General features: G+C 41.3%; 60 protein-coding genes and 1 tRNA gene. 60 read left to right on the forward strand and 1 reads right to left on the reverse strand.

Features of this window, described 5'->3' with window-relative positions:
- Window positions 1-56 precede the first annotated feature (56 nt).
- From V7124_RS19455 to V7124_RS19635, 37 genes are all read left to right on the forward strand, one after another.
- Window positions 57-404, forward strand: coding sequence for a hypothetical protein (locus V7124_RS19455; protein ID WP_335492400.1), 348 nt, complete (start codon window positions 57-59; stop codon window positions 402-404).
- Window positions 404-850: a hypothetical protein gene (locus tag V7124_RS19460; RefSeq protein WP_335492403.1), complete on the forward strand. Its 447-nt coding sequence runs from the start codon at window positions 404-406 to the stop codon at window positions 848-850. Before V7124_RS19455 ends, V7124_RS19460 begins: the two co-directional genes overlap by 1 nt.
- A gap of 2 nt (window positions 851-852) precedes the next feature.
- Window positions 853-1,335, forward strand: coding sequence for a hypothetical protein (locus V7124_RS19465; RefSeq protein WP_335492407.1), 483 nt, complete (start codon window positions 853-855; stop codon window positions 1,333-1,335).
- Between the two features lie 14 nt (window positions 1,336-1,349).
- The gene (locus V7124_RS19470) at window positions 1,350-1,751 is read left to right on the forward strand and encodes a phage tail fiber protein (RefSeq protein ID WP_335492410.1); all 402 of its coding nucleotides are present in this window, start codon (window positions 1,350-1,352) and stop codon (window positions 1,749-1,751) included.
- Window positions 1,752-1,765: 14 nt separating this feature from the next.
- Window positions 1,766-4,597, forward strand: coding sequence for a discoidin domain-containing protein (locus V7124_RS19475; RefSeq protein ID WP_335492413.1), 2,832 nt, complete (start codon window positions 1,766-1,768; stop codon window positions 4,595-4,597).
- 13 nt (window positions 4,598-4,610) lie between these two features.
- The gene (locus tag V7124_RS19480) at window positions 4,611-5,009 is read left to right on the forward strand and encodes a hypothetical protein (RefSeq protein ID WP_335492414.1); all 399 of its coding nucleotides are present in this window, start codon (window positions 4,611-4,613) and stop codon (window positions 5,007-5,009) included.
- Between the two features lie 11 nt (window positions 5,010-5,020).
- Window positions 5,021-5,383 (forward strand): hypothetical protein, encoded by a 363-nt coding sequence (locus V7124_RS19485; RefSeq protein WP_335492416.1) that lies wholly within the window; start codon window positions 5,021-5,023, stop codon window positions 5,381-5,383.
- A gap of 25 nt (window positions 5,384-5,408) precedes the next feature.
- Complete coding sequence (locus tag V7124_RS19490) at window positions 5,409-6,347, forward strand: hypothetical protein (protein ID WP_335492418.1); 939 nt, start codon at window positions 5,409-5,411, stop codon at window positions 6,345-6,347.
- Entirely contained in the window at window positions 6,347-7,153 is an 807-nt protein-coding gene (locus tag V7124_RS19495) for a hypothetical protein (protein WP_335492422.1), read from the forward strand. Before V7124_RS19490 ends, V7124_RS19495 begins: the two co-directional genes overlap by 1 nt.
- 11 nt (window positions 7,154-7,164) lie before the next feature.
- Window positions 7,165-7,689, forward strand: coding sequence for a hypothetical protein (locus V7124_RS19500; RefSeq protein WP_335492425.1), 525 nt, complete (start codon window positions 7,165-7,167; stop codon window positions 7,687-7,689).
- 26 nt (window positions 7,690-7,715) lie between these two features.
- Window positions 7,716-8,009 carry a hypothetical protein gene (locus V7124_RS19505; protein WP_335492427.1) on the forward strand — a complete coding sequence of 98 codons (294 nt, stop codon included), beginning with the start codon at window positions 7,716-7,718 and terminating at the stop codon, window positions 8,007-8,009.
- Between the two features lie 56 nt (window positions 8,010-8,065).
- The gene (locus tag V7124_RS19510) at window positions 8,066-10,756 is read left to right on the forward strand and encodes a phage tail protein (RefSeq protein WP_335492430.1); all 2,691 of its coding nucleotides are present in this window, start codon (window positions 8,066-8,068) and stop codon (window positions 10,754-10,756) included.
- A gap of 4 nt (window positions 10,757-10,760) precedes the next feature.
- A complete protein-coding gene (locus V7124_RS19515; RefSeq protein ID WP_335492434.1) occupies window positions 10,761-12,812 on the forward strand; it encodes a hypothetical protein in 2,052 nt (683 codons plus the stop codon).
- A gap of 2 nt (window positions 12,813-12,814) precedes the next feature.
- Entirely contained in the window at window positions 12,815-16,864 is a 4,050-nt protein-coding gene (locus V7124_RS19520; RefSeq protein ID WP_335492439.1) for a GH25 family lysozyme, read from the forward strand.
- The gene (locus V7124_RS19525; RefSeq protein WP_335492443.1) at window positions 16,864-17,166 is read left to right on the forward strand and encodes a hypothetical protein; all 303 of its coding nucleotides are present in this window, start codon (window positions 16,864-16,866) and stop codon (window positions 17,164-17,166) included. The genes V7124_RS19520 and V7124_RS19525 overlap by 1 nt, the downstream gene beginning before the upstream one ends.
- A gap of 12 nt (window positions 17,167-17,178) precedes the next feature.
- Window positions 17,179-17,748 carry a sigma-70 family RNA polymerase sigma factor gene (locus V7124_RS19530; protein ID WP_335492446.1) on the forward strand — a complete coding sequence of 190 codons (570 nt, stop codon included), beginning with the start codon at window positions 17,179-17,181 and terminating at the stop codon, window positions 17,746-17,748.
- A 49-nt stretch (window positions 17,749-17,797) separates the two neighbouring features.
- The gene (locus V7124_RS19535) at window positions 17,798-18,634 is read left to right on the forward strand and encodes an N-acetylmuramoyl-L-alanine amidase (protein ID WP_335492450.1); all 837 of its coding nucleotides are present in this window, start codon (window positions 17,798-17,800) and stop codon (window positions 18,632-18,634) included.
- Between the two features lie 14 nt (window positions 18,635-18,648).
- Window positions 18,649-18,936, forward strand: a complete 288-nt coding sequence (locus V7124_RS19540; protein WP_335492455.1) for a phage holin family protein — start codon at window positions 18,649-18,651, stop codon at window positions 18,934-18,936.
- Window positions 18,937-18,950: 14 nt separating this feature from the next.
- The gene (locus V7124_RS19545; protein ID WP_335492458.1) at window positions 18,951-19,958 is read left to right on the forward strand and encodes a S8 family peptidase; all 1,008 of its coding nucleotides are present in this window, start codon (window positions 18,951-18,953) and stop codon (window positions 19,956-19,958) included.
- 365 nt (window positions 19,959-20,323) lie between these two features.
- Window positions 20,324-20,902, forward strand: a complete 579-nt coding sequence (locus tag V7124_RS19550) for a recombinase family protein (protein ID WP_335492460.1) — start codon at window positions 20,324-20,326, stop codon at window positions 20,900-20,902.
- 353 nt (window positions 20,903-21,255) lie between these two features.
- Window positions 21,256-22,221 carry a hypothetical protein gene (locus V7124_RS19555; RefSeq protein ID WP_335492462.1) on the forward strand — a complete coding sequence of 322 codons (966 nt, stop codon included), beginning with the start codon at window positions 21,256-21,258 and terminating at the stop codon, window positions 22,219-22,221.
- A 12-nt stretch (window positions 22,222-22,233) separates the two neighbouring features.
- Window positions 22,234-22,599 (forward strand): hypothetical protein, encoded by a 366-nt coding sequence (locus V7124_RS19560; RefSeq protein ID WP_335492464.1) that lies wholly within the window; start codon window positions 22,234-22,236, stop codon window positions 22,597-22,599.
- A 67-nt stretch (window positions 22,600-22,666) separates the two neighbouring features.
- Entirely contained in the window at window positions 22,667-22,996 is a 330-nt protein-coding gene (locus V7124_RS19565) for a hypothetical protein (RefSeq protein ID WP_335492466.1), read from the forward strand.
- Entirely contained in the window at window positions 22,947-23,219 is a 273-nt protein-coding gene (locus V7124_RS19570; protein ID WP_335492470.1) for a helix-turn-helix domain-containing protein, read from the forward strand. Before V7124_RS19565 ends, V7124_RS19570 begins: the two co-directional genes overlap by 50 nt.
- Before the next feature lie 12 nt (window positions 23,220-23,231).
- Window positions 23,232-24,332 carry a hypothetical protein gene (locus V7124_RS19575; RefSeq protein WP_335492474.1) on the forward strand — a complete coding sequence of 367 codons (1,101 nt, stop codon included), beginning with the start codon at window positions 23,232-23,234 and terminating at the stop codon, window positions 24,330-24,332.
- A gap of 4 nt (window positions 24,333-24,336) precedes the next feature.
- The gene (gene sinI / locus V7124_RS19580; protein ID WP_335492478.1) at window positions 24,337-24,444 is read left to right on the forward strand and encodes a DNA-binding anti-repressor SinI; all 108 of its coding nucleotides are present in this window, start codon (window positions 24,337-24,339) and stop codon (window positions 24,442-24,444) included.
- Window positions 24,445-24,489: 45 nt separating this feature from the next.
- Window positions 24,490-24,804, forward strand: a complete 315-nt coding sequence (locus tag V7124_RS19585) for a hypothetical protein (protein ID WP_335492482.1) — start codon at window positions 24,490-24,492, stop codon at window positions 24,802-24,804.
- Window positions 24,805-24,813: 9 nt separating this feature from the next.
- The gene (locus V7124_RS19590; protein ID WP_335492486.1) at window positions 24,814-25,017 is read left to right on the forward strand and encodes a hypothetical protein; all 204 of its coding nucleotides are present in this window, start codon (window positions 24,814-24,816) and stop codon (window positions 25,015-25,017) included.
- Between the two features lie 12 nt (window positions 25,018-25,029).
- Window positions 25,030-25,800 (forward strand): ParA family protein, encoded by a 771-nt coding sequence (locus tag V7124_RS19595; RefSeq protein ID WP_335492490.1) that lies wholly within the window; start codon window positions 25,030-25,032, stop codon window positions 25,798-25,800.
- Window positions 25,794-26,078: a hypothetical protein gene (locus tag V7124_RS19600; RefSeq protein ID WP_335492494.1), complete on the forward strand. Its 285-nt coding sequence runs from the start codon at window positions 25,794-25,796 to the stop codon at window positions 26,076-26,078. Before V7124_RS19595 ends, V7124_RS19600 begins: the two co-directional genes overlap by 7 nt.
- A gap of 128 nt (window positions 26,079-26,206) precedes the next feature.
- Window positions 26,207-26,497, forward strand: coding sequence for a hypothetical protein (locus V7124_RS19605; protein WP_335492498.1), 291 nt, complete (start codon window positions 26,207-26,209; stop codon window positions 26,495-26,497).
- A gap of 320 nt (window positions 26,498-26,817) precedes the next feature.
- Window positions 26,818-26,967 carry a hypothetical protein gene (locus tag V7124_RS19610; protein WP_335492501.1) on the forward strand — a complete coding sequence of 50 codons (150 nt, stop codon included), beginning with the start codon at window positions 26,818-26,820 and terminating at the stop codon, window positions 26,965-26,967.
- A 23-nt stretch (window positions 26,968-26,990) separates the two neighbouring features.
- Window positions 26,991-27,161 carry a hypothetical protein gene (locus tag V7124_RS19615; protein ID WP_335492505.1) on the forward strand — a complete coding sequence of 57 codons (171 nt, stop codon included), beginning with the start codon at window positions 26,991-26,993 and terminating at the stop codon, window positions 27,159-27,161.
- Between the two features lie 97 nt (window positions 27,162-27,258).
- The gene (locus tag V7124_RS19620; protein ID WP_335492508.1) at window positions 27,259-28,092 is read left to right on the forward strand and encodes an ArdC family protein; all 834 of its coding nucleotides are present in this window, start codon (window positions 27,259-27,261) and stop codon (window positions 28,090-28,092) included.
- A gap of 1 nt (window position 28,093) precedes the next feature.
- On the forward strand, window positions 28,094-28,261 hold the full coding sequence (locus V7124_RS19625) for a hypothetical protein (RefSeq protein ID WP_335492512.1): 168 nt from the start codon (window positions 28,094-28,096) through the stop codon (window positions 28,259-28,261).
- Window positions 28,262-28,264: 3 nt separating this feature from the next.
- Window positions 28,265-28,423, forward strand: coding sequence for a hypothetical protein (locus V7124_RS19630; protein ID WP_335492516.1), 159 nt, complete (start codon window positions 28,265-28,267; stop codon window positions 28,421-28,423).
- Window positions 28,424-28,541: 118 nt separating this feature from the next.
- Window positions 28,542-29,555 (forward strand): PAS domain-containing protein, encoded by a 1,014-nt coding sequence (locus V7124_RS19635; protein WP_335492519.1) that lies wholly within the window; start codon window positions 28,542-28,544, stop codon window positions 29,553-29,555.
- A 30-nt stretch (window positions 29,556-29,585) separates the two neighbouring features.
- Here the strand turns inward: V7124_RS19635 and V7124_RS19640 are convergent, their stop codons facing one another.
- A complete protein-coding gene (locus tag V7124_RS19640; protein WP_335492522.1) occupies window positions 29,586-29,996 on the reverse strand; it encodes a helix-turn-helix domain-containing protein in 411 nt (136 codons plus the stop codon).
- Window positions 29,997-30,317: 321 nt separating this feature from the next.
- On the opposite strand from V7124_RS19640, the gene V7124_RS19645 reads away from it, so the two are divergent.
- The 23 genes from V7124_RS19645 to V7124_RS19755 all read left to right on the forward strand — a co-directional run bounded on the left by V7124_RS19645 (window position 30,318) and on the right by V7124_RS19755 (window position 48,045).
- Window positions 30,318-30,545 (forward strand): helix-turn-helix transcriptional regulator, encoded by a 228-nt coding sequence (locus V7124_RS19645; protein WP_335492524.1) that lies wholly within the window; start codon window positions 30,318-30,320, stop codon window positions 30,543-30,545.
- 105 nt (window positions 30,546-30,650) lie between these two features.
- Window positions 30,651-30,959, forward strand: a complete 309-nt coding sequence (locus V7124_RS19650) for a hypothetical protein (RefSeq protein WP_335492527.1) — start codon at window positions 30,651-30,653, stop codon at window positions 30,957-30,959.
- A 63-nt stretch (window positions 30,960-31,022) separates the two neighbouring features.
- Complete coding sequence (locus tag V7124_RS19655) at window positions 31,023-32,531, forward strand: AAA family ATPase (RefSeq protein WP_335492529.1); 1,509 nt, start codon at window positions 31,023-31,025, stop codon at window positions 32,529-32,531.
- On the forward strand, window positions 32,528-33,490 hold the full coding sequence (locus V7124_RS19660; protein WP_335492532.1) for a RecT family recombinase: 963 nt from the start codon (window positions 32,528-32,530) through the stop codon (window positions 33,488-33,490). The genes V7124_RS19655 and V7124_RS19660 overlap by 4 nt, the downstream gene beginning before the upstream one ends.
- A gap of 245 nt (window positions 33,491-33,735) precedes the next feature.
- Window positions 33,736-34,266, forward strand: a complete 531-nt coding sequence (locus V7124_RS19665; RefSeq protein ID WP_335492534.1) for a Holliday junction resolvase RecU — start codon at window positions 33,736-33,738, stop codon at window positions 34,264-34,266.
- A complete protein-coding gene (locus V7124_RS19670) occupies window positions 34,263-34,724 on the forward strand; it encodes a sigma-70 family RNA polymerase sigma factor (RefSeq protein WP_335492536.1) in 462 nt (153 codons plus the stop codon). Before V7124_RS19665 ends, V7124_RS19670 begins: the two co-directional genes overlap by 4 nt.
- A gap of 137 nt (window positions 34,725-34,861) precedes the next feature.
- Window positions 34,862-34,935: transfer RNA gene (locus V7124_RS19675), tRNA-Gly, on the forward strand.
- Between the two features lie 423 nt (window positions 34,936-35,358).
- Window positions 35,359-35,871 carry a hypothetical protein gene (locus V7124_RS19680; protein ID WP_335492538.1) on the forward strand — a complete coding sequence of 171 codons (513 nt, stop codon included), beginning with the start codon at window positions 35,359-35,361 and terminating at the stop codon, window positions 35,869-35,871.
- 198 nt (window positions 35,872-36,069) lie between these two features.
- A complete protein-coding gene (locus V7124_RS19685) occupies window positions 36,070-36,546 on the forward strand; it encodes a JAB domain-containing protein (protein ID WP_335492540.1) in 477 nt (158 codons plus the stop codon).
- A gap of 117 nt (window positions 36,547-36,663) precedes the next feature.
- On the forward strand, window positions 36,664-37,170 hold the full coding sequence (locus tag V7124_RS19690) for a DUF488 family protein, N3 subclade (RefSeq protein WP_335492543.1): 507 nt from the start codon (window positions 36,664-36,666) through the stop codon (window positions 37,168-37,170).
- Window positions 37,167-37,418 carry a hypothetical protein gene (locus V7124_RS19695; protein ID WP_335492545.1) on the forward strand — a complete coding sequence of 84 codons (252 nt, stop codon included), beginning with the start codon at window positions 37,167-37,169 and terminating at the stop codon, window positions 37,416-37,418. The genes V7124_RS19690 and V7124_RS19695 overlap by 4 nt, the downstream gene beginning before the upstream one ends.
- A 127-nt stretch (window positions 37,419-37,545) precedes the next feature.
- On the forward strand, window positions 37,546-37,800 hold the full coding sequence (locus V7124_RS19700) for a hypothetical protein (RefSeq protein ID WP_335492547.1): 255 nt from the start codon (window positions 37,546-37,548) through the stop codon (window positions 37,798-37,800).
- Between the two features lie 37 nt (window positions 37,801-37,837).
- Window positions 37,838-38,122 carry an HrgC protein gene (locus V7124_RS19705; protein ID WP_335492549.1) on the forward strand — a complete coding sequence of 95 codons (285 nt, stop codon included), beginning with the start codon at window positions 37,838-37,840 and terminating at the stop codon, window positions 38,120-38,122.
- A 50-nt stretch (window positions 38,123-38,172) separates the two neighbouring features.
- Window positions 38,173-39,543, forward strand: coding sequence for a putative antirestriction adenine methyltransferase (locus tag V7124_RS19710; RefSeq protein WP_335492551.1), 1,371 nt, complete (start codon window positions 38,173-38,175; stop codon window positions 39,541-39,543).
- The gene (locus tag V7124_RS19715) at window positions 39,524-40,435 is read left to right on the forward strand and encodes a ParB N-terminal domain-containing protein (RefSeq protein ID WP_335492553.1); all 912 of its coding nucleotides are present in this window, start codon (window positions 39,524-39,526) and stop codon (window positions 40,433-40,435) included. Before V7124_RS19710 ends, V7124_RS19715 begins: the two co-directional genes overlap by 20 nt.
- Window positions 40,436-40,437: 2 nt before the next feature.
- Entirely contained in the window at window positions 40,438-40,977 is a 540-nt protein-coding gene (locus tag V7124_RS19720) for a hypothetical protein (RefSeq protein ID WP_335492555.1), read from the forward strand.
- Complete coding sequence (gene terL / locus V7124_RS19725) at window positions 40,874-42,235, forward strand: phage terminase large subunit (RefSeq protein WP_335492557.1); 1,362 nt, start codon at window positions 40,874-40,876, stop codon at window positions 42,233-42,235. Before V7124_RS19720 ends, terL begins: the two co-directional genes overlap by 104 nt.
- Before the next feature lie 195 nt (window positions 42,236-42,430).
- Complete coding sequence (locus V7124_RS19730) at window positions 42,431-42,721, forward strand: hypothetical protein (RefSeq protein ID WP_335492559.1); 291 nt, start codon at window positions 42,431-42,433, stop codon at window positions 42,719-42,721.
- Between the two features lie 83 nt (window positions 42,722-42,804).
- Window positions 42,805-45,105 carry a phage minor head protein gene (locus tag V7124_RS19735; protein WP_335492561.1) on the forward strand — a complete coding sequence of 767 codons (2,301 nt, stop codon included), beginning with the start codon at window positions 42,805-42,807 and terminating at the stop codon, window positions 45,103-45,105.
- Entirely contained in the window at window positions 45,099-45,296 is a 198-nt protein-coding gene (locus V7124_RS19740) for a hypothetical protein (protein ID WP_335492563.1), read from the forward strand. The genes V7124_RS19735 and V7124_RS19740 overlap by 7 nt, the downstream gene beginning before the upstream one ends.
- Before the next feature lie 43 nt (window positions 45,297-45,339).
- On the forward strand, window positions 45,340-46,551 hold the full coding sequence (locus tag V7124_RS19745; protein WP_335492565.1) for a hypothetical protein: 1,212 nt from the start codon (window positions 45,340-45,342) through the stop codon (window positions 46,549-46,551).
- Between the two features lie 17 nt (window positions 46,552-46,568).
- Window positions 46,569-46,961 carry a hypothetical protein gene (locus tag V7124_RS19750; protein ID WP_335492568.1) on the forward strand — a complete coding sequence of 131 codons (393 nt, stop codon included), beginning with the start codon at window positions 46,569-46,571 and terminating at the stop codon, window positions 46,959-46,961.
- Between the two features lie 25 nt (window positions 46,962-46,986).
- Complete coding sequence (locus V7124_RS19755; RefSeq protein ID WP_335492570.1) at window positions 46,987-48,045, forward strand: phage major capsid protein; 1,059 nt, start codon at window positions 46,987-46,989, stop codon at window positions 48,043-48,045.
- Window positions 48,046-48,133: the final 88 nt, after the last annotated feature.

The following is a 48,133-nucleotide window of genomic DNA, read 5'->3' on the forward strand; positions in this document are numbered from 1 at the left end:
AATATTAATTTTAATGTTAATTGTAATATCAATCCTAATGCTAAGGAGTGATTAATATGGCGAAGAAAGCGAGTCAGCAACAGTTATCTGCCCAAACCATTCCCCAGGAGGAATTGGATAAACTGCCGGAGCAAGAGCAGAAAGCCATTGAGGAATTGGTGGCGAAACAATCCGGAGGCACCGGAAAATCCTACCGTCTGCGTGACCCGAATACTCAATATACCGATATTCAATCCGGTTGGACCTTAGCCGGAGAACAGGCGAAACCATTGCCGGAGCATTATAGCAATGAAACCTGGGCACGAATTAAAGCCGGATTTCTTATAGAGTCTGCCGAGGGACCTACTGCCCAAACCCAGGTAACAGAAGTTCCACAAATCGAAACCTTGAAAGGTGAAAGGTGATGGCGTTCGCAACGCTTGAAGTAGTTCGTGAAGAAACTTCATTCCAGGAGATAACTGAATTATCGGATACGAAAATCAACCGATATATCGACCTGGCGAATGCGTTTTTGCGAAGATACACAGGAGTCAATTACCGGGATGAAACAGACCCGGACAAATTGATTGACCTGGAACGTGTCACCATTTTACTTGTAGAGTATTTGTGGCTCGGAGATCAGCCGGAAGTAAAGGAGTCAAATTACAATGGATTGGAGTCCGAACGAATTGGAACCTATTCCTATAATTTGGCGAATGGAGAGGGCACAGGGAATGTTGAATTAGACCAATTATTGGTGAGCTTGACTCCAAGATATGGTGTTAATTTCTTTTCTGTAAATGGACCATCCAGGGTAAAAAAATATTATGACAATCCTCATGCTTATGTGACAGATATAGAAGGTGAGTAATTATGAGAATTAAAAATCTCTTAATTCATCGGGCAACCCTTCTCATACCTGGACAACAAATTGGAACCGACCCATACGGCAGACCGACCTATGGACCACCAAGTACAAAATCCATTGAATGCCGTATGGATAGGCAACAAGTCCGTGTATCTGTGGATGAAGAAGGCAGAGATGTTATCACTTCCTTTGTTTTATTTATCGGTCCGGATGAAAAAATTGATCAAAATATGAGAATCTACAACGTGATTGACGAGAAGGGAAACACGGTGGTGTTCGGAACCTTTGATATTGAGGAAATATTCCCGGCATATGGTAGGCGAAATCTCCACCATTATGAGGTGAATGTGTCCAGGGGTGATGTGGCTTATACCGACCCTATTGAAAATCCTGTCATTCAAACGGAAGTGGTGACCTTTGCCGGAAAAGACACAGGCGATGGTGATGAAACGAGAAAGATTTATTTTGGATTAACAGAAGATGAATAAAGGAGGGTGAGAAAATGTCGTTTTCGGTTTTTCTTGAAAATGCGTTGCTAGATGAAGTGTTTGGAGGAACGAATTACATTCCTTCGACAAATTTGTATATTGGATTATCAACAACGGAAATTTTTAATGATGGCACAGGATACACCGAGCCTCCTGGAGCTAACGGATATTCGAGAGCTGAAGTGCCGAATAATCCAACCAATTTCCCGGCAACAGGCGGTGACGGAACGAAATCCAATGGAACCACTATTTCATTTGACCCAGCAACAGGAGATTGGGGAACGATTGGTTGGTTTTTCATTGCCGATGATGTCGGAAATATATTGGCTTCAAATACGATTGGTACTCCAAAACTCATTACCAACGGAGATACGGCAAGTTTCGGACCTGGTTCCTTGACGATCACGCTAGATTAAGTGGGTGGTGGTAAATGGCACAAGAAACTTGGAGGTATGTACGCTTTCAAGGGTATGGAGATAATACGACCACAGGCACAACCCGACTTGTCGAAGTTCAAGCATGGGAGGGGGGAACAAATAGACTCCTTAATAAACTCCCTATAAGTGGCGAGCCTGTAAGTGCAGGAGCTACGATAGATAAAGTTACGGATGGAAATGTAGCCTCTGTTTCGGGTTCGTTTTCGATTTGGTGGGTAGGGGCCGGGATTCCGACTTTAACATGGGATTTAGAGGCACTTTATCCTTTAACTTCCCTCCTATGTGCGATGTATTCTCCATCTAATGACCCACGGCAGACGAAGTTTAAATTATGGGTATCGAAAGATAATGTCGCTTGGACTCAAATTGCAGATTATTCTAATAACACGATTACTCAATCGAGTACGACAGGATTTAGCTTTCCTACACCTGTTGCAGAGGCAGACACAACACCACCTGGGGAAATCACGAATTTAACGGAACAACATACCGACCTAGCGATTATATTTGATTGGACAGAACCAACGGGCGATGCGGATTTTAAAACCGTAGAAGTTTATAGAGATGGGATTCATTATGCCGGAGATCTGAATTTTGAGACTTTTACAGATACGGCGGTTCAGCCTTCCACCAGTTATCTTTATCGCTTTGTGACATTGGATAATTTGGATAATGAGAGTCCAGGTGTCGAAATCACCGTTACAACGGATGCAGCGAAAACATATGAGCATTTGAAACCAACGGAAGTCACGAATATTAGCAATTTTGAACCAACGGATGTTGTCACGGCTCTCTCGTATATTGATGATGAACCGGACAATGCGGATGGTTTAGTTTTAACACCATCGACTACTCTAACAGGGGAGCCAACGGTTCGAGTCAAATTTCAACTTCCTTCTCAGCCGGTAAGTGGGTTACAAACAATTAAATGGAAATTCTATGACCCGAATTATTACGGAACGTATTGTGTTATTTATGAAAATGGTGTGGAAATCCTTCGTTCTTCTTCTCCACATTATGCCATTAATGGGGTTGAACCTGTTGTTTTCATTTTTGATTCGGGTGTCATAACGGATAAAACATTGGCAAATATAGAAGTTGAAATCCGAGCCTATCATGTGGGTAATGCTACGATTTCCAATTTTGATGCTATCGAATGGGATGTTCCTTTAGATTATGTTCCTGTATCTTTAGATGGTGTCATTTCTGCCCAATCCGGAGTGAGTGCAGTATTACGAAAGACCGTTCCGGTGAGCGGAAATATCTCGACTCAATCATCTGTGAGCGGAAATCCTTCAAGATCGTTTGGAATAAGCGGAGAAATAGCAGTCCAATCGGCTTTGAGCGGAACCCTGGTAGATGGAATGGTTGTGAATGGAAACATATTCGTTGAATCCACTTTGACCGGAAACCTGGTTAAAAGAGCCGGATTGAGTGGAGCCATTTCTTCCTTTTCATCCATAAGCGGAAGTTTGGAAACGAACAGGGGTATGGTTGGAAATGCAAATGCTCAATCTGAAATGAGCGGAGAAATCACGGTCAATCGTGGATTAATCGGAAATATTGGCTCCATATCAGATGTATTAGAGGCTCCATTACAAAAAGCATTTCAACTGAATGGCTTAATAGAGGCGGTTTCTGCTATTTCCGGTAGCCTGGCAAAAGAGTTATTCTTGCAAGGAAATGTTCAAGGTGTGAGTACCGGAAATGGAACATTGAACCGGGTTACATTGTTAGAAGGTTCAATGGCTGCCGTTTCATTAGTTGAATTGGATATTTGGTCAGTTCAACGTGAAATGAATGGAACCATTATTGGCGAATCGTCTATGACGGCTTATTTTGACGTAGAAGGGCAAGTTCAACTAACCGGGGCTATTACTATTCAAAGCTCCTTATCTGCTAATCTCGTCAAAGATATGGAGTTGCTAGGGGATATTGTAGCCATATCAGAATTGAACCTTGACCATGTGGATTTGATCAAACCGATAAATGGTGAAATTGCTGGGCAGTCCTCAGCAAGTACCTGGCTCGGAAAATCATTTGGTTTAGATGGAACCATAGCGGTTATGTCCTCCATATCCGGAATCATGAGCAAACTCATTTCATTGGAGAGCTCCATTCATGCCATTTCCACCGTCAATGGAGAGTTTGAGGGTGAAACCGGACTGAGTGGTTTTATCCAAGCCATTTCATCCTTAGATTTACAGTTAGATAGACACATAGGGTTGCAAGGGGAAATCCCGGTATTTTCTAACCTGGTGAGTGATCTAATTGTTGGAGGACAAGTGGTATTAGATGGAACCGTGTTTTCTTTGTCTAGCATGACCGGAGAGGCATTCGTTAATCGAGGGTTATTTGGCTCCATTCAAGCCGTGAGTGAGTTGGATGTAAGAGCTCCGGTAGATACATTCATAGAGGTGGATGACCCAGGATATGACGGTGTGGAGGCATCTGACGATGGAAGAAGTTTGTCCTATTCGATTACGGAGGGTCCAGGAAGGCATATCCAATTCAATTTTGAATTTGTTGTGAATCCGTTGTACCTGGAAAGCCTGGAATTTCATGTGAAAGGAACACCAGGGCAACCTTTCATATTGAGAGCCTGGAATTGGACCTCGAACCGATGGGATACGAGCAATGCTGTAACGTATGATGGTGTTTCAGAAACATTTGTGGTCTTGACCTTACGAGATTTCATGAGATATGTAAATGCCGGAAATATGGTAAAAATCTCTATGAAATCTATGAATGAATTTACGAGCGGAGTCCTTACATTGAGTACGGATTATGCAGAATTACGAAAAAATTATTTCCAATATCAGTAGGGAAGTGGAATCAATGGCTGATGGAATCAGAATCCAGGTCCGAATTGACCCAAGAGCTTTGAATTTTTTCCAAAACCATGCTCCACAGAAATTGAAAGAGGCCAGGAAACGAGCGACCCATGCTGCCGGAATGGTGTGGGCAGATGAATCGAAGGGCATAACCAGGGCAGAGGACCATATTGATACCGGGTTATATATCAACTCGATTGGCTATTCAACCGGAACGCCTAGCAATCCTTTGTATGAAATGAATGAAGGGGCAGAAAAAACCGTGTTGAAGATCGGAGCGAATGTGGAATATGCGGAAGTCCTGGAAAAGCGGTATAGCATTATGGCAAGAGGTTTGGATGTAGGAACCAATCGAATGCGTAATGTAGCAGCAACCCAGGTGAAAAATACACTCGGCTTGTAGGAGGTGGTGCCGTGGTACAGTATGTGGACCCTATTCCTCCAATAATCTCTTTGCTCAAAGTAAGATTTGGGTCGAGAGTTAATATATATGGCAACACTTTTCCGAGTATGCTCCGGCTCCCGGCATTGCTTGTGAAAACTGCCGGAGGAAATGGAGCGTACCGGATTCAACTGTTATGCCGTGCCAATGACGATATAACGGCAATGAGTACGCTAGTCGATGTGATGAATTATTTTGAGGCTTATGGTCAGTACATGCCAGGCATCCGTGTTCAATGGGTGGAGCGTGAAAGCAATCCTATTCCGAGCACAGATACCGATTCCGGAAAACCGGAGGCATGGTGCTACATGAATTTAGAGGCTTTAGAGGCTTAATAAAAAAATTAAAGGAGCGATTCAAATGGCTGATAATAATAATAACAATGTAAGAAACACAGGTGGACAAGGGAATGTAGGACAAAGTTCAAACCAGGAGTATGCGAATACTGCGAATAATGCTGCCGGAACAAACACAGGAGGCGCTACAAACCAGGCACAGGACACAACAGGAGCACAGGGTACTAACAATACCAACCAGGCTCAAACTCAACAGGGGGGGCAAACACAGGGCGGTAATGTTAATTATAATACTAATGCTAATACTAATTCTAACCAACAGGCTAATACTAATTCTAACCAACAGGCTAATGTTAATAATAACCAACAAGCTAATGCTAATAATAACCAGGCTAAACAACAAGCCGAGCAACAAATGGTAAGACCTCAATCGCCTCAGCAGTTGGCGAATACTCAGCAATCAATTACTCAGCAACCTTCTCAGCCACAGGAGGCACGACCACAGGAAACTCAATTTCCCCCACAACCTCCGGAGGCACAGGCACAGGAACAACAGGGGCAACCCACGCCTCAGCAATTGCAACAGAATGCCACTCAACAACAGGCACAGACTCAGCAACAAGGACAGATTCGACCACAAGTGGAGCCTCAGCATATCGGTGGTGGATGGTACCTATTGCCAAACGGTGAGAAAATCCAGGGAAAAGAGAATGCCGATGCAACATGGCAACAATTCCAAAATCGGCATGATGTAACGGTTCAGCAACAGCCACAAGTCACGGAAGTACCTCAGTTGCTCCAAGTGGGTGCTGCCATCCGTGCGAATGGTCCATCTAATCCAACCAACGGAGCTCAAATCCTTCGTTTCAGAAAGAAAGATGGTTCCGGGCATGTTGATATTCAATCCGGTCAAATCCTTTATGTAGGTCAAGATTTGACGGAGGAAGAAGCTCAACAATTACTTGACTTCTCACTATGGTCATTTGAAAGGGTGAATATTTAATGGCAGATATTTATTCAGTAAATGCCGAGAACATAGTCGGTGGCCCAGGGCGATTAGTCGTGAAACCCTGGGATGGAACGTATCCGGAAACGATTGGAGAAGTCATGAGTTTAAGTTCTCCCTTTTCATTGACAGGCGGTTATTGGGATTTAGGGGCAACGGTTGAGGGTATTACCATCAACCGTGCCTTTGAAACAGAAGATTTTACCGTTGACCAGGTTTCAAGTCCGGTGGAAACATCCATTACCGGATGGACCCATAATTTGACAACAAGCCTGGCAGAAAATACCGTGGAAAATCGTCAAGTGGCGTTGATCGGTGGAACGATTATTGAAACGGACCCTGTGATTGGAACAAGTACAACAACCGTGAGCATGACGGCAATGAATGGTACTTTGCTCAACTTGACGGATGCCTCAGCCTTTACGGTTGGCGGTTATTTGGAAGTGAGCGGAGAAACCTATCGAATTGCCTCCATTTCCGGTAATACCGTGACATTGGAGCGTGGGGTAACAAGTGAAATAGCAGCCTCAGCAAGTGTTTCTCCTATCACAGAATTAGGAACACGGAGAATTGGATATGGTACGGTCAATGATGTTCCATTCTATACCTATGCGTTAATTTCTCAGAAGAAAGACGGTAGCCTTTATATGGCAGTATTCCGTAAATGCAAGGTAACAGGGGATGATAAGGAGCAAGTATTTAGTTCGGCAAAACGTGTTCTGCCATTAGCGGTGAATGCGTTCCCGGATGGAAATATTGACTCCACCGAAAACGTGTATTACGAAATCGAGCAAGTAGTGTAAAGGAGAATAGGATGAATAAACAATTAGAGTCATTAGACCTGGAAACAAATTTAGGGAGTGTGACTCTGTCCAATGGGCAGAGTCTTGATATTCCCAAACTATCAATGTTGAAGATTATTAAAATTGTAAAATTCTTAGGAATTGATGGGAGCCGTCTATACAATGAGCTCCGTGAGGTTTTGCTAGATGAAAGTTTAGAGGATTTAGAGAAATTTGCGGTCATCCTGGAATCATTGGATGAAAAGCAGTTGGTCCATATTTTCAGCATTATGTTGGAATTGAAAGATGATGAAGTGTTGAAGTTGGACCCGAATGAAATGTTAGAGATTGCAATTGTCTTGGTGGATGAAATGGATTTAAAAAAAACATATTCATTAATCCGAACATTGATGAAAAAGATGTTCAACAAGGAATTGCCGGAGAGCCTGGGAGCATGGTTCGATCAGATGAAACAGAACAAAGCGAAACAAATGGAAATCCGTCAGAAAGCATTGGCAGCAGTTCAAGCCGAGCAGACGGATGGAAAAAATTCGTAGATGTTCTTATCAAACAGATTGAATTTGTGACCAGGCATTTTTCATATACCGAGGAATATGTGCTGAGTCATTCTCCATCCTGGCTATCCAGGAAATTTGAACAAGCCAAAAGAGAACAGTACGAGGACCACCAAACGAAAGTCTTGCAAGGGTTTCAGTCTGCATTGCTTGTGTTGGATGCCGTGTTTAATAAGGGGAAAGAGTTTAATAAAATTCTCCCTCCATCTATTGAGGCGGCAATGGAACAAAGCAAGGTACAAGAGGAAACCAAGAGCAAGTTTGTCGAAGGAACCTGGTGGAAATCGGATACTTTACATTAATTCTAATATTAGTTTTGATATTAATTATAATGCTATAGGTAAGGGGGTGAACAAAAATGGCTGATGTTGGGAGTGCCAATATAGACATAACTGCCGATAGTTCCCAGGCGAGGTCTGAGATAAGCGGTTTTACCAGGAGCCTTCAAGGGATTGGAAAGATTGCTACCGGAGTGATGGGTGGACTTGCATTATTTGAAACGATCAAAGGTGGATTGCAAGGAGCTTATACTGCGACCATTGGAGCCAATGCCTCAATGGAGCAATATGCCAATACTTTAACCATAGTCCAGGGTTCGGCTGAAAAGGCGGCTGAAACCATTCAATGGGTAAAAGACTTTGCTGCAGCTACTCCATTTGAAATTCCTGAGCTTGTAGAGGCGACAACAGCATTAGAGTCTTATGGCTTGAAAGCACAGGATGTTTTAGGTACTACCGGTGATATGGCGAGTGCAATGGGTAAGCCACTCATGCAAGCGGTGGAGGCCGTGGCTGATGCCCAAACCGGAGAGCTTGAAAGATTGAAAGAGTTCGGAATAACGAAAAAAATGTTAGTCGAACAGGCTGCCAAAATGGGCAAAGACGAGATTGTGAATGCCTCCGGTCAGATTACCGATATGGAAGGCTTGAATGAGGCGTTATTTGCTTTGATGGAGGAACGCTATGGCGGTGCAATGGAGATACAATCCACTTCATTTAATGGTCTTATCTCCAATGCAACAGATAGCATGGGTCAGATGGCAATGGTCTTATCTGAGCCAATATTCGAGGGTTTAAAAAGTGGATTACAAAGCGTGGTTCCGGTCCTGGGTGGATTGACTGCTTTTATCCAGGGAGATACGGCAAAGGCGAAAGATCAATTAGTGAATGCCTTTGGTGAAGAAACTGCCGGAACCATTATGGGAGCATTTCAGAAAATCCAAGACGGAATCGACTCATTTAAGCAGTTTTTACTAGACTTGCAACCAACCGTGGAAAACGTGAAAAACATCTTTATCAGTCTTATGCCTGTGTTTGGCATGGTAGGAGGTGCCATAGCGGTTGCATGGCGTGTGGTTGCACAAGTTCTTCCTCCTGTCCTGGAATTAATCACCGGATTAGCTGAAAAAATTGTGTCCTGGGAAGGATTCATTCCATTGTTAGCCGGAATTGTTGCCGGATTTGTAGCCTTTAAAACAACGGTTGCCATTGTCAATGCAGTTAAAAACGCTATGGTTTTATTCCAAACCGTTTTATGGGCGGTCCGAAATGCTACGTTCCTATTGCAATTTGGAATGTTACTACTCAATTCGGCATTTTTAGCCAATCCGATTGCCTGGATAGTGGGGTTAATTGTTGGATTGATAGCGGTCTTTGTCCTTTTGTACCAAAAAAATGAGGCGTTTCGTGCCTTAGTTGACCAAGTTTGGGGAGCTATAAAAAATGCCTTTGCCTCAGTCATAGCCTGGGCGACTGAAACCCTACCGGCTTGGTGGGAATCTATGAAACAAGGATTCTCTGATATGGTCAACGGCATTGTCGAATGGTTCTCAAATTTTGGTACTCGAATTATGGAAATCCTTCAACCATTCATCGACTTCTTTGTTCAATCCTGGGAAAATCTGAAACTATTAGTCTTGGGAATTATCCAGGTTTTTATTTCCCTAGTGACCGGAAATTTTGAGGGTCTGAAATTAGGACTCCTGGCAATTTGGACTGCCGTAAAAAACCAGGCAGCTAATTATTGGAATCTCTTGAAAAATACCGTGATTGCGTTGGTTGTTGCTTTGTGGAATCGAGCAGTTGATTTATTCCAAACCGGAAAAGACAAAGTGGTCAATTTTGTTAAAAGTGCAAAAGATGGCGTGGTTAATGGCTTCCGTGAGGCGAAAGATAATGCCATTTCCAGGGTCAGAGAAATGTGGAATGGAATCAAGGATTGGGTCGGTAAAATCCCTGGCAAATTCCAGGAAATGAAAGATACAGTCATTGAAAAGGTCAAATCTATTGATCTATTTGAAATAGGTAAAAACATAGTAAAAGGCTTAATTAATGGATTAGGCAATATGCTCAAGGGTTTGAAGGATAAGGCGAGAGAGATTGCACAGACAGTTGAAAAAGCCATTAAGGATAAGCTGAAACTAAAATCACCGTCACGAGTGATGATTGAAATTGGTTATGATACCGTATCCGGTTTTCTCATTGGACTAAATGACATGATGGGAACGGTAGTCCGAAAGGGAACCGAATTGGGTTCAAACGTAGCAAAATCTATTTCCCAATCAACGAAAAATGCTTTGGATAATGCGTGGGATGGAGCTTTTCAGTTTACGGATAATGACCCATTGTTTAAATATTTTGAGGCCATTCGTGAAGATGGAGATTGGCTAAACGATTGGGCGGCTTATCTGCCGGAAAAAATGAAAGGCATGGTTACTAATCTAGGAAAGTCCATTGCACCAATGCTAGAAGGCTTAAAGAATTGGGATTTTGAAGAATTTTTGCAGAGTTATATGAATGCGATTTTAGTAGATGGCGATTATATGAACGATTGGATAACTCATTTACCTAAAAATATGAGAAATCAAATTATGGGATTTGGACAACAGTTTGCTCAGTTTGAAGGATTGACTCAATCGCAGTTTAGAGAGCAACAAAAACCAACCGAACAACATACTCATTATTGGCAAGTGAATGCGGATGAAATAACCGATGTTCAGTCCTTAATTGATGTAGTGAATGGGATTGTGCAAACGGTAAGGAGTAGGTGATTAGATGGCATCCAAAAATTTTAAAGCGACTTGGATGGGTCAGTACCGGAACAGTAATGACACCTATTATGGAGCCGGAAACCCTATTCGTACCGGAGGCTCCGTTGGATTCCATTCCTATCTAGGATTTGATAAATCAGCGATATTGAGTGCCATAAATAGTTCGAGCACGGCAGCGAGGGTTTATCTGAATATTTATGTGACAGATGGCGGTTCCTTTGACTTGGGGATGCACAAGGAAGGGAGCAACAAAGCCACCAACGGACTTCCTTTTTATCGGTATGCGAGGAAGGCGTGGACATTTGGAACAGGATGGCAACGCCAGGATATAACAGATATTTCATTATCCGGTGAATCATTATCCGGTTTTAAAAACATCTTGAATGGAGGCTACACAGGTCCGGTTCTTTACGGTGCACTTAACTCCAATCAAGGGGAGGCTTATGGGGTTACAAATAACTCCTACCATATTTACATCGAGGTCACAGGAACATGGAATACGGCTCCTGGAACGCCAAAGATAACGGCTCCAACAGCCGGGCAGAAGGTAGACAAAACATTTGAATTAAAGGGTACGGCTGCAAGTGATGCCGAGCAATCAGCCTCACAATTAACCTATCAATGGGCATTGAATAACGGAGCTGGATTTGAATATTTTGATTGGGGTTCTCCTGGCGTTGTAAATAAAGTTCTTGATTTCTCCATTTATGCGGAAAGTACACAGGCACAAGTGGCTTTACGAGCCTTCGATGGAGAATTATACGGACCGTGGGTTTATTCAGATCGTTTTACCATTCAACATAATAGACCACCAGGACCACCGACTAATTTAAGTCCGGTAGGCGGTGCTCAACGTGACAGGACTCAAGCAATAACCTTCTCCTGGGTGCATAACGATGCCGATGGGCAAAGTGCTTATGAAATCCAATGGAGATTGCAAGGAACGACTGCCTGGAACTCAACCGGAAAGGTTTCATCTACAAGCAAAAGCAGGGTTTATGCAGCGAACACATTTCCACAAGGGCAGATTGAATGGCAAGTAAGGACCTATGACCAGGAGAGCTTAGTTGGTGCATGGTCGGCAACGGCAATCTTCTCAGCAACGGAGCCGTCAGATGCTCCAATTATTACAAGTCCGGTAATGAATGAGAGTGTGCCAACATCCATTATTAACGTGTCATGGAATGCTGCCGAGCAAGAGGAATATGAAATACAGTTGGTCCAAGATGGTGTCATTCTATGGTCAGAAACGAGTATTTCCAATATCCGAGTGATGGAAATTCCGTACACGTTGGAAAACAATTCAACTTATACCATCCGTTTAAGGGTGCGTTTATCTGCTGAGTTATTTTCATCCTGGGCAGAAACAACCTTCAATACTTCCTTTACGGTGCCGAGTCAGCCGATTGTGGAGCTTTATGAATGGACAGATGAAGGCTCCATAGAAGTCCGGATAACGAACCCAATTACCGGAGTAGTTGGAGAACCAACGGTAACAAGTAATGACATTTATAGAAGAATCTATGGAACCGATGACCCATATGAGCGGATTGCCGTGGGCATTCCCAATAATGGGGTGTTCCGTGATTATACTCCGGCAAGTGGAGTGCGTTATCAATACTATGTGAAGGCGTGGGGTGACAACGGAACGAGCAATGATAGTTTAGCCGTGAACATGCTTATTACCATTAAAAATACAAGGTTGAGTGTAGCCTCCAATCCAACCAGGTTTATCGAATTGCAGTACAATCCGAGCCGTTCTTTCGATATTCAAAAGGACCGAACCATGTTGAAATTCAACGGAAGGCAATACCCGGTTGCGGAGTTTGGCTATCACGAAACCAAAAAATTCAGCCTGTCCTTTGCTATAAGAGATGTTCTGCAATTAGAGCTCTTATTGGACATTATTGACGAAAAGCAGACCTTGTTATACCGAGATTCGAGAGGAAGAAGGGAATTTGTCACCATCGACTCGATCAGCGTGACGGACCGATTTCCGAATGGATACAATGTGTCCTTTGCTCCGGAAAAAGTTGAATATATTGAGGTGGTGTAATCATGAAAGCACGGACCGATACCGATTTATATGGCGCCGATATATCGAGCTATCAGAGTATTACCAACCCGGTCCAATTCTTTACTGACTTTTCTTTTGTTTATTTCCGAGCCTATGGTTCCGACCATTCAAGTGGTGGAGATACGAAATTTAATGAATTTGTTCAATTAGCCAAACAGTATAATGTGCCGAGTGGTGGGTACTTTTTTGCTACTCCGGCAAAGGGTGTGACAGACTCAGCCGGAATGAAAGCCGATGCTGAGGCCCAGGCTCAAATGTTTATTGATAAGCTCCAAGAGGCATATGGAGCCGGAAGATTTGGAGATTTGGTTCCCATGTTGGATGTGGAGGCTTATCAAGATTATTTAGACGTACCCATTTTACCGGAAGATGAATTGAAATTAAATGCGTTCTATTTAACTTCCTTAATGGAAACCTCCACCTATCGAAATGAGTATCCGGCAATGTTTGGAATTGTTGGGGGTAATTTCGATGGTGCCGGGACTAGCTATTCGGCAATCCAATATAACTGGAAATCCGGAACACTCCAACAGATTGTGGTGCCATTGGTAGATAATTACCCGGATGTGGTTCAATCTGTTTTTGATGACCCGGCTGATTATAACGAGTTTGTGGATGTGGTAAAAAACCGGACAAAAGATCAGCAAGTAGCCTGGGGTGACTCCATTACCGATTGGGAGAATGACCCTTCCGGACACACGATAAAAGAGCCGTGGGCAACCTATTTAAGAAACTTGGGATTGACCCAGGCAAGTATTGATTTGACCATAGGAAATGCACAGCAATATCATACACAAGCCAGGAAACAATTTGACGAATTTGGCTTATATTCTCGTAGAGGATATGCTTTGATGTTTGATATTTCTGTACAGTCTTGGGCAATTCCGGCAAGTGCAAAAACGTTGATATGGGAGGACTTTGGCAACATTTCAACGAGCTTGACAAAAGAAGAACAAGAAACAGAAAAATTGAAATCTATTGCGAACAGGACTGCCGACACGATTGATATTTCATGGAGGGAGTCCTATCGTGCCCGGAAATTGGCGGTAGCGACAGGCTATGGCGTGGTGTATGGTTCCCTGGTGGTGGATACGAATGACCCTCAGTACAATATGACCCTGGACCCAGCATTTGAAACGAGCACAGGAACCGAAAAAACCTGGGGATTTCCTTATGTTTGGGGAATGACAGGAGCTCAACTAAGAGAATGGATTTTATACTTCCGAAATTATTTCCGAACGACAACAGGCGGTAGAGCCGTGGGTTTATATACGAATCGGTATTTTCTAACAGAAACGGCACAGATGGGCATGACGGCTGCTGATTTACAAGAGTTGGCTATCATGCCTTTGTGGTTAGCAGAATGGAATCAAACCGATGGCTATGCTCCGGCAACATTAGGAGGATGGGCGAATTATGCAGTATGGCAATATGGCATGATTACCGATGCAGATGCTCATGGTGTGAGCCATGCTCAGAATCAGATAGACCATAACGTGACCCAAAATTTATCTTTAATCATGCCTCCAAAACCTCCGACCCAAATAAAATTACAACAGTTGGATAATACGACCATTCGAGTGACGTTCACGCCCCCGGATGATAGCGATTATATTGGATCTGATGTTTATTTGAATGGAGTATATGCAAATAAATGGCTTCCGAAACCTGGCAACACGGTAGATATACCTGTGACCACTCCAATTGGTTCTCAGCTTCAAATTAATGTCGTGAGCCAGGACAATTACCAGGATACGAGTTGGAGTCAGAACACGTATTTAACGATGGTTGATATGTCGATTGTGGAGCCTGTGAAAGAGCCGGACCAGGTGATCAATTATGTCGGGCGTGTGAGTGGTGACGAGTCCAGAAAAATCATGGTGAATGCTTTAGACGGAATAGAATTAGAACCTTCGTGGTTTGGTGCCGAATGGTGGGATTACCCGGCAATGATGGGTGATGACGGAACCTATATGAGCTATACGGCTAATGATGCCGATGGCGACAAGGTACAATTTCTATTCCAATTTGAGGTAGATAAACAGGAACCGACTCCTATTGAAGAATTGAATTTCCGGATAAAAGGAATTGCCGGACAACCATTCACCTTGAAATTTTGGAACCATACAACAGGAGCCTGGGATGAAGGCACAACCGTAGAATTTGTAGGAGCTGCCAATGAATATATCAATATCAGTACAACCGATATGGTTAATCATGTAGGAGCTGATAACAGGGTATATATTTCCATGCTATCGACAAACTCCGTGATTAATCCTCCGACTGTTTTAACTTCAAAGACCTATACCATTGATTGGATGACGGCTATCCGGCAGACAACCGGAGAGATTGTTGCCACGGCAACGCCTTTATATACAGGAGGGAGCACCGGGATAGCGAGTTATATTGGTATTGGCTCAGTTAGACAGGCATTGTTGAATGATAAAGCCAATTCCAGGGTAACACCAAATTTCTATTTACACTTGAATGGTACAGTAGCCGGGTTTGGGCGTTTAGGTTTCCATGACCTAACCACTCAACCAACAGTAGCCGGAGCCGTTCCTACCATTCACACAACGGCAACGACCAGGGATATTATAGTAGGTTGGCAATCCTGGGATATTTCCCTTGCGATGAATGATAATTTGTCATTGTATCAAGGTCCGGTTGTCTATGCGAATGCGAGTGAGGCGAGTGCCCAGGCTTACGGAAATACGAATGATGCCAATGAAATTTATATCGAGGTCAAAGGGGATTGGCAGACGAAAACCACCGTGACATTAGGAGCTGATTATGCCGAGCTCCAAATATTCCGAGCCATACCAACACCTCCGGCACCTGAGCCTGTGGAATTGCCTCCGGATGTATTGACCTATGATTACACCAAAGAAGATGTAATGAACATGCTTTATGGTCGGACAGGCAGCCGTTTTGTGAAATTCCGGTTTGACTTGTTAGATCGTAACGAAAATAAAATTGGAGAGCTATTGAATGTAGAGAGCTCCGACATTTCTATGAATGCCTTCAACACGATTAAGAGAACGGCAAATTTCAGAATCCGAGAAACCGAGGCAGAGCAAATAGATTACTTGAATAATCGAATCCAACCGTTTGCGGAGTTTAAATTGCCGGACAAATTTGTACAGAATGCCGATGGGTCCAGGGTGCTATTAGAAGGAGCCTGGGTTGAATTTCCGTTAGGCGTGTTCCTGTTATCTTCACCGAAAAAGGTAGAACAAAATTATGAGGTGTTCCGTGACATTGAGGCATATGATGGAGGCGTTATCCTGGATGAAGATAAATTCACGGAGCGTTATACGGTAACTGCCGGAACGAAATATACCGATGCCGTAAAAAGTATATTGGTGAGTGCCGGAATCACGAAATACAACATTGCTGAGTCTGATAAAACGCTGCCGAATGATATGGAGTATGAACCAGGCACAAGCAAATCCGAGCCGATTGCCGACTTTTTAAATGCGATTAACTTTACTCAGCTTTATGTAGATGAATATGGTTATTTCTCAGCACAGGCATATGTGAGTCCGAGTGACCGAGAGCCAAATCATTTCTACCTGGAAAATGAATTTAGTGTGATTGTGAATGGCGTGGAGGAAGAATTGGACCTTTATTCCGTGCCAAATAAATGGGTGGCCGTCTATACGAGTGCCGATAGTACAAGCGATAACGTGTTGTCCTTGACGAGCACCTATACCAATGAGAATCCGGAGTCTGTCACTTCAACGGCAAGCCGAGGCAGAACGATAGTGGATTATAGAAAAGTGAATGAGATTGCAGACCAGGCAGCACTTGATCAATTTGTTCAAAGGATTGCATTTGAGGCAAGTCAGATATTTGGTAAAGTCCGTTTCCAAACGGCATTAATGCCCATTCATGGATTCCAGGATGTAATCCATTTACAGAATAGCCGTTTAGGAATAGATGGAAAATACTCCGAAACATCGTGGAAAATGCCGTTGAAACCAGGAGCTTTAATGGAACATGAATGTAGGAGGGTGGTGACAATCTAATGTTGAAGATCAAGAGTACAAAGGATTTGTTGGATGCCTTGCAAATGTTAATAGATAAATCATCCACCAAAAAAAACCGGAACCAAGAGGACAGGGTTCTCAATCATATGGACACCACTTTCAAGATGGCAAAGATTGACCCAGGCTATTCATCCGGTAGACCTAAACTGATATTTGAAGGGGAGAGTGTGTTGTCGGTCAAGCAATATCCATATTTGTCCTCTTATACTCCGGCAGCCAATGATATTGTGCTCCTGGCGAAAGTGGGAAACACCTATGTAATTCTAGGAAAAAGAATGTGAGGTGTTAAGGGAATGGAGTCAGAAAAAAATAGTCTTGTAGAAAACAATATAGGTTTGGCGGCTCATATTGCTCATAAATATTATATGACTTTGACTCCAAAAAGTTATTTTGTTTTCGATGATATTTTTCAAGAGGCGTGTATTGGATTGCTGAAGGCGAGTCGCACATTCAAAGAGGATAAAGGTAAGTTCTCCACCTATGCCGGAAAGTGTATTGCGAATGAGATTTTGCAGTATATCCGAAAGCAGAAAAGGAAATTAATTTGGTATCACTTAGAGAACGAGGTTCCCACTAGCACGGAAGATGATTCTTTGACATTCCAGGAATTAGTGACGAGCAAACGTGATGATGTAGAAGGGCAAGTAATGGCAACCTTCCTTAGTGAGTGTATGGAAAATCAGACGAAACAATTCAAAAGGAAGAGTCCAAGAGTAGAGGAACGTGAGCAGAAAATATTTAAGCTCATGTTAAAAGGGTATCGACAATCGGAAATTAAGGATATGGTCCATTTGAGTCAGCGAGTCACGGCTCAACATTACGAGATTATCCGAAGGCGAGTCAGATATGCGTGGTTACATTAATTTTAACATTAACTTTAATGCTAAAATAAACATTAAGGAGGCGGTATGAATGGTGAAAATTGCTTTGTCAGCAGGTCATGGGCCCGATACTCCCGGTAAACGCAGTCCGGATGGATTCCGAGAGTTCCAATTCAACTATCCAACAGCCGAGTTTGTGGTCGATTATTTGAACGAGTATGAGAATGTCAGTATTTTACGAGTGTACGAGAAAACCAGGGATGTGCCATTAGCTGAGAGGACAACAAAGGCGAATAATTGGAAAGCAGATATTTATATCTCCATCCATTATAATGCTGCCGGACCTGGTGGGTGGTATGATGCGGCTCATGGAATTGAAACGATTGTTTATAGCAAATCGAGCTCCAATACCGGGTTTAAGGTGGCAAGTCAGATTCAACCCAAATTGATTGCGGCAACCGGACTGAGAGATCGCGGAGTAAAAGCAATGCCTGGTTTATGGGAAATGAGAAAAACGAATATGGGAGCAGCATTGGCTGAGTGTGGATTTATGACCAACCGAAATGAGAAGGCGCTCATGATGAAAACAAGCTACCAACAGAAATGTGCGAGAGCGATTGTGGATGGAATTGTGGCTCGTTATGGATTGAAAAGAAAATCCGGAACGGCTCCAAAGCCATCACCAACGCCAAGCAAACCCAGCACAGGGAAATTGTTCCGGGTTCAGGTTGGAGCATTTGGTAGTTCTGCCAATGCCAATCGTTTCCTGGCGAAAGTAAAGGCGAGTGGTTATAAAGATGCCTGGATAAAAACATCAAACGGACTCCACCGTATCCAGGTAGGTGCATTTAGTAAACATGAAAATGCTCAGAATTTGGTCAATGAATTGAAGAAGAAGGGATATAACGATGCCTGGATAACGAATTAAAGGAGGTTAATTTCATGGATTTAGATATTCTGAAAACCTTTATAAAACCGGAGTCCTATATCATGATTCCGGTCCTTTATCTTATCGGCTTATTTTTGCGACAGACTCCGAACATTCCAATTTGGACTCATGCCTGGATTAAAGTGTTGATCGGTGTCACCTCTTGTATGATTTATTACGGTCCAACCATTCAAGCCTTTGTCCAGGGGATATTGGTTGCCGGAGCTGCCGTGCTTATTAAAGACCTTATTCATAAAACTATTGACCAAACACAGACCAAAAAAGAAGATAACAAATTATAATGGAGGGATTTTGAATGGAAATTATTCCGGTGGATGTTGAATCGAATGAAACTGAAAAAGATGTAAGGCTTATTCCTTTTACCGTTCAATCGTTTGAGGAAAAGGTGGACTTTATTCCACCAGGCGTTGAAATGATAGATGCTCCGGATTCCTGGGAATTAGGTTGGAGAGGTGACGGTGTAGTGATTGCCGTGCTCGATACCGGAGTGGAGAAAGAACATCCGGATTTGAGAGATAGAATTATAGATGGTCGAAACTTTACTCATGACGGTGAGGCTGATGATTACCAGGACTTCAACGGACACGGCACCCATGTAGCCGGAACGATTGCGGCTAGTTCCAATGGGGATGGAATCACAGGAGTAGCTCCAAATGCGAAACTATTAATCTTGAAAGTGTTGGATGCCCAGGGAACCGGGTATTATTCCTGGATTACCGAGGCGGTGAAATATGCGACAAAGTGGACAGGACCCAATGGAGAAAAAGTGAGAATTATCTCTATGTCATTAGGCGGTCCGGCAAAGGTGAATGAATTAAGGGATGCCATTATTGAGGCAACAAAAAATAATATTGCTGTTGTGTGTGCTGCCGGAAATGAAGGTGATGACGATGACACGAGTTTCGAGTATTCGTACCCTAGTGGCTATAATGAAGTGATTTCAGTTTCTGCGGCAACGCCCGATCTAAAAATAGCTCCATTCTCGAACAATAATGAGGAAGTGGATATAATTGCTCCTGGCGTGGATGTTCTTTCAACATGGCCCGGAAAAACGTATGCAAGGATTTCCGGAACATCAATGGCAACGCCTCATATTGCCGGAGCATTAGCGTTACTCCTTCAATTTGCTGAAAGTGAAGAAGGATTTAATAGAAAAATGACGGAGGCAGAAATGTACGCTTTGTTAGTCGAGCGTACCGTGGCATTAGGATACAAGAAAAGTTCAGAAGGGCATGGATTTGTCCGATTGACATTTATGAACCGTGTGAGAGATTTACTCAGTTATGTAGAACAAAATTTCTAGTATAGCAGAAAGGGTGTGCCATTTTTGGTGCACCTTTTTTTATTGGCACGACAAATAGCCGAAAGGAGCTACCTTTCAGCTAAAATTCTTCTTTAATACTCGTCAGCAACCTTTTGCAAACAGGCGAGAATTATCTCCGGAGATTTGTCGGTGTTGCTATGTAGGAAGGTGGCCACCTTATAACCCTATAAGCATTATCCATTATTTACACTTTTCAAAATTTTATACACAATAGTAGAAATGTATCTTTAGAGTACACTCGAAGGATACATTTTCAAATTCAATAAAAATCTATTGCCAGGGTGTACCATAGACAAGTATCATAATTAGGTGAAGATTTTTATTGAAAAGGGGCATTTTGCAAAATGAAAAAAGGATATGCTAGGGTTTCATCCCAGGACCAAAATTTAGCAAGACAAATCAGACAACTGAAAAATGAGAATTGCGAAATAATATACCAGGAGAAAGTGAGTGGAGCGACTACCAACAGACCTGAGCTCCAAAAAATGTTAGAGGAATTACAAAAGGGAGATACTGTCATCGTTTCCGACTTGACCAGGATAAGCCGGAGCACAAAAGATTTGTTTGAGCTTGTAGATCAGTTTAAGGAAAAAGGAGCGAATCTGAAATCTATTAAAGATACCTGGCTCGATTTGTCAGACGAAAATCCATATTCACAATTCATCTTTACAGTTATGAGTGGTTTATCTCAATTAGAAAGGGAGCTCACTTTAATTAGGCAGCGTGAGGGTATTGCTGAGGCGAAGTTAAAAGGGAAGTACCGTGGAAAGCCAACAAAATATACAGAAAATAATAAGTCCATCCAATATGCGTTGAAATTGTATGCTGAGGGAGATATGACCGTTAATGAAATCTCGGACATTACGAAAATAGGTAGAGCTACCATTTATCGAAAGGTGAAGGAATTTGGAGTGTCCAGGTGACAAAACTCAACAGGAAATACATAACATGTTTCGATTGTCAATATCTCTATGTAAACTTGTTCGAGTTTTGAGAAAATAACCTTTTACTATACGACACTTTTACTCTATAATGAAGTTACACCAAATAAAAAAAATCCGGTTTGTGGAAGGACCGAATTTTTTTTGAAGGTGAATTATTAGGGGAAAGTCATTTGGAAGGTTTCCCACGAACAACACACCAGGAATATTTGATTTGTATTCTTATTATACCCTTTTTGCGTAGAGTTATGCAATAGGATAATAATGTTACATATTAAATAAGTTTTGTTCGTGAGAGCCTTCTGAGTGGATTTCCATTTAGGAGGCTTTTTATTGTGGAAAAAAATAAGAATAAAAAATTAAAGGTTGCCGTTATCCGTGAAGAATTAGTTGAGCTGACAGGGGATGCAATCTCGGCTTTAGTTTTGAACCAGGCAGTATTGGCTCATAGCTCAACTGAAAAGATGGATGAAGGAACCGAGGAAATGATCAACAACCTTATTAGTATGGGGCAAGTTGATATGGCTAATCAGATAAAGGAAACTTCTTTAAGGGATGGTTGGTTTTACAAATCTCCTAATTCTTTTTTTAAGGAGATTATGATTTCTAGCCGTTCTACCGTAAAAAGAAGATTAGAAGATTTAGTGGAAAAAGGTTGGCTCATTAAAGGTGGGCAATTTTTTAAGGAAATTAAAAACAAAAAAGGTGAAGTAATAGAACATTCCTGGTGGAAAGTAAATATTCCAAAACTGAGAAAAGATTTATTTTTGCTAGGTTATGCGTTACACGGTTATTCAATTTGGTCACCGGAAGAAGAAAATCAACAATCTGTGGATAACTTAGAGGACCCTGTCCACCATGAACAGGGGGGTGTCCACCATGAACAGGGGGGTGTTCACAGTGAACATGGGCCTGTCCATGATGAACACCAACATAGATTACTTAACATAGATAACTACAAAGATAACCTCATAGATTTAAAAGATGTTGTTAATCAAGAAAAGCAATTTACAAAAAATTTAATTGATATTTGTAATTCTTTTTATAAAGATTATGCTCCTGGTAGATGGAGTAAAAAACAATGGGTAACAATTGTACAAGCATATGTTGATGAATTTATAAGAGATAAGCGATATAAACAAGTAAAGGAAGAAAATTTTAATAACTATATAAAATCGTCTTTTGATAATATTGCTAGAAAACATGATATAAAGTACGGAAAAGCAGAGCCTAGATTTAAGCCTGGATATGAATTTCAGAACGCACCAAAAGATGATGATTATGACGATTTACCATTTTAGGAGGAATATATAATGATAAGTACAAAAGCGAAAAAATTATATGTAGATTGCAAGAATACGGACCCGGAAATTAGCATATTAATGCCATTTCATGTAGAGAAATTTCAAGGTAGAAACTTTCACCATGCTATGATTATTGGTCAATTGATTAATAAGTATGCCCTGGGACAATTTGAGGAAGATGAATGGATTGAGTTCAGCCGTGAAAATTTCTATATTCAGAAATCGGATAAAGAAGGATGGACTAACTTGAAATCAAACGTTTACCGTTTAGAGAAAAAAGGGTTTGTTGAAACAAAGTTTGAGAATGGAGTCAATTTTATTCGTTTGACTAATAACAATGACGAGATTTTCAATGCTGAAGTTTATAAGAGATAAAAATAATGCCGGGTTCATTCCCGGCTTATCATAGATAATTCTAGTTCCAAAGGGAGTGAGCAGCTACATGGATATAGAGCTAACAGATGAAACATGGGATGAAATGAGAGAAAGAATGAACCGGGAAATTGAAAAAAGTGCGTTTAATAACCTAAGACTGGCCCAGGACCCGGAAGAATTAAGAGATTTGATTTTTGATTGGGAGATAGAAAATGAAAAAGATCGGACTCTAAAACTTTTAATAATAGGTTTAATGAATGACCTAAAATTTTTGAAAGAATTATTAGAGGAAGAATTAGGACCGAAAAAATCCCACGAATTATTGGCGAAAATGGAGTTAAAAAAACATGGAGCTAAAAACTTTCGGAGAAAGACTGAGAGAATTAAGAAAAGCTAAGAATCTTAAAATGAAGGATGTTTGTGATTCAATAGGATTGGGTGCTCCAACGACACTAAGCAATTATGAAAGAAACGAAAGGGAGCCGAACCTGGAAACTTTGGAAAAATTGGCTGAGTTTTATGATGTGTCAATTGATTATTTAGTGAGAGGAACTAAAGAAGAAATTTATTTTAAAGAAATTATTAGAATGTTGCAGTATATCCAAAAGAATCGCAAATAGGAGTGGAGGAATTTGCTTTCATCTGTTGAAATTGAAAAAGTATTTTACCAGGATGTAAGAGAAAAGAAACGAGCCGGAAATGGGGCATTTCATAAGACCGGAAAAGGCGTTAAGCACGGTATGTCCGGTATTAAATTTCCATACGACTATTTATCAGCAAAGGAAAAACGTAAATTGAATGGGGCGGTTATTGTGAGCAATTTATACACTTCTATGATGGAGTTATCAGAATTAGAGCGTTATGACCAGGAGAGGCAAAAAGAAATCGTGGAGAAATGGAGGGAGATCCACAAGGCAAAGGAAATCATTGAGGCATTGGGCGTTGACCGTAACCAATATTATGAGCTCCTTTATAACCTGGGAGTATTAGAAAGACCGGAATCTGCCAAGCCGAAAAAGAACCCAGGTCTGCGAAAAGACAAACGGACTGCGAAGGCTGAGGACATACTAACTTATAAAGAATTGAAGTCTAACCCAACTGAGAAACAATTAGAAATATTAGATGACTATAACGAGAAATATAATCTTCATTCTGTTGCGGAAATATGGAACCTGGATGTGAAAACATTGTACGGTTTACGGTATAGTCTGCGAAAGAAGTTGGGAAAACCAAACATTTATACAACAAGTGTTGAGCCAAAAGTTGAAAAGCAGAAACAGGAAGTGTTGAACATAGAAATAGAGCCGAAAACGAAAAAAATTAATCCGGTATTTTTAGAGCCGGAGCCGGAAATAGGTGGTTCTGATACAGAACCAGGGGTGGTTCCGAACGAGAACCAGGAGGCTGTCGAGGAAAAAGACGAGCTCACAGGCATGAATCGAGCCGAGATAGAAGAATTGAAACAATTGGTATTTGCTCAGTCCAGGGCAATCCAGGAAATAGTGGATGCTCAGAAGGCTGCTGCCGTTTCGGAAGTTGCTCCGAGCGTTGTGAATGAGGTTCCGAGCGAGGTTCCGAAAGTGGTTCCGAAAAAGTCAGAAATGTCATTTAACTATGAGGATGAATCAGAAGGCTTTGTTCTCCATCAATCATTAGAGCGTTTTATCTCCATTCTGAAAAAAAATCCTGACAAGTTTAGGGTCGAGGTAAAAATTACGAGAATCGAGGATTGATAGCATGGAAAAAGAGTGGATGGACCTGGTTGAATTAGCCATGAAGTCAAACGTGTCGAAAGATGATTTTAGAAAGTTTTTGGAAACGAAAAGGCAAGAGTTAAATAAATAGTGTATAATCTCTCTATGAAGAAACTCTAAAGAAAGGGTGGATAGCATGGAGAGAATGTTGCGTGTAGGAAGAACAGTCATTGAAGTATTTGTGGGTAGAAATCTCCATCTGTATGATCGTGACCAGGAAGGAACGATGACTTTAACGAATGCGATTGATGCCAATTATCTTGAAAATGTCATTGGTTGGATTGGTGAAGTACCTTTCGATAGGGTGTTTTTGTATCATACAGATGGATATATTACGCAATGGTCTGCTGAAAAAGGGTTCCAACATGTGAAATCGAGTAACCCGGAATTGTACTATCGTTTTGTGGAACGATGCGAGGAACGTAAAAAGCAATATCAATTCGTTCATTAGGAGGCAACTATGTATTACTTAATAGATTGGGAGCGTACCATTGGCTCCGGTATGGTTCATTATTGGAAAGCCAACCGACACGGCTATACCAGGAATATAGCTGAGGCTGGGCGATTTGACGAGCCTGTGGCTCAACGAATTTGTGATGAAGATTTTGACAACCGGACCGTGATGGTTAGCGAGAAAGTGGTTGAAAAAATTCTGAAAGAGTAGGGGCATTGACACATGAGTGCAAAAGTTATCGCTTTAAGCACGAACAAGGGCGGTGTATTAAAAACATCCGTAACGGCTCATTTAGCACCGATTTGGGCAAAGCAAGGCAAGAAGGTTCTCATTATTGATATGGATGGACAAGGCAATTCTGCAATGTCATTCGGTAAAATTCCGAAGAAAATTGAGGACACAATGTATGATGTTTTGATTGATGGCATGGCTGCGGAAGTGGCGATTATGAACGTGTACGAGAATATTGATTTGTTACCATCCAACAAGAAAATGCGGTTTTTTGAAAATGACTTAAAAGGTCCAAATAAACTGCTGAGGTTAAAGAATGCGGTGAACCATCTACGAAAAGAGTATGATGTTATCCTGGTAGACAGTCCTCCAACACTCGGAACGACACAAGGGAACATCCTGGCATTTGTGGACCAGGTGATTATTCCATTCCAACCGGAGCCATTTTCTCAGCTTTCATTGGTGGAAATTGTTGAGGGCATTGAGGACATTCAAGAGAATTTGAATAAGGAGCTCCGAATATTGGGCATACTAGCGACATTGGTAGACAGTCGAGCAGGACTGCATAGCGAAACCATCCAGGAGGCAAGAGCCTATTGCGACAAAAAAGGTTGGTATATGTTTGAAACGGTTATTCCCAGGTCCATCCGTTTTGCTACCGAGCTCAAACGGAACGGACTTCCGGCAACGATCTCGCTGCCGAAACATCCGATGGTACAACATTATTTTGAATTAGCAAAGGAGATTGAAGAACGATGGTAGATAAAAAGAGCAGTTTTATGAATTTTGAGGATTTAGAGGATAAAGAAGTTAATTCTAATATTAATCCTACGGTTAAGTTTAATGTTGAGGACCCATTGGAAAAGCTCCAGGAGGAAAACCCGGCTAAGGAGCTCACAACCGTTATGAAGGGAATCTATTTTGATAATGAGGTTTGGGATGTAATCGAGGAACAATCAAAACGATTGGGCCGTGGAGGAAAATCCAAATTGGTGAATGACATTGTGAAAACCTATTTTCAGAAAAAGGGTTTGCTATAATTCTACAAAACTAGCACGAATGCCTTGCAACGGCTCACCCTGGGTCGGCATCTTATAAAGCCGTTGCATTGTATGTATGCTATATGATATTTCGCAATTACCGACAATAGAACCTGGGGGAAAAAATAATGGCTGAAAAATATAGTAGGACCGATGAACATAATCTGCCGGACTTTAAAAGTCATGACGAGGCAAGAAGGTTCTTAAAGGAAAAGCATGGTCGTGCCCTTCAATTGGTTGGCAAAGAGGAAATTGACGGTGAAATGATTTATTTCTATGACTTGATACTCAACCGAGAAGTGTATGTAAAAGGCATGAATGAGCTAATCATGAAAGGACATTCGAGCGGTTTGGAATTTCTTATGAGCTCACAACGCATTGAAATATGGGAAGATGGCAGAATACACATGATTCACTAAGACCTGGCGACAGCTGGGTCTTTTTCCATTTTTTCGGGTGTTGCACAGGGCGATTCTAAGCGAATTAAATATGTTTTCTCATACCTACATCCATCTAAATGCAAAATAAGGTTGAGTGAACAAAAGAAAACCAGGCATAAGCCTGGTCGAAGGGAGGGGAATTAATTCAAACTTATTTATACTATAGCATTAACATTAATATTAATATTAGGGTTAAAATTACCAATAAAAATAATGTTAAAACTATGTACGCCAAGTGTTCTGTCTTATAGAATGAAAGTATCAAATAACACATTCAGCAACATTAGGAGGAATTGGAAATGAACGAATTAACGAGAGAACAGAAAATCGAAAGAATTTTAGAAGTGGCTCTTAACCAGGTAAAAAAGATGGTTGAAGATGGAGAACCAATCGAAAGAATTACACGTTTTAACCAATCTCAATTAGAGTTAATCGCATTAATCAAATAAGACACCACAGGAGGGTACACAACATGATTTTAACAATCGAATATCATATTTCACCGAAGAACAAAAAGCGGAGCCTGGTGCTAGATACCGAGCTTTCAAATTTCTTAGTAGAGAATGCGATTAATGAATATGAAATCATCAAAGCAGAGAGCATGAGTCAGGCGAAAAGACGATTTTTAGAGGCAATTATTTAGGGCGAAACCGGGGCAACCCGGTCATAGAAGGAGTGACTACCTTCTATCTGATGATGCCAGGTCGTTATCAGAATTTCATTTTGGAGGATGAATTGTAATGGCTAAGAAAAAGTTTGACATTTATGAAACGGTAACTAATAGAATCATAGAAAAGTTGGAGCAAGGTGTTGTTCCGTGGGTTAAGGGATGGAAAAACGGTGGAGCCGTATCCTGGAAAACACAGAAAAGTTATAGAGGGATTAATACGATGCTTTTAGACGAAGGGGAATGGGCAACATTTAAGCAAATCTCCGAAGCTGGGGGCAAAGTAAAAAAAGGTGAAAAATCTTCAATGTGCGTGTTTTGGAAACTGCTAGAGAAAGAGGATGACAATGGCGAGAAAGAAAATATTCCGTTGCTCCGTTTTTATAATGTGTTCGAGATCAATCGCCAGGTAGAAGGATTGCAGAGCAAGAGAGAAACAGAAACCTTTGAGCATGACCCAATCGAAAAATGTGAGGAAGTCGTGAAAGGATATATGGATTCTCCGGACATTACTTATGAGCGTAAGGGTGCCTGGTATAAGCCGGGATTAGATATAGTGAATGTTCCACCAATGAATGACTTTACAAAGGTGGAAGAATTTTATGGAACTTTGTACCATGAATTGATTCACAGCACTGGTCACAAGAGCCGTTTGAATAGAGAGGGCGTGACCGGAACCATCAAATTTGGCTCACAAACGTACTCGAAAGAGGAATTAATAGCGGAAATCGGTTCTTCATTCCTTTGTAATTATAGCGGTATTGATAACGTGACGATTGATAATAGTGCCTCATATATTCAGTCCTGGTTGCGTGTTCTGAAAGAGGATAAGACATTTGTAGTGAGTGCGGCCCAACGTGCACAAAAAGCAGCAGACATGGTGCTTGGAGTGAAGTGGAGTGATTAAAATGCGAGTGATAATAGCGAAGGATGTTGAGATAAAAGTGAACGGCATTGGAGCCGTCACGGTAGATATAGTGAGGAATGAGTCCGGCAACATTGAGTTTGTCGGACTGCCATCGGTCTATTATGAAATGTTGAATGAAGAAATATGGTTTACGAAAGCGGAGGATTAACGAATGAGAGAGCCGAACCAGGGGATTATGATGAATTGTGTCATTTGTGGTAAGCATTTTTGGTGTGATGACGGAGATCCATTTTGTAGCGGTGATTGTTATGATTATGACCAGGAGTGCCGGAGAGATTTTGACCATCCTGGATATGGGGAAGAAGAATGAATGGAGGGAGCACTCGAATGAGTGTTCCTTTTTTTGTGGATTTCAATGTTGTATAAATTGTTAAGGTTATTTACAATGAATGGAATGGACAATATACGACCAGGAGGTCTTACATTCTATGAATCTTGTAAATGTTGTAAAACGTGAGCGTGACAAAAAGGACCTGGAAAAAATACTGAAAGAATATGCTCCTGTTTTGCTGACTAGGCAAGGTGCAGAACAGATGGAAAAACTCATTAAGTTAGGCGCTATCACGAAGCAAGAGAAAATCTTTTTTGATATAAAGGTACAAACTAAAATCATCTGTTTGATGATTGAGAATGAACTGAGAGAACAAGGATATTATGATTGTTGTACATCCGTAGGTTTCATAGATAAATCGGTTAAAAACCCAGGAGTTTATGGAGAGTACGTTCATATATCGGCACCGAATATACCGGAAGAATATATTCAAGCATTAGATGGGTATATGATTGTACCGTTTGTTGACCCACTTGGCAGATCAATCTCAATGAACAAAGTGAGTGAATCCTATGATGTGGAATCATTGCAAATAAATGATGAATGCCGTGAGATTTTACTGAAATCCAATGTCCAAACGATTATTAGTTACCCATTGCATGTTGAAGGCGAGGTTATGGGTGTACTTGGCTTATTTGCAACCGAGAATTTGAAGGAGGATAAGTTTGTTAAGGATTTTGTTCAAGAACGGATTAATGAGTTTGAAAGCCTTTTCGCATCCTTGCAAGAAAAATGGTTAAAGCGGAATGTTCATAGTTGGCATACGATTATAGGTCCAGATGGAACCGTTTACTATGCGGAGGAAGGAGTAAAGGAAGGGTTGGGCTTTTCTCCAACGGAGGTAATCGGAACGAATTGTACGGAATTTGCCAATCAAAGAGATAAGGAACAGTTTCGGAAAAACATACAAACATGTAGTGTCAATAAAAAAGTAAGAAGAATGGCAACTTCAGCATTACACAAAGACAAATCCTGGGTCACACTTGAACTCCTGGTCATTCCGGTAATGAGTGGAAATGAGCTGAGGTACCTAGAGGTCATTGCATCAACCGGAACAGAATTATGCCAGGCGTATGATCAAAAATTGAATGAAGAATATAGAGCAAATTGACGGCTGCCGAAAATCGAGCAACCGTTTTTTTTATTTTGCAGAGTAATCTTCATTATTATCATTCTTCATTTTAGGTACACGTTCACGCATAACAAGCTCGAATAGGTCTTTGATGGGTTTTATGTCATCGTTAGATAAAGGGATACCATTCCAATTTAGCTTTGAAACGCTTGTAAGGTATTCATCGACATTGCGAGTGAGCTCTTTCGGTTCCGGGTCATCGGTTACACCAATAAGGTAATCTGTGCTTGTATGGAGTACATCAGCGATACGAGCCAGGACTTCAATCGGTGGGAATCGTTCCTGGGTTTCGTATCCGGCATAAGTAGAACGAGCGACTCCAATGCGTTCGGAAACATACTGCATATTATATCCGTATTTTGAACGGACTTCTTTTAAACGCTGCCCAAACTGTTTTCTCGTATATGAAGTGTCTTTCATAAGTTTCGTTCACCAACCTTATATAATTAAATGGTTTGATATATGCGACAAATTTCTACAATAAACACATGTTACCATAGAACTAGAGTTTTTTTAAATAAATATGTTGAGTAATTCAAATTATTATTACTGTGTATTCCTATTTTAAGTAATTTATAAACATTTGTATATAGAGTTTTGTACGACAAATGCAACAAACATCTAGTATTTCTCTAAAAAAAAAGGGCGAATTGAGGTTTTCTTTTCTTTACATTGTTGCAAAACTCAACTATAATAAAGATATACCAAATGTTGCAAAAAGCAAACAAAGAGGGGGTCAAGATGAAAAGAGAATGGCTTATTCGTGACCGTCAACTTTTGGGATTAACGCAAAATGAAGTTGCGAAGAAGGTTGGAATATCGAGGTCTTATTACAATCAAATAGAAACCGGAGAAAGAAATCCATCCGGTCATGTTGCTTTGAGAATTGCGACATTCTTTGAGTTCGACATGAGTAAATTTTTTTCTGTCGAATGTTGCGAAACTCAACATTTTAAGGAGGTGACTTAATATGTTGATTCGACCAAAGGAATGGAATAAACTGACAGACTTTGAAAAGAGAATGTTGTTGCTGAAAGCAATCCGTTACAACCGAATTAGAAAGGAGCATATTTCATGAGCAGATGGGAAGTAGAGAATCCAATGGTAGTCGATTGGTTATGGCGTGATCGCACTCCAAACGATGATTATTATGCGGATGTATTTGAGGAAGAAGATAACGAAGTGGTTTGTTGTATCTGTAATTCCAGGATGTTGAAGGAAGATGCAAACGATAGTGAAAAATTCGAGGATGTTTATTTATGCGACAGTCGGACTTGTAACGATAAGCATTATGAGGGTTGGTCTGAGAGCATGGAGCTCCAAAAATACTACCGGAAAAAGGAAAAAGCGTTCACGGGCAATGAACACTTAATCCAGGGTTAAAAAAATATTCGTAGACAAATTGTATCACGAATTGGCGTGATTAGACAATAAAAGGAGGACACAATGCAAATCTCTATTGAAAATCTTGAAATGCAAAATTTCAAGGGGCATCGAGAATTGAAACTAGAGCTTAGTGAATTGGTGAAAATATCCGGAAAAAACGGTGAAGGCAAGTCCTCTATTGGAGAGGCCGTCACCTGGAACCTATATGGCGCGGATATATTAGGGAACACATTGGACCCAACACCATTATATGAGCATGAGGGCGAGATTAGTACCACGGTTTTCTTGAAAGTGGATGATAAGCTGCTGAAATTGAAAAGAGCCATTGAAGGCGGTAAAAATACATTCTATATAAATGACATTCCGAAAAAAGCGACTGAATATAAAGAGTTGATTGAGAGCTTGTTTGAAAAGGAATTATTTCTGTCCATCTTCAATCCGAGTTATTTTTCAAGTCAGCATTGGAAAGAGCAACGAGCTCAGTTATTGAAATACATTGACGAGCCTTTGAATAAAGAAGTATTAGCAAATATGACCAACGTGACCAGGGTTTCATTAGAGGAACCGTTGAAAAAACATAGCTTGAATGAATTGGATAAGCTCCATAAGGACCGTTTCCGAAAACGAGATAAAGAGATTGAGAGAGCCGGAGCCAGGGTTGCCACATTGAGAGAGCAATATGAGAAATCATTGGGTTCCGATGGTGTAGACCTGAAAGAAGTCCAGGAGAAAATGTTGGCTTGTGAGATTGAATTGGAGAAAGCTCAGAAAATCAATGAGGGCATTGCCCACCAGGAAAAGAAATTGTTGGAGCTGAATGCCCAGGAAAAAATGGTTCGTGAACAGATTTTGAAGAAGAAAAAACAGATTGATAGCATGAACGAGCAACCCATCCAGGAGCATTGCGAGTCATGTGGACAGGCATTGGATTATAACGCCAGGGAAACATTGACTCAAACCCATCTGAAAAAGGTGGAGAAGGCAAAGCATGAAGGAAAAGAATTGGTCACAACCTTACAACAGATATTGGAAGGCAAAAAGCAATTAGGAGAGCTAGAGCAACGAGTGGATGTGTCCGAGCTCATGAATGAGATAGCCAAATATCGTCATATTCTTATGGATAGTCAGCGTATCAATGGACTAGCCGATGAAGTGAAAAAGGCTGAGGAAGATTATGAGGTTATCCGTGGTGAGAGAGGCGAGTCACAATCCATCTGTGATGCGATTAAGGAATTTGTCGATGTGAAGGCATCGTTAATGGTGAATAAAGTGAATGAGTTGTTTGATACGTTGACCGTGAAACTGTTTGATAAACAGAAGAATGATTCGGTGAAACAGACTTTCGAGATCGAGTTGGATGGAAAGCCGTATCAGAAGTTGAGCACAGCCGAGAAAATTAGAGCCGGAATTGAAGTCATTCACGTTCTGCAGCAACAGTCCGGTGTAGAAGGTCCAACTTTCATCGACAATGCGGAGAGTATTATTGATTTGAAAGTGGCACCAGGTCAAGCGATTATATCAACCGTTAAAAATAATAAGCTCAAAATTGAGGGAGGAAAACTAGCATGAGTGAAGTAGCAACAGTTCAGCAAGAGCAGGAAAAACAGGAGAAAATCAAGGCGATTTATAACGATAAATTGGTTGGTAATTTTACGAGAAAAGAATTGGATACCCTACGCAGCACGATTGCGAAGGGTACCAACAATGAGGAATTTGGGTTGTTTGTCCAAACGTGTGTGAATACCGGACTCAATCCATTCTTGAATCATATTCATTGCATGGTGTACGAAGGCAGAAACGGCAGACAGTTATCCATCCAAATATCATCTGAGGGTGTTTTGTACCTGGCAAGAAAGGCGAAAGGGTTCAAGGGCGTGGATGCTCAGATGGTGCATGAGAATGATGACTTTCAAATTGACCTGGCAAGCCGGAAAATCGTGAAACATATTGTCGGGTTTCCGAGAGGTCGAATTATTGGCGGTTACTGCATTGCCCGGCATGAAGATTTTGAGGACAAGATATTGCTTATGGATGTTCAAGAAGTAGAGCATATGAAAAAAGGCAGAAATGCGAATATGTGGAATACCTGGTTTGCGGATATGTTCAAAAAGCATATGTTGAAACGTGTCTGCAAGGAACAGTTCGGCATTGATTTGACGGAGGATGAAGTCCAGGCGAGTCCGGTTCAGACCATTGAGTCCTATGAGGAAGGTCCAAAAATCATCCAAATTGACGAGCATGAAACGGCATCCGAGGAAGATAAGATGAAAGAATTGTGGAGTGAAATCGAGAGCAACGTGCCGGATGATGTGATTTTTAACTGCATGAAAAAATACTTCAAAGGCAAAACGGAGCAAGATTTGAAATTGAGTGAAGTGGCAGCGTTGAAAAAATTCTGTGTATTAGAAATGGACAAAATGAATAAACAACAAGAAACGGCTGAAAGCGAGTTTATTGAAAACCCGGAATTTATTCCAGGCAATAAAGAACGTGATGAAATAAGCGAGTTCAACGGTTTCTTTGATTAATGCCTTTGGACCTGGTTATACCGGGTCCTTTTTTCATATCGAAGGAGGGAGTGGCATGGTAAGGAAATTGAAAAATATGAGAGTGATTGTCTTGTGTCCGGACTGTATGGCTCCTACTCAGATACCCAGGGAAATCGAGCAAAACATTCATCAAGTGGTGAATTATGAGTGTTGGGAATGCAAGGGCGTGGTTCCTATTACAAATGATTTGAGAAATTATATCTATGCGACTAGGGAGTGATGGAATGAGTGGAGCATCGTTCGAGGAAATGTTGAAAAAGTCATGTGAATATTACCAATATATAGGGGTGGCCTTAATCCATAAAATACCGACTCCGTGGAGCGTAAGTTATGATAAACAGAGCCGGAGAGTCATCCGTGCCCATCCGGAGGAAAAGAGCTCCGTAGATTTTGAAGGGGTTTGGCATGGTAGATCAGTAGCGTTTGAGGCGAAATCGACCAGGGAACGAAAGCGGTTTGACTTGAAAAATATTCAACAACATCAACTCGATTATTTGATGATGCACCAGGACCAGGGCGGTTTGTCCTTTTTCCTTATCGAGTTTGCCAAAATAGGAGAGGTTTATCTTGTTTGGTATGACCAGGTTCAAGAGTGGTGGGATAACATGGAGAATGGCGGTAGGAAGTCCATTCCGTATTCCTGGATACAAATACATTGCTGCATTGTCGTACCTGGCAGAGCTCCATTGGATTTTGTGAGAGTGCTAGAAAGGGAGAAGGTTAATGGAATTTCTCGAACGGAGGCGGTTGAATGAGTAAAGAAAATAACGAGGCAAAACGGCTGCAACGGAAAATTGAAAAGCATTTGAAGAATTATCATCAGTACAAGATTGGTATAAAAAATCTGCGGTTGCAATTAGATAGCATTATGCCGAATATCACCGTGGCGTATGAGGTGCGTGACGGTAGTGTGGGAACCTTTATTATTAATTCTTCAACAGAAAAATATGCCATTGACCGGATAGAGTCCAAACGAGCATTGGATTTGAATGAGAAGATGGAGCAATATCAACTGATTGTCGATTGCATTGATTCTGCCTTATTAGGATTAGATGAGGAAGAACGTAAATTTGTGGAGAGCCGTTATTTTAGCAATTTCTCAGCCAAGAAAATGGCAGTCATGCTAGGGTATGGCGAGAGCACGATCTTTCATAAGCGGTTGAGTATCCTGGAAAAACTGCAACATAGTTTAAGGGGCATTGCCGACCTTTAGAGTTTTGTTGGAGAATATTTAGAGTTTTTTGTTAATTTGCGGTGTTATTATGATAGTACCCAATATTCTTTTTTTGTACTCATGTATCAATGCCCCGATATGTGAGAGCCGTGTTCTTCCTGGAAACACGGCTTTATGCGAATGTGGTGTAATGGTAACACGCCAGGTTTCCAACCTGGAAATGTCGGTTCAATTCCAACCGTTCGCTCCATTGTACTTTGACAATTGAATATAGGGTCTGTCCTTTAAGTGCTGTCTTTTTTCTAAGGAGCAATTAATTACTCACATCAGTTAATTGTAGTATGGAAAATCGGATGATGTACAAGGACACCAACACCATCACAGGGAGCCTTCAATTTATTGGAGGTTCTTTTTATTGGGCAAAAAAAATAAGCCGTTCTAGGCTCATTTAGGACCAACCCAGCTTGGAGTTGCCGGGCATACAAGCAGTTGACTAGACTGCCGGGGTCTGAAATCCATTATATCAGAAGTGAGAATAAGATTGTACTGGTTATTATTACCGTTAATATTAATGTTAATATTAACGTTAAAATGTGTACGACAATAGAGTTATGTTGTAGAATGAATGTATAAGTTAATTAAATATTCTAACAACGAGAAAGGAACATACAACATGAAATTTAAAGATTATGATAAGTTCGTAAAAAGTCAAGTAGTGGAAGGTTACTCAAACGGTTTCAAGTTTGATGATTTTAAGAAAGGCGAAACGGTTTATGTATTTTATAGTGATCGCCCTTCAATGGAGCCAAAATTGGTTGAAGCCAAAATTATTCAAGTCATCAAAGCAAAAAATGCAGATGGTAAAGATACTATTCGTCAAATCATAGTAGATTTAGGTGCTCTAACAATGCAAATTTCAGGGCATCAGCAAATCAAACACCATTTATTCAAGAAAGAACAAATGGAGCTTACATTGGACCTACAGGAAGTTATAGAGGAAGCACCGGAAGCACCGGAAGTCGTTGAACATTCCGAAAATGTTGAAACTATCATCATAGAAAAAGCCATGACCGTAAAGAACAAAAATGTTAAAAAGTTTTTAGATGAAGGTTGGTTATTTAAGGGTAGTGAGTGGAGCAGAGAACGCAATATGTACCTGGCAACCTTAGAAAGAATTGTGAGTTAACATTAAAATTAGCATTAATTTTATGGTTATAATTACTAATAAAATTAATGCTAAAACTATGTACGACAAGGGTTCCGTATTATAGAATGAATGTATAAGTTAATTAAATATTCAAAAAACGAAGGAAACTAATTCAATCAACGGCATGGAGCTGACTACTCCATGACCGAAAACAACACTATGGAGGGTGTATTTATTATGCTTACAAACAAAGACAAATATCCGGTAACTCGTTATGTAAAATTTGAAAAGGTTGTACGAGAAAAAATAGAAGGCGGTTATTATCATATTCCGGAGGCTTGTAACAGTCCGGAAAGAATGTATGACACCATCATTGAATTGACCGATGCAGCAAGAGAAACCCAGGAAATATTCGGGGTGATCTCATTGAATACCAAAATGAAGGTGCTTAGTTGCACGATTATTCATAAAGGGTCCGTTAATTCAAGCATCGTGACTCCGAGGGATGTGTTCAAAGAGGCATTGACTGCCGGAGCCACAAGCATTGCCGTTTTCCATAACCATCCATCCGGAGACAGTTTTAGAAGTTCTGAGGACATTGAGGTGACGAAGCGATTACATGAGGCCGGAAAGATTATGGGCATCGACCTTGTTGACCATATCATCGTGGGTGATGACGAGTTTTATAGCTTGAAAGAACATGGTGACTTCTAAGAGAGTTGCCAGGAATCACCTAGTTACTTAGGTAGGTAAAATGTTAGAATTAATATATAGGTTAATATTAATCCTAATATTAATAGCAAAATTAATGTAAAAGAAGGGGCATTGAACATGAAAAAAATCTATACATCGTATTATGCAAATGTTAAAAAACTTCCGGCTGAAATGGTGCCAATCGGCATCAGCCAGGGCAATAACAGATGGTTCAAAGGGGAATACATGAAAGAATTAGCTCCAACCTGGGCAATGCTCAAAATGAGCCAGGAGGAATACGATAGAGAGTTTTTCAGAATCCTTTCCAAGCTAGATGCGAAAGAGATTTATGACAAACTGCCAAACAATGCGGTTCTATTATGCTATGAAAAATTTAATGACCAATGCCATAGACGAGCAGTAGCCGAGTGGTTAGAGAACGAATTGGGCATCGAGGTAACAGAATGGGGGTTGAAACGTGAAGAATGTTTCCCATATGCAGAATGTTGTGAGGCGAACAAAGGCAAAAAGCGTAAGATCGTTGAGGATGTTCCGGTAAATAATATTCCGGCATCTGTCCAATCGAGAAGGGGAGAAAGAGAGCCGGATTTGTTCGAGCTACTCATGAGAGGTGAGTTAGATTGAAAAAGAAAACGGAAATTGCGTGTGAATATTGGGAGAGATTGAATATTAAAGCGGCACTCAGACTAGCATCTGAGTTCCGTATCGGATTAACAGAAGAAGAAAGAAAGCAAATAAAACTAGGTTATGAGTGTTATGTTCATGGCGATTTTTATAAGCAGCTAGGAAAAAATCCGAGGAAAGAAATCGAGAAAGCAATGGATATTTTCTTTGAAAAAATTTATAAACCATACAAGGAGAGAACAGCATGAAATTAATCATCAGTCAAAAAGTACATTTGCAGAGAAAGGGTTCAGTCGTATCCCTTTGTGGTCAAGTTCCCTGGACAAAGCCAGTTGAGTTTCGAGAAGGGGAAGGGTTTGAAATCACTTGCAAAAGATGCCAAAAGCAATTGGAGAAAGCGAAATGACTTACAGAGTGATATTTGATTATGGAAATATTGAGGTTAGCGTTTGGGTTCAAACGGCAGAAACAGATGTACAACAAATCGCACAAGTAGCGATAGACGAATTAATTAGTAGAGATTTTGGATTAGGTCCGGAAATTCCAACGGTTGTCGATGTGGCACCGTGTCCGGAATGGGATGAAGATGAAACAGTTGGCGAGCCGTGCTCCAATTGTACGTTAGTTTAACTTGAAAAATCAACTTAGAAAAGGGAGAAATGACAACATGAAAAACGTAAAATTGCAAAATACAACAGGAGTAACAAAAGAATTGAAAGTAGGATTTAGTTGGACAGTATTTTTCTTTGGAGCTTGGGTGAGTATGTTTAGAGGTGAATGGTCTGAGTTTGCAAAATGGGTATTCTTGAATCCTATTACACTAGGTATTTGGGGAATCTGCCAATGTTGGAATGCGAACAAAAAAACCATTATCTCATACCTGGAAAAAGGCTATACTCCGGTAACAGATATGGATAAACAAACATTAATGAACAAAGGAATATTATCATAAAAGAGAGGGCATTTGCCTTCTTTTTTTATACAGTCGAAGGAGTTGGAAATATGTTTGTTGGCTCGATCCCATCAGATATGCAAAAAATCGTGAAAGAGATTGTAAGAGATTGGGAGTGTGAGGATATTTATGTAGGGACAAGTGGGAATTTCACTATTGAGCGTTGTTTGCATGATAGCGGATTTGGTCTGCATGGAAATGATGTAACGCTTTATTCGTCTGTCATTGGGTCCTATTTAGCCGGGAATATTATTCCCTTCACCTTTAATGAGGAGTACAACGAGAAGTATGGATGGTTAAAAGACTATCTCACAGACCCGGCTGATAGAGTGGCTACCATTCTATTAGGTACAAGGTTAATGGAGACAGTAGGCAAGGAACACAAGCCGTATTACAAGAGAATGGCTGATGCCTACCGTGACCAATGGCCAATATTGCACGAAAAGACAAAGGAGAAAATTGAGAAGCTACAAGTACGTTTGAAATCCTATTTTCCTGGTGATGTTTTTACCTGGCTAGATGATATTCCAGAAAACCAGGGAGTGATTTGTTACCCTCCTTTTTTTGGAGAAACAGCAGATTACGAGAAATACTTTGCGAAATTAGAAGATTTATTTTTGTGGGAAACACCGAAATATGACTTCATTTTTGGAGATCGTTTAGTGGAGTTCTTCCGAAAGATGATGAGTAAGAAACATTGGGTATTCGGGACAAAAGAAAAGTTTGAGGAATTTGAGCCGTATTTGAAAGGCATGACCAAAACGACAAACAGGGGAGTGCCCATCTATGTGTATTCAAACTCGAATACCAGGCGTATCGTTATGCCCAAACAACAGACAGAACCTATATTTAACCCACACTTAAAACCGGATGAAACACTAGGAGATAAGCTCACCATAGCGACCCTAAATGCGGGGCAATTCTTCTCTATTCGTTCTCAGTATATGAATCATAATATTAAGCCTGGGATGCCAACCCTAGCCTTTGCTGTTTTAGTAGACGGTGTAATCATAGGAGCCTTTGCTCTTATGCAGCAAAACTCGTTGGCTAATTTTGATAAGTATCTACCAACGCCTAGCGTTTATCTGTTATCTGATTTTCCGGTAGCCAATAGTCAGTATAAGAAACTAGCAAAATTAATTCTGTATGCAGCATTGAGCAAAGAAGTGAAATTGATTTGTGAGCGAATGTCGAGAAAGAGAATCCATTCCCTTGTGACAACAGCCTTCACCAATCGCCCAGTATCCATGAAATATAGAGGATTATTTGATTTAATGTCGAGGAAGGAAAATAAGAAAACGGATGAAAAATATGAGTTGAATTATGGAGCTTTATTAGGGAAATGGACATTGCAAGAAGGATATGAGATTTGGAAGAAAAAACATGGAGGTGTGAAGGAAAATGAAAAAAGAGAAGGATGAAAAAATAACGACTCGCATTATTACCATTGATCCGAGAGAGCTCAAATTGTTAGAGCTGAATGCCAGGTATATGAGGCATGAAACCTTTCAACAATTAGTAACCAATATCAAGAGGGATGGGAGACTCACACAAATCCCATTTGCAGCTAAAGATGATGACGGAAATTGGGAAGTGCTAAGTGGGAACCATCGAGTGAAAGCATCCATCGAAGCCGGACTTGACGAAATTGAGTGCATGGTGACAGATGATGACTTAACAGAAGATCGAAAAAAGGGGATTCAATTATCTCATAATGCGATTTCCGGTGAAGATGACCCAGCCGTTTTGAAGCAGATTTATGAATCTATTGAGGACATAGATTTTAAGATGTATGCCGGACTCGATGATAAAACATTGGAACTATTAGATCAGGTGCAACCGGAAAGCATAGCGGAAGTGAATCTTGAATTTCAAACTATGAATATTGTTTTTCTGCCGAATGAACTCCAAAGGACAAAAGAGATATGGGATGAAATTCAAACTTATATAAAAGCCGATGAAGTATGGTTGACGAGGTATGCACAGTACGATGACTTTTTAGATAGCCTAGAAGCGGTCAGCACGGCTTATGACGTAAAGAATGTAGCAACTACCTTCTTAATCATGCTGAGTGTCGTACAACGTCATTTAGATGATTTAAGCGATGGTTGGTATGATAAAGAGAAAGAGGAAGCGACAACGAATAATTGGGTGCCTCTGAGTACCATTTTTAATCAGAATAAAATTCCGGCTAAAAGTGCTGAAATCATAAAAAAAGCAGTAGATAAAATGGTTTCTCAAGGTGACATAACTAAAAATAACAAGTGGCAATCTATGGAATACCTAGCAGCCGATTATTTGGCAGGTGAATAGCGATGGTTGCCTCATACGAAAGACAAGACGAAGAGACGAAAAAGGCATTTGAAGCCTTTGTTGAGTACCGGAATATGGGCATGGATAGAAGTTTAAGAGAAGTAGCAAAAAAGTTGGACAAATCTCTAGCCTTAATTGGTCGTTGGTCAAGTGCTAATAATTGGGTTGAACGAGCAGCAGAATACGATAAGGATATGGACAGGAAGGCTCTTATCGAGGATGAAAAAAAGCGTAGAGAAATGGTGAAACGCCATGCGAATGCTTCCATGATGTTCCAACAGAAAGTAATCGAGCGAATACGAACCATAAAGCCGGAAGAATTATCTCCATCCGAACTTATCCGATGGTTTGAAACATCTGTCAAAATTGAGCGTCTGAGTCGTGGTGAAAGCACCGATATATCTGAAATAGCTCATAGTGGAGAGGTGAGCGAAAAGCATGAATACAACATCTTCCAACGAGTTGACCAATACTCAGACCTCTACAAGAAAATGGCTGAACGAGGAAGAATACAGAGCGTTGATGACGGTGACGATAGTTGAAAATAAATACATTCCCCATGACCCGACTATAAAACAGGGTGAATTTTTGCTACTGCCGGACAAAGAGGCATTATATGGTGGAGCTGCCGGAGGGGGAAAATCGGATGCGTTGTTAATGGCTGCCTTGCAATATGTAGGAGTGCCGAATTATGCAGCAATCATTTTCAGACGGACATACAAAGACCTGGCATTACCAGGAGCCTTGATGGACCGTGCTCATGATTGGCTAGACCCGACAGATGCAAAATGGAGCGAGAACAATAAGACCTGGCATTTTCCTAGTGGAGCCACTTTGACATTTGCGTACCTGGCAACGGAAAACGACAAATATAATTACCAGGGTTCTGAGTACCAATTTATCGGGTTCGATGAACTGACTCAATTTGAGCAATCTCAATACACTTATCTTTTCTCACGTTTGCGTAGGTTGAAAGGTTCCAGGGTGCCATTAAGAGCAAGAGTAGCAAGCAATCCAGGCGGTCGGGGACATGAGTGGGTTCGGCAACGATTCCTTATTGAAGGACCGGAAAAAGGCAGAGTGTTCATTCCGGCACGGCTAGAGGATAACCCTCACTTGGATACTTATGAATATGAGCAGTCATTGATGGAGCTTGACCCGGTGACGAGAGCTCAGTTGCGTTCCGGAGATTGGGATGTATTACCGGAAGGAAACAAATTCAAGAGGTCCTGGTTTAATGTGGTGGAGGATTATCCGAAAGACTTGAAAATCGTGAGAGCCTGGGATTTAGCCGGAACTGAGCCAAAAGAAGGCAAGGACCCGGATTATACTTCCGGAACCATGCTAGGCATGAAAGATGGGCAGTTTTGGATTATTGATGTGAGGCGCGATCGTTTATCTCCAAAAGGCGTAGAGCAGTTTGTTTATAATACGGCAATGGAGGATGGTCGCAATATCCCAATATACATGGAGCAAGAGCCTGGTTCGAGTGGATTGCAGACCATAGATTATTATTCGAGGCATGTTTTGTTAGGCTTTGCCTTTTATGGTGTACCATCCACCGGGAGCAAGGAGCTGAGAGCCAATCCATTATCAGCAGCAGCCGAAGCCGGAAATGTGTATATTGTACGAGGACCCTGGTTGACTGCCTTCTTAGACGAGCTGACAACATTTCCACAAGGGAACCATGATGATATGGTAGATTCAACGAGTTTAGCCTTCTCCAAATTAGTTGAAGGTGTAGGCAGAAAGTTTGCGGTTCCACCGAGAGTTGCCGGAGTCAAAAGAGGCGAGAGTTAATTTTAACATTAATTTTAATACGAAAAATAATGCTAATATTAAAGGAGGTGATAATGTGGGGCAAATATGGTACTGCCTCAGAAAAAATGGCAGAGAATTTAAGACCACCAATAAATGGAGAGTCATGTGGTATAGGTTGCTAGGATGGAAAGTGATCAACAAATATAACGATGGTTTTTAGGAGGTAGATAGTGAGTGGGAATCAAAGAGGAAACAAGACGAGAATCGTATGACGAAGTTTTGGAAACTTTAGGACAACGACAATTGGATGTTTACTCAGAATTATTGAATTACGGTCAAGATGGAGCAACGGCTAATGAGCTATCTCATTTCATGTGGAAGAAAGGATATTTTGTTACTCCGGAAAGAAATCGAGTTCACCCACGATTACACGAATTAGAAAAAAGTGGTCATGTTTTTGTAAAAGAAAAAAGAATGTGTTCGATTACCAAACGGAATTGTGCCGTTTATATCGTGAAAATATAGTGCTTCTATGAACGATTTAAAGAGAATTACTTTTGTTTTCCCTTATCATTACCCATCTCATTTTGTTCTAGGAGGTGAATGAATTGGCGTTATGGGATAAATTCTTCAAAAAATCAAACCAGGACATTAGAAACGTAGTTCATCAGTCGGTTATGAGTGCCATTCGAGCATTGCCTAATGAAAAGCAGACCGTAAATAAGTGGGAGCAACAATGGTTTTGGTACGATGGATTGATAAAGCGGAAAGAATACCGGACCAAAGAGGTTATGGAAAATCTGAAAATCATCCGTGACTTGAATCCGGATGCGAGTATGGCAATATGGAATTTCCTCCGTTTGGCGAATAGTGGCCATGAATTAGAGGCGGTTACTCCAAACGGAAAAGCGGAAAAAGGTGCTACCGAGTTACTCAATGAATTGGCTCCAAGAGTTGGGCGCTTATATGGCGGTGGTTTAGATCAGCTTATAAACGTGCTCCTGTTGACGGCATTCACACAAGGGGCGATTGCCTTAGAAGTGGAGCTCAATGCGGATATTTCCGATGTGGTGGACTTTCATGCCGTGGACCCTTCAACCCTGGACTTTGTTCGCAACAAGGAAACCGGAGAGATTGAATTGGTTCAAGTGCAATGGGATGGACAGTATAAGGTGATGAATACGGAAACCGTGTTCTATTATCCGATTGACCCGGATATTTCGGACCCTCATGGGCGTTCTCCTATTCTGCCAATCTTACAAATTATCTTCTTTCAAATCCAGGTGTTAAAGGATTTACAGAAGGTTATTCATCACCAGGGATATGACCGTTTTGATATTAGCATTATCGAAGAAGCGATTATGGAAAATCTGCCGGACCATATTAAGAACAGCAGTCCGGAAGAAGTACAGAAATATGTGACGAGCTATATTGCCGATGTTCAGAAACAGATGGAGGACTTGCAACCCGATGATGATTTTTACCATACGAGCTCCATTGAAATAAAGAGCGTAACAGGTGACCGGAGTGGCAGCATGAATGCCCAGGCAGTTATTGACATTATTAATCAACAAGTCGTGGCAGCATTAAAGCAGTTGCCTATTCTCCTGGGGAGAAATGAAGGAAGTACCGAAACACATGGTACGGTTCAATGGCAAATCTATGTAGCCGGGATTCAATCCATTCAACGAGCTTTGAAACGTGTATTGGAGAAGGCTTATAATGTGGCATTGCAAGTGTATGGCAAACAGTTAAGAGCCAAGATTGAGTTTGATGAAATCCGTACCTCAGACCGTCAAGCCGAGGCGAATGCAGAGAAAACCGAAACGGAAACGAAAATTCTGCAAATCAACCAGGGATGGATTGATAATGACGAGGCTGCATTGTCAATGGTAGGTCATGAGGCGGTTGACGAGCCTAAACAAGCTCAACCATCTTCTCCATTTGGCGGTGGTGGCTCCAATAATGAAAATGAAGAAGATAACAAGGATGACGAGGAAACCGATCAAGAGAAAAGGATACGGCACCTCATAAAAAAGTATCGAGCCGATGAACCCAACCCGGAGGACCCGGATGAATTTATAGTGAGTACCGGAGATTCCTGGGCAGATGACCTGGCAAAACTAGCCAATCGTTCAAAGAGAGCATTTAAAGGATTGCTGAGAGAGCAGAGAAATGCGTATATCGAGCGTTTAGAGAATGCTCCGGATATTCCCACTCGACTCCTTTACTCAGCCATGAACCGAGCGACTGAGGACCCGGATGCCGAATTTGAACGATGGGTGAGGACCTATATCTTGACCGATTCCGAGGAACAAATGAGCTTATGGGATTTAATGAGTCAAGAATGGGTATTACAAGCTGCCATTTTAACAGGGGAGGCTAGTATTGCGGATTTTGAAACGGAGATCGAGTTCAATAAGATTGACGAGAATTTATTGCGGTGGCTGTCAGACCGTTCCAGGAGAGAGGCTCAACTCATTCAAGGAGCCACGGATAGGGATGTAATCATGACGCTTTGGGATGTTGTGGCAGATGGACCTTATACTATTCCGAAAGCGGCAAAGGCTCTTAGGGAGAGCTATGCGTTCTCAGAAAGCCGAGCCTTGACCATTGCCCGAACCGAAATCATTTCTGCCGGAAGAAGTGGGCAATATTTTGCTGATATTCAATCCGGTATGGTGGTGGCGAAAACCTGGATGGCTGCCCAACAGGACCGAACCAGGGATGGGCATAGAGAGGCAGACGGTCAGACCGTAGCAATAGATGAACCGTTTATCGTAGCGAATGGGTCCGGACAGACGGAACCATTATTGTTTCCAGGTGATACGAGCCTGGGTGCATCGGCCTCAAATGTAATTATGTGCCGTTGTTGGTACAAAAGAATCCTGGAAGGCGAGGAATGGTGATGATAAGACCCATTGGAGAGAGGGAAACTCAGTTGAGAGCTATCTATGAGCATAAATTGGAAACGCAATATATCCGGCTATTGAATGCCATGATTAAGACATTAAAGCGAGATTTCGACTTTGACGATAATAAAATCGACAAATTCACCGATGGAGTAAGGGAACGATTAGAGAAAACAGATAGGTTTTAGTATTAGTTTTAATGTTAATATTAGTATTAAAGGGGGTGAAAACGTGAGTCACGTTGCGATTCATATGCCAATTCGGGTAACTGCCGAACCTATTGCCGAAGAACAATGGGAACAAGTGATGGGCAAGATAAATCGACAGACATTGGAACCTTTACGGCAAGAGGATGTTTTCACCTTCTCCGGCATTTGTTCTAATGACCGACTCGATGCCTATTATACAAAGATGGACCCGGAAACCACTTTGAAAAATTATGTGAGAGATTTACAAAGAGGCGTTCCGTTGCAAGAAGGGCATGACATTTACAAATCTCCATATGGGCGTTCTTATGATGGAGAAATGCAGAATGACGAGTTTAATTCCGTGCGAGGGCATTGGTATCTTCTCCGAAACACGATGGTGAATGGGGTGAATACCGATGACGAGATCAGATTGATTCGTGCCGGAATTAAGAAAAGTATGTCCGTTGGTTTTGGTGAAAGTGAAGGAGAACGATTATCTTATCGTTGTTCAAGTTGTGAGAGGGATATTTTTGATTGGGAGTGTCCACATATCCCAGGACTAGCGGATGAACAGGACCGGATGACCTTCTCCTGGATTGTAAATGGAACCCTCAGAGAAGTTTCAACTGTTTATACCGGGGCAACTCCGGGCGCTTATATTGATAAAGCCAGGGCATATGTTCAACAAGGGCAAATGTCCAGGGAAAATATTTTATTGTTGGAGCGAAAATATCAAGTCAGACTGTTAGACGAAGATAAACGCTCTATTTTTATGCCATCAAAAGGAGGGAAAAACATGGATTTACTCACGCAAATTAGAGAGGCTTTGAAAGAAAATAAATTAGAAAAATCGAAAATCTATGAAGTGCTGCAATCGGAAGGAGATCCATTCCGTCAGCCGGAGGATATTGCTATCCGGAATGAGCTTGGAGAACAGGCGAATGTAGAGGGTATTAAGAAATTAAAATCTGAAGCTGAAATGGGCCGTACTTATATCACGGACCTTATTGACGAGGCGGTGAAAAGCCGTGTGAAGGTTCAAGGTGAGCATTTCAATGCGGAGCAGTATAAGCAAATGCTTATCCGTACAAATGACCTGGAATTTATTAAAGGCGAAATTGAGTCCTATGACAAACAGGCATTAGAGCGTTTCACGCCTGGCAGACAAACCCAGGATGATGATTTAGGTGCCGATGATATGCAGAAAGAACGTGCTCCAAAAGTTGACCCACAAAATGAAAATATTTTTGACTAATAAAGGAGTTGATAGAAATGGCTACAAGAGTTGGCGGTGTAGTACCAGATAGTTATGGATTGTCGTTGACGGTAACAGTTCCAACGGCAAGTGAGGCAAACCCGGTAGAGGCAGATGCAATTCTAACATTTGCGACAAGTGGACCTTATCATGCAGTTCAAGCGGCTGCCGGAAGTGCCATTGTATTGAAAGCAAAACATCCTGTCCGTGATGCCCTGACTCCATTAGGGGTGCATGTATATGGCTATTCCAGGGTAGATAAATTCACTTATAGCGGTACGGTTCCGGCTATTGGAGCCTCGATTGAAAGTGCCGGGGATGGAACAGTAAGAACAGCATTATCAGCAAATGGTTCATTCGTGCTTTATGTTGACGAGGCACGTTCTTATGTTGAAGTAGCAATGCCATAAATTGATTAAAGGAAGGTGATAGAACATGGGTGCTATTAAAGTATTCGACAGACAGAACAAACAAATTGAGCTAGATATTGGCTCCAAAATGCGTGGATTTATGTCTGAGAAATTCGGTAAAGAGGCTAGTGAGAAAAATTCTTCAACAGCATTTAAGCGTTATTTGATTGATAATAACGTGAGCATGAAGGAAATCGTCAAAGCATTAGGGTATGACCGTGTTGGAGAAATGACGGTGCGTGTTTTACTCGATAACGATGGCACGGCTCCACTCTTTAATGCCATTGTTGAGGATGGCTTACGAATTGGATTTGAAAGGCAGTCGAATTGGCAGCGTTTAGTGGCTCGTTCCATTACATCCGACCAATTCACTCAATCCTGGTATTACCTAGAGGACCCGGATACAGATGACTACGATCTTCGTGATATTGGACAAGGTGCTCCAATTCCGGTAGGTACGATTTATCTAGGCGATAACAGTATTAAAATGCATAAGAGAGGCCGTGGCATCGAGTGGGTTGATGAATCTAAGAGGGCGAACATCGACCTGGTTTCTCTATGGTTCCAACGCCTGGGCAGACAATTAGGGCGCTCTTATGAAGATGTGGCGGTTGACCGTCTATTGAATGGCTATTTCCCGGATGGAACCGATGCGGCTCCAACATTAGGTGTGGCAACTCCTGGAACATTAGCCTTGACGGATATGTATTATGCGAGTGCTTATATGTTGGACACTTATGGATTTAGTCCGAATGTGGCTATCATGAACCTGGCAACGGCTACGGCATGGGCAGAAACAAGGGATAATGGTTTCCTATTATTCCAGGACAACATCCTAAATGGAACATTCCCGAACGTGATTAATGCGACTCCATTCATTAGTTCCGAGGTGCCGGATAACCGAATTATCCTGGTGGATACATCCTCAGCATTAGTCCGTTATGTTGGTAAGCCATTTGGAGTTGAGTCCGAGCGAAATGTGAAAACCCAGGTTGAAGGCAGCTATGGAACAGAGATTTCCGAGTTTGTGCCCTTCGAGCAAAATGCACGTTTAGTTATCAATCTTGACCAAGCTAGAGCATAGGCGGTGGTTTAGATGATTCGTAAAAAAGGTGTAGCCAAAGGCGGTAAGGGGAAGAAGGATAAGCGAAAAAAGAAGAATAAGAAAAAGT

It is taken from the genome of Neobacillus niacini, assembly GCF_036961885.1.
In the GTDB taxonomy this organism is placed as follows: domain Bacteria; phylum Bacillota; class Bacilli; order Bacillales; family Cytobacillaceae; genus Neobacillus; species Neobacillus niacini_H.

Coding starts and splice junctions, on each gene's coding strand:
- V7124_RS19690 (WP_335492543.1), top strand. CDS start 36,664: ATGAAAAAAATCTATACATCGTATTATGCAAATGTTAAAAAACTTCCG.
- V7124_RS19750 (WP_335492568.1), top strand. CDS start 46,569: ATGGCTACAAGAGTTGGCGGTGTAGTACCAGATAGTTATGGATTGTCG.
- V7124_RS19525 (WP_335492443.1), top strand. CDS start 16,864: ATGTTGAAGATCAAGAGTACAAAGGATTTGTTGGATGCCTTGCAAATG.
- V7124_RS19720 (WP_335492555.1), top strand. CDS start 40,438: ATGGTTGCCTCATACGAAAGACAAGACGAAGAGACGAAAAAGGCATTT.
- V7124_RS19660 (WP_335492532.1), top strand. CDS start 32,528: ATGAGTGAAGTAGCAACAGTTCAGCAAGAGCAGGAAAAACAGGAGAAA.
- V7124_RS19500 (WP_335492425.1), top strand. CDS start 7,165: ATGAATAAACAATTAGAGTCATTAGACCTGGAAACAAATTTAGGGAGT.
- V7124_RS19560 (WP_335492464.1), top strand. CDS start 22,234: ATGATAAGTACAAAAGCGAAAAAATTATATGTAGATTGCAAGAATACG.
- V7124_RS19655 (WP_335492529.1), top strand. CDS start 31,023: ATGCAAATCTCTATTGAAAATCTTGAAATGCAAAATTTCAAGGGGCAT.
- V7124_RS19615 (WP_335492505.1), top strand. CDS start 26,991: ATGATTTTAACAATCGAATATCATATTTCACCGAAGAACAAAAAGCGG.
- sinI (WP_335492478.1), top strand. CDS start 24,337: ATGGAAAAAGAGTGGATGGACCTGGTTGAATTAGCCATGAAGTCAAAC.
- V7124_RS19680 (WP_335492538.1), top strand. CDS start 35,359: ATGAAATTTAAAGATTATGATAAGTTCGTAAAAAGTCAAGTAGTGGAA.
- V7124_RS19545 (WP_335492458.1), top strand. CDS start 18,951: ATGGAAATTATTCCGGTGGATGTTGAATCGAATGAAACTGAAAAAGAT.
- V7124_RS19530 (WP_335492446.1), top strand. CDS start 17,179: ATGGAGTCAGAAAAAAATAGTCTTGTAGAAAACAATATAGGTTTGGCG.
- V7124_RS19480 (WP_335492414.1), top strand. CDS start 4,611: ATGGCTGATGGAATCAGAATCCAGGTCCGAATTGACCCAAGAGCTTTG.
- V7124_RS19610 (WP_335492501.1), top strand. CDS start 26,818: ATGAACGAATTAACGAGAGAACAGAAAATCGAAAGAATTTTAGAAGTG.
- V7124_RS19460 (WP_335492403.1), top strand. CDS start 404: ATGGCGTTCGCAACGCTTGAAGTAGTTCGTGAAGAAACTTCATTCCAG.
- V7124_RS19510 (WP_335492430.1), top strand. CDS start 8,066: ATGGCTGATGTTGGGAGTGCCAATATAGACATAACTGCCGATAGTTCC.
- V7124_RS19600 (WP_335492494.1), top strand. CDS start 25,794: ATGGTAGATAAAAAGAGCAGTTTTATGAATTTTGAGGATTTAGAGGAT.
- V7124_RS19715 (WP_335492553.1), top strand. CDS start 39,524: ATGAAAAAAGAGAAGGATGAAAAAATAACGACTCGCATTATTACCATT.
- V7124_RS19455 (WP_335492400.1), top strand. CDS start 57: ATGGCGAAGAAAGCGAGTCAGCAACAGTTATCTGCCCAAACCATTCCC.
- V7124_RS19755 (WP_335492570.1), top strand. CDS start 46,987: ATGGGTGCTATTAAAGTATTCGACAGACAGAACAAACAAATTGAGCTA.
- V7124_RS19595 (WP_335492490.1), top strand. CDS start 25,030: ATGAGTGCAAAAGTTATCGCTTTAAGCACGAACAAGGGCGGTGTATTA.
- V7124_RS19585 (WP_335492482.1), top strand. CDS start 24,490: ATGGAGAGAATGTTGCGTGTAGGAAGAACAGTCATTGAAGTATTTGTG.
- V7124_RS19495 (WP_335492422.1), top strand. CDS start 6,347: ATGGCAGATATTTATTCAGTAAATGCCGAGAACATAGTCGGTGGCCCA.
- V7124_RS19625 (WP_335492512.1), top strand. CDS start 28,094: ATGCGAGTGATAATAGCGAAGGATGTTGAGATAAAAGTGAACGGCATT.
- V7124_RS19540 (WP_335492455.1), top strand. CDS start 18,649: ATGGATTTAGATATTCTGAAAACCTTTATAAAACCGGAGTCCTATATC.
- V7124_RS19740 (WP_335492563.1), top strand. CDS start 45,099: ATGGTGATGATAAGACCCATTGGAGAGAGGGAAACTCAGTTGAGAGCT.
- V7124_RS19590 (WP_335492486.1), top strand. CDS start 24,814: ATGTATTACTTAATAGATTGGGAGCGTACCATTGGCTCCGGTATGGTT.
- V7124_RS19645 (WP_335492524.1), top strand. CDS start 30,318: ATGAAAAGAGAATGGCTTATTCGTGACCGTCAACTTTTGGGATTAACG.
- V7124_RS19470 (WP_335492410.1), top strand. CDS start 1,350: ATGTCGTTTTCGGTTTTTCTTGAAAATGCGTTGCTAGATGAAGTGTTT.
- V7124_RS19475 (WP_335492413.1), top strand. CDS start 1,766: ATGGCACAAGAAACTTGGAGGTATGTACGCTTTCAAGGGTATGGAGAT.
- V7124_RS19565 (WP_335492466.1), top strand. CDS start 22,667: ATGGATATAGAGCTAACAGATGAAACATGGGATGAAATGAGAGAAAGA.
- V7124_RS19535 (WP_335492450.1), top strand. CDS start 17,798: ATGGTGAAAATTGCTTTGTCAGCAGGTCATGGGCCCGATACTCCCGGT.
- V7124_RS19670 (WP_335492536.1), top strand. CDS start 34,263: ATGAGTAAAGAAAATAACGAGGCAAAACGGCTGCAACGGAAAATTGAA.
- V7124_RS19705 (WP_335492549.1), top strand. CDS start 37,838: ATGAAAAACGTAAAATTGCAAAATACAACAGGAGTAACAAAAGAATTG.
- V7124_RS19520 (WP_335492439.1), top strand. CDS start 12,815: ATGAAAGCACGGACCGATACCGATTTATATGGCGCCGATATATCGAGC.
- terL (WP_335492557.1), top strand. CDS start 40,874: ATGAATACAACATCTTCCAACGAGTTGACCAATACTCAGACCTCTACA.
- V7124_RS19635 (WP_335492519.1), top strand. CDS start 28,542: ATGAATCTTGTAAATGTTGTAAAACGTGAGCGTGACAAAAAGGACCTG.
- V7124_RS19605 (WP_335492498.1), top strand. CDS start 26,207: ATGGCTGAAAAATATAGTAGGACCGATGAACATAATCTGCCGGACTTT.
- V7124_RS19620 (WP_335492508.1), top strand. CDS start 27,259: ATGGCTAAGAAAAAGTTTGACATTTATGAAACGGTAACTAATAGAATC.
- V7124_RS19640 (WP_335492522.1), bottom strand. CDS start 29,996: ATGAAAGACACTTCATATACGAGAAAACAGTTTGGGCAGCGTTTAAAA.
- V7124_RS19665 (WP_335492534.1), top strand. CDS start 33,736: ATGAGTGGAGCATCGTTCGAGGAAATGTTGAAAAAGTCATGTGAATAT.
- V7124_RS19650 (WP_335492527.1), top strand. CDS start 30,651: ATGAGCAGATGGGAAGTAGAGAATCCAATGGTAGTCGATTGGTTATGG.
- V7124_RS19550 (WP_335492460.1), top strand. CDS start 20,324: ATGAAAAAAGGATATGCTAGGGTTTCATCCCAGGACCAAAATTTAGCA.
- V7124_RS19710 (WP_335492551.1), top strand. CDS start 38,173: ATGTTTGTTGGCTCGATCCCATCAGATATGCAAAAAATCGTGAAAGAG.
- V7124_RS19570 (WP_335492470.1), top strand. CDS start 22,947: ATGGAGCTAAAAACTTTCGGAGAAAGACTGAGAGAATTAAGAAAAGCT.
- V7124_RS19630 (WP_335492516.1), top strand. CDS start 28,265: ATGAGAGAGCCGAACCAGGGGATTATGATGAATTGTGTCATTTGTGGT.
- V7124_RS19490 (WP_335492418.1), top strand. CDS start 5,409: ATGGCTGATAATAATAATAACAATGTAAGAAACACAGGTGGACAAGGG.
- V7124_RS19465 (WP_335492407.1), top strand. CDS start 853: ATGAGAATTAAAAATCTCTTAATTCATCGGGCAACCCTTCTCATACCT.
- V7124_RS19700 (WP_335492547.1), top strand. CDS start 37,546: ATGCCAAAAGCAATTGGAGAAAGCGAAATGACTTACAGAGTGATATTT.
- V7124_RS19685 (WP_335492540.1), top strand. CDS start 36,070: ATGCTTACAAACAAAGACAAATATCCGGTAACTCGTTATGTAAAATTT.
- V7124_RS19515 (WP_335492434.1), top strand. CDS start 10,761: ATGGCATCCAAAAATTTTAAAGCGACTTGGATGGGTCAGTACCGGAAC.